36 protein-coding genes and 1 tRNA gene (1 of these 37 only partly in view) are annotated in these 57,671 nt (G+C 38.2%); 16 read left to right on the top strand and 21 right to left on the bottom strand.

The features are described 5' to 3' along the window. Positions 1-152: 152 nt before the first annotated feature. From IPJ53_15680 to IPJ53_15670, 3 genes are all read right to left on the bottom strand, one after another. On the bottom strand, positions 153-293 hold the full coding sequence (locus IPJ53_15680) for a hypothetical protein (GenBank protein MBK7800542.1): 141 nt from the start codon (positions 291-293) through the stop codon (positions 153-155). Positions 294-380: 87 nt separating this feature from the next. Next, positions 381-4,394: a gliding motility-associated C-terminal domain-containing protein gene (locus IPJ53_15675; GenBank protein MBK7800541.1), complete on the bottom strand. Its 4,014-nt coding sequence runs from the start codon at positions 4,392-4,394 to the stop codon at positions 381-383. Between the two features lie 946 nt (positions 4,395-5,340). Further along, on the bottom strand, positions 5,341-5,505 hold the full coding sequence (locus tag IPJ53_15670; GenBank protein ID MBK7800540.1) for a hypothetical protein: 165 nt from the start codon (positions 5,503-5,505) through the stop codon (positions 5,341-5,343). A 164-nt stretch (positions 5,506-5,669) separates the two neighbouring features. Between IPJ53_15670 and IPJ53_15665 the strand changes: the two genes are divergently transcribed. Together IPJ53_15665 and IPJ53_15660 are read left to right on the top strand one after the other, a co-directional pair. Continuing rightward, the gene (locus tag IPJ53_15665; protein ID MBK7800539.1) at positions 5,670-8,462 is read left to right on the top strand and encodes a T9SS type A sorting domain-containing protein; all 2,793 of its coding nucleotides are present in this window, start codon (positions 5,670-5,672) and stop codon (positions 8,460-8,462) included. Positions 8,463-8,885: 423 nt separating this feature from the next. Further along, a complete protein-coding gene (locus IPJ53_15660; protein ID MBK7800538.1) occupies positions 8,886-9,377 on the top strand; it encodes a macro domain-containing protein in 492 nt (163 codons plus the stop codon). A 35-nt stretch (positions 9,378-9,412) separates the two neighbouring features. Here the strand turns inward: IPJ53_15660 and IPJ53_15655 are convergent, their stop codons facing one another. The 6 genes from IPJ53_15655 to IPJ53_15630 form a co-directional block, all read right to left on the bottom strand. Further along, entirely contained in the window at positions 9,413-10,357 is a 945-nt protein-coding gene (locus IPJ53_15655) for a LysR family transcriptional regulator (protein MBK7800537.1), read from the bottom strand. 468 nt (positions 10,358-10,825) lie between these two features. Continuing rightward, positions 10,826-12,187 (bottom strand): YHYH protein, encoded by a 1,362-nt coding sequence (locus tag IPJ53_15650; GenBank protein ID MBK7800536.1) that lies wholly within the window; start codon positions 12,185-12,187, stop codon positions 10,826-10,828. A gap of 38 nt (positions 12,188-12,225) precedes the next feature. Further along, positions 12,226-13,827 carry a sulfatase-like hydrolase/transferase gene (locus IPJ53_15645; protein ID MBK7800535.1) on the bottom strand — a complete coding sequence of 534 codons (1,602 nt, stop codon included), beginning with the start codon at positions 13,825-13,827 and terminating at the stop codon, positions 12,226-12,228. Positions 13,828-14,444: 617 nt separating this feature from the next. After that, a complete protein-coding gene (locus tag IPJ53_15640; protein ID MBK7800534.1) occupies positions 14,445-15,470 on the bottom strand; it encodes a c-type cytochrome in 1,026 nt (341 codons plus the stop codon). Beyond that, the gene (locus IPJ53_15635) at positions 15,467-16,177 is read right to left on the bottom strand and encodes a hypothetical protein (protein ID MBK7800533.1); all 711 of its coding nucleotides are present in this window, start codon (positions 16,175-16,177) and stop codon (positions 15,467-15,469) included. Before IPJ53_15635 ends, IPJ53_15640 begins: the two co-directional genes overlap by 4 nt. A gap of 199 nt (positions 16,178-16,376) precedes the next feature. Next, the gene (locus IPJ53_15630; protein ID MBK7800532.1) at positions 16,377-17,045 is read right to left on the bottom strand and encodes a PorT family protein; all 669 of its coding nucleotides are present in this window, start codon (positions 17,043-17,045) and stop codon (positions 16,377-16,379) included. A gap of 312 nt (positions 17,046-17,357) precedes the next feature. Here IPJ53_15630 and IPJ53_15625 point away from each other — a divergent pair, with 312 nt between their 5' ends. Then, positions 17,358-22,712 (top strand): T9SS type A sorting domain-containing protein, encoded by a 5,355-nt coding sequence (locus IPJ53_15625; GenBank protein ID MBK7800531.1) that lies wholly within the window; start codon positions 17,358-17,360, stop codon positions 22,710-22,712. Positions 22,713-22,957: 245 nt separating this feature from the next. Here IPJ53_15625 and IPJ53_15620 read toward each other — a convergent pair whose 3' ends face one another. The 4 genes from IPJ53_15620 to IPJ53_15605 form a co-directional block, all read right to left on the bottom strand. Continuing rightward, positions 22,958-27,007 (bottom strand): gliding motility-associated C-terminal domain-containing protein, encoded by a 4,050-nt coding sequence (locus tag IPJ53_15620; protein ID MBK7800530.1) that lies wholly within the window; start codon positions 27,005-27,007, stop codon positions 22,958-22,960. Positions 27,008-27,064: 57 nt separating this feature from the next. Then, the gene (locus IPJ53_15615) at positions 27,065-29,215 is read right to left on the bottom strand and encodes a T9SS type A sorting domain-containing protein (protein MBK7800529.1); all 2,151 of its coding nucleotides are present in this window, start codon (positions 29,213-29,215) and stop codon (positions 27,065-27,067) included. Positions 29,216-29,456: 241 nt separating this feature from the next. Then, the gene (locus tag IPJ53_15610; GenBank protein ID MBK7800528.1) at positions 29,457-30,107 is read right to left on the bottom strand and encodes an alpha-ketoglutarate-dependent dioxygenase AlkB; all 651 of its coding nucleotides are present in this window, start codon (positions 30,105-30,107) and stop codon (positions 29,457-29,459) included. A gap of 51 nt (positions 30,108-30,158) precedes the next feature. Then, entirely contained in the window at positions 30,159-33,155 is a 2,997-nt protein-coding gene (locus tag IPJ53_15605) for a hypothetical protein (GenBank protein MBK7800527.1), read from the bottom strand. 74 nt (positions 33,156-33,229) lie between these two features. On the opposite strand from IPJ53_15605, the gene IPJ53_15600 reads away from it, so the two are divergent. Further along, entirely contained in the window at positions 33,230-34,129 is a 900-nt protein-coding gene (locus IPJ53_15600; protein MBK7800526.1) for a M23 family metallopeptidase, read from the top strand. 19 nt (positions 34,130-34,148) lie between these two features. Here IPJ53_15600 and IPJ53_15595 read toward each other — a convergent pair whose 3' ends face one another. Next, positions 34,149-35,141, bottom strand: coding sequence for a cation transporter (locus IPJ53_15595; GenBank protein MBK7800525.1), 993 nt, complete (start codon positions 35,139-35,141; stop codon positions 34,149-34,151). A 161-nt stretch (positions 35,142-35,302) separates the two neighbouring features. Here IPJ53_15595 and mnmG point away from each other — a divergent pair, with 161 nt between their 5' ends. Then, positions 35,303-37,168 (top strand): tRNA uridine-5-carboxymethylaminomethyl(34) synthesis enzyme MnmG, encoded by a 1,866-nt coding sequence (mnmG, locus tag IPJ53_15590; GenBank protein ID MBK7800524.1) that lies wholly within the window; start codon positions 35,303-35,305, stop codon positions 37,166-37,168. 2 nt (positions 37,169-37,170) lie between these two features. On the opposite strand, the gene IPJ53_15585 is transcribed toward mnmG, so the two are convergent. Both IPJ53_15585 and IPJ53_15580 read right to left on the bottom strand, forming a co-directional pair. Continuing rightward, positions 37,171-39,504, bottom strand: coding sequence for a gliding motility-associated C-terminal domain-containing protein (locus tag IPJ53_15585; GenBank protein MBK7800523.1), 2,334 nt, complete (start codon positions 39,502-39,504; stop codon positions 37,171-37,173). A 150-nt stretch (positions 39,505-39,654) separates the two neighbouring features. Next, positions 39,655-40,452, bottom strand: a complete 798-nt coding sequence (locus IPJ53_15580) for a sulfite exporter TauE/SafE family protein (protein MBK7800522.1) — start codon at positions 40,450-40,452, stop codon at positions 39,655-39,657. A 153-nt stretch (positions 40,453-40,605) separates the two neighbouring features. On the opposite strand from IPJ53_15580, the gene def reads away from it, so the two are divergent. Then, positions 40,606-41,154 (top strand): peptide deformylase, encoded by a 549-nt coding sequence (gene def, locus IPJ53_15575; GenBank protein ID MBK7800521.1) that lies wholly within the window; start codon positions 40,606-40,608, stop codon positions 41,152-41,154. On the opposite strand, the gene IPJ53_15570 is transcribed toward def, so the two are convergent. Beyond that, positions 41,151-41,720: an outer membrane beta-barrel protein gene (locus tag IPJ53_15570; protein ID MBK7800520.1), complete on the bottom strand. Its 570-nt coding sequence runs from the start codon at positions 41,718-41,720 to the stop codon at positions 41,151-41,153. The genes def and IPJ53_15570 overlap by 4 nt on opposite strands. A gap of 99 nt (positions 41,721-41,819) precedes the next feature. On the opposite strand from IPJ53_15570, the gene IPJ53_15565 reads away from it, so the two are divergent. The 3 genes from IPJ53_15565 to metH all read left to right on the top strand — a co-directional run bounded on the left by IPJ53_15565 (position 41,820) and on the right by metH (position 47,987). Further along, positions 41,820-42,974: a prolipoprotein diacylglyceryl transferase gene (locus IPJ53_15565; protein MBK7800519.1), complete on the top strand. Its 1,155-nt coding sequence runs from the start codon at positions 41,820-41,822 to the stop codon at positions 42,972-42,974. 76 nt (positions 42,975-43,050) lie between these two features. Next, positions 43,051-44,007, top strand: a complete 957-nt coding sequence (gene metF / locus IPJ53_15560) for a methylenetetrahydrofolate reductase [NAD(P)H] (GenBank protein ID MBK7800518.1) — start codon at positions 43,051-43,053, stop codon at positions 44,005-44,007. Positions 44,008-44,282: 275 nt separating this feature from the next. Then, complete coding sequence (metH, locus tag IPJ53_15555) at positions 44,283-47,987, top strand: methionine synthase (protein MBK7800517.1); 3,705 nt, start codon at positions 44,283-44,285, stop codon at positions 47,985-47,987. A 314-nt stretch (positions 47,988-48,301) separates the two neighbouring features. Here metH and fabG read toward each other — a convergent pair whose 3' ends face one another. The 4 genes from fabG to IPJ53_15535 all read right to left on the bottom strand — a co-directional run bounded on the left by fabG (position 48,302) and on the right by IPJ53_15535 (position 51,323). Further along, positions 48,302-49,045: a 3-oxoacyl-ACP reductase FabG gene (gene fabG, locus IPJ53_15550; GenBank protein MBK7800516.1), complete on the bottom strand. Its 744-nt coding sequence runs from the start codon at positions 49,043-49,045 to the stop codon at positions 48,302-48,304. Between the two features lie 203 nt (positions 49,046-49,248). Continuing rightward, complete coding sequence (locus tag IPJ53_15545) at positions 49,249-49,830, bottom strand: methyltransferase domain-containing protein (GenBank protein ID MBK7800515.1); 582 nt, start codon at positions 49,828-49,830, stop codon at positions 49,249-49,251. Positions 49,831-49,961: 131 nt separating this feature from the next. After that, positions 49,962-50,336, bottom strand: a complete 375-nt coding sequence (locus IPJ53_15540; GenBank protein MBK7800514.1) for a group III truncated hemoglobin — start codon at positions 50,334-50,336, stop codon at positions 49,962-49,964. Positions 50,337-50,477: 141 nt separating this feature from the next. Further along, entirely contained in the window at positions 50,478-51,323 is an 846-nt protein-coding gene (locus tag IPJ53_15535) for a TerC family protein (protein ID MBK7800513.1), read from the bottom strand. Positions 51,324-52,026: 703 nt separating this feature from the next. Between IPJ53_15535 and IPJ53_15530 the strand changes: the two genes are divergently transcribed. From IPJ53_15530 to IPJ53_15500, 7 genes are all read left to right on the top strand, one after another. Next, positions 52,027-53,994: a GHKL domain-containing protein gene (locus tag IPJ53_15530; GenBank protein ID MBK7800512.1), complete on the top strand. Its 1,968-nt coding sequence runs from the start codon at positions 52,027-52,029 to the stop codon at positions 53,992-53,994. Positions 53,995-54,002: 8 nt separating this feature from the next. Further along, positions 54,003-54,377: a response regulator gene (locus IPJ53_15525; GenBank protein MBK7800511.1), complete on the top strand. Its 375-nt coding sequence runs from the start codon at positions 54,003-54,005 to the stop codon at positions 54,375-54,377. Next, entirely contained in the window at positions 54,377-55,417 is a 1,041-nt protein-coding gene (locus IPJ53_15520; protein ID MBK7800510.1) for a response regulator, read from the top strand. Before IPJ53_15525 ends, IPJ53_15520 begins: the two co-directional genes overlap by 1 nt. Before the next feature lie 113 nt (positions 55,418-55,530). After that, positions 55,531-55,605: transfer RNA gene (locus IPJ53_15515), tRNA-Val, on the top strand. Between the two features lie 43 nt (positions 55,606-55,648). After that, a complete protein-coding gene (locus tag IPJ53_15510) occupies positions 55,649-56,002 on the top strand; it encodes a rhodanese-like domain-containing protein (protein MBK7800509.1) in 354 nt (117 codons plus the stop codon). Between the two features lie 68 nt (positions 56,003-56,070). After that, a complete protein-coding gene (gene hflX, locus IPJ53_15505) occupies positions 56,071-57,279 on the top strand; it encodes a GTPase HflX (protein MBK7800508.1) in 1,209 nt (402 codons plus the stop codon). Positions 57,280-57,298: 19 nt separating this feature from the next. After that, positions 57,299-57,671 carry the 5' portion of an aminopeptidase gene (locus IPJ53_15500; GenBank protein ID MBK7800507.1) on the top strand. It continues 722 nt past the right edge of the window, so only the first 373 of its 1,095 coding nucleotides appear in the window; it begins with the start codon at positions 57,299-57,301; its stop codon lies off the right edge, out of view.

Here is a 57,671-nt window from a genome sequence, read left to right as displayed (position 1 = left end):
ATCAACGTCAGACATGATTATTATCATGAAGGCGGGTCTGTAATACAATCCCCATCAATTGTCTGAACCATGATTTTTGGGATGTATGGGATTAATGAGATCGCGATGATGGAATTTTATCCATGGTCAAGAATATTACATCTTCAATAAATTCAAAAAGAAATGATAATCCTTCCCACAACTCCCAACAATCCCATAAATCCCAGTTCAGACAAAATTCCGTTATCTGTCTGAACCATGATTTTTGGGATGCATGGGATGGGTGAGATCGAGAGAATAAAATTATATTTCATAACTAAGAATATTACATCTTCAATCAATCCAAAAAAAAATGATATTCCTTCCCACAACTCCCATAAATCCCAGTTCAGACAAAATTCTTATCTCACCACCGTCACCTCCCCCTGCCAAGAGATCACCGAACCATCCTGCAGGGTCAATTGAGCATGCCACACATATACGCCCGGAACGACTGCTTTCCCCTTGAAGCTGCCGTCCCAGCCCAGCGAGGGATCATTGGCAGCGAAGTTTTCTTGTTGCCATACCTGCGATCCCCAGCGATCGTAGATCGATAATTTTGTGATCTGTGCAATGGTCGATCCATCATCGAATAATGTAAATCCATTGTTCACCCCACCGGGGTATATGATATTGGGATAGTAGATTCCGTAATTCTTTTTGATGAGCAGATACAGGTAGTGGAGCGAATCACAACCTACCGTCGAACGGAAGGACTCTTGATACGTTCCGGACTTGTCATAGGTCTGTGCATTGACGGGCCATGTGTAGGTCGTATCTGTGATGACCGTATCCCGTTTTTCAAAATCTTCATTTATTTTAAGATCCAAACTGAGAATGGAATCACAGCCCTGATGGGTTTTGAGTGGAATGGTGTACAGGCCAGATTCTGTAAGCAATTGATTGTTGAGTGGCCACCGGTATTGTTTACATGCTTCTGCCTGTTGTGTGAATTCATACTTCGGATGGATGGTTAATTCCAAATAATAAATAGAATCACAACCTGAGCTGTTTGTATATTTTTCTGAATACATTCCGGAAGTGTCAAACTTTTTGCCATTCAAATCCCAGACGTATGCATCACATCTTATAACATTTTGTTTATAATAGTTGGAGTTGATTTTCAAATTCAAATTTACGATGGAATCACAACCCGCCGCATTGGTTAGAGGAAAGGAATAGTTTCCGGAACTTGTTAAATTTTTACCCAGAAACATTATGCTGTCACAAATGGAAATGGAAGTATCTTTTTTGGTAGATGAAACAATGTTTAAATCCAAGGTGACGATGCTGTCGCAGCCATATTGATTGATTGTCTGAAAAATATATTTTCCTGATTGTGTGTACGTGACATTATTCCAAACAAATGTCTCACATGCCGTTTGTTTTTGCAGCAAACTATCCGACTTATGTATGACCAAATTTAAAACTGCCGTGCTGTCACAGCCTGATGAATTAATTGTGTTGTATTGATACGTTCCACTTTGCGTATAGCTTACATTGTTCCAGAAGTACTTATCACAACTTGCAACATTGATCTCTGATTGAGTTGAATTTTTTACAGTCAATTGCAAAGTAGCGGTGCTGTCACATCCACTTGCATTTTGTGTTTGAAAAGTATATGTACCGCTTTGTGTATAAGTATTTCCATTCCATACATAGCGGTCGCAAGTTGTGTGCACCGTATTTGAACTGTTGGATTTATTGATGGTTAGTTGCAGGGTAGTGATGCTGTCGCATCCTTTGGAACTTTGTGTCGTATCCGTATAAATTCCTGATTGACTGTAATTGCGTCCATTCCATTGATAAGCATCACAAGAGGTTTGAACAATGGTTTTATTGATCTGAGAATTTATATTCAGATTTAATTGCACCACACTGTCACATCCGAATTGATTGATGGTGTCGAGTGTATATACACCACTTTGTGTATAGGTCCTTCCATTCCAAACAAATGAATTGCAGGTTTCGATTTGCAAATGGTTGGAATCGGAATGGTGAAGAGTGAGTTCCAGCGTTACGGTGCTGTCGCAGCCGAAACTATTTTTTGTTTTGTACGAATAGATTCCACCGGTATTGTAGGTTTGTCCATTCCAGCTGTATGCATCGCAATCAGTGTGTCTGATGTTTGTTGCATTGGATTTATGGATGGTTAGATCCAGGTTAACGATGCTGTCGCAACCAAATTGATTAATGGTGTCAAAGCGATAAATGCCCGTCTGTGTCAAGGTCTGATGATTCCAGAAGTATGCATCGCAAGTTTGAATGGATTGATTGATGTAAATGGTATCAGCTGTCGTCAGATCCAATATCGTAATTAAACTATCACATCCTTTTACAGAACTTAGCTTGCGATAATACTTACCTGCATCCACGATGCTCGTATCCACAAACCGATAAGAGGATCCCTTGCAAATCATTGCATGAATACTGTCAATCTTCGGAAGATCAATTGTACGCGAAATATTATCCGTGTAATCACATTCTGCCTGTAGAAAATCTTGATCTCCGAAGTTGCCCGGGGTATTGCGTACCGAGTTGATCACCATAAACAGATCTGAAAGATTGCGGGCAGAAAATTTAAATTCCAGATTCAGCAAACTGTCTCCCGGATAAATGGATCTCAGCGTATAATAATGGCCGATCAAGGTTCCTGCATTGGTTGGATCTCCGTTAAAAAAAGAAATAGCCAGATTGGAGTCTGCCACTGCAGAAGCATCCTTACGATTGAATAAATCAAATGTTAAGGTATAAAGTTTTGTGATGGGATCATAGTTTATGCATTGGATCTTTCCGGTCAGACTTGCAGCGGGGCTTTTGTAAAAGCCATTGGAATCCAGCAGGGATTCCTGTTGCATGAAGTTGTTGTACTTACCGTTCCTGTAAGTCGCCTGATTCTTCTGGTAACGCGGCACTGTGAGATCATCGTTGATGTAAAGTGGATTGTAGGCATATTGATTCCAAATGCCCCGGGCAGGGGCCCAGTGATCTCCATCCGGAGGACCGAAGACAGTAATTCTAGGGTTTCTGTATGGAAAAGGATCTGTACAAGTCACACAAATTTTAATATTACCTGTATGATCATAATCGGATATGGTAGGGAATTCTCTTAAAGTTGGAGAAGAGCATTTGATTTGACTCATTACGAATGGAGTGCTTCCAATACCTGATAATATTCTTAGATCAGTCATATCCCGAAAAATTATTTCTTGCAAGCCATCGCCGTCTATATCATAGATTCCAATTCCGCAAACACCCGAAGTATCTGTCGTATTTAAAATCCAATCCGGGTTAAATACTTGCGAACCATTGAACCTAAAAGAATACAATTTTGTGGAGATATTTACAATAATGCTTGGGCTGCCATTATTATTCAAATTGCCAACAGATGCATGGGAGATTTGTTGAACATTTGGAAAACTGGCATAACTAATCAAACTTGGGGAATTATTATCCAGGTAATATGCATATAAAATTGGGTCGCTGTTTCTAGTTGGTGCAGAGACAATCACGTCCAATATCCCATCGGAATTGATGTCTGCAATACTAGTCGTTCCATCTTCAGTGCTACCATTGAATAAAATATTTTTAGCGATCATCGAGTTTCCGGTCATTCCATTTGGATTGGTAATCATTACCTTGTAAATACTGAAACCGGCTGCCAATTCCAAATCACTTGTATCTGAATCCAGATTCGCTGCGACACTTATAGGAATATATGTTCCGATTGCCAATCTGTTGTAGCCAAAACCATTATTGCCTCCATCCGCCAATTTTTTACCGGTTAAGGCATTAAAGATTTTATTTGAAGTATATATTTCTGGAATCCCATCAAAATTAAAATCACATATCCCAATAGCCCCAGTCCGAGCATTTCCGTTGTTGACTGCGTTTACGGTTGTGTCAGATATCCAAAGTATTGAACCATCCAAACCATAACAAATAAGCCTGTCGCTATCAAAATTATCTGGATTAGCTGGATTTCGAACTGTTTGAATTATAAATTCAGGAATGTTATTACCATTAATATCTGAAATTAATATGCTATTTTCAGAAGCGTTAACATTTTTAATTGGAATAGTTATTTTTGTAATTCCATTTACTAAATCAATAATATAAATAGAATCTCCTCTTCTTGAAAAAGTGATAAGCTCAGAATTACAATCACCGTCTATATCAGCCAGTAAATGTATAGAGGCGTCATAAACCTTATGAGGAAATTCAATTTTTTTATCGATTCTAGTGACTAAAGATTTGAATCCATCTATTTTATAACAAAAATTGGAATCTGGATAACCTGCACAGTGTTGAGACTTAACATTTACAAAAGAAATTAAAATAAATATTGTTATTTTTATTAAAATATTGAATTTCATTTTCGTTACGAAAAAAATCAGGTGAGTCTTAAAAAAATTGAAATTCATCCTCGTATTATCCATTTAGGAAAGAGATGATGGAATTAAAATTGGCCCCCTTCTTTTAATATTAGGCATATTTTGTAGCTTTAAATTATTATACGTTTTCGTAGTAAAAAATAGTTTCAGTGTGAATGAATAAATCGCTGCTGCTTGTTTACGTCTGCTTTATCCTGTCTTTTACTTCCCGAATCTGCTGCAGGATGCTGATCCGTCTCCCTTCCTTTCTCATAGGCTCAAGTTGTTTGTTGGCATTTAAAAAAAAACTAATTTAAACAAATATATGCATTCCAGTCCACATTCCAAAGGCTAGATGCATGGATGATTGTTTCTTGAGCAATATTTTGCTTGATACTACAAAACTCTTGAAATTGCAGTTTGGTGTCACATCTGCTATCACTTTAAAAGAAACATTGATTTAAAACCCACTACTCCCATCAATCCCCGTCATCTGTCTGAACCATGATTTTTGGGATGCATGGGATGGATGAGATCCGGAGGATGGAAATTTATTAAATGTTGTGGATGTTTCAACTTCAATCAATTCAAAGGAAAATGATATCCAATCCCACAACTCCCAATAATCCCATAAATCCCAGTTCAGACAATATTCCGTTATCTGTCTGAACCATGATTTTTGGGATGCATGGGATTAATGAGATCGGCAGGATGATATTTTATACATGGTCAAGAATATTACAACTTCAATCCATTCAAAAGAAAAAATATTCCTTCCCACAACTCCCAATAATCCCATAAATCCCAGTTCAGACAAAATTTCCCTTCCCATAACTCCCAACAATCCCAAAAATCCCAGTTCAGACAAAATCCCCGTTAACTGCCTGAACCATGATTTTTGGGATGCATGGGATGGATGAGATCAGGAGGATGGAATTTTATTAAATTATTATAATGTTTCATCAATAGACTTTTCAAAGAAAAAAATGATATTCCATCCCATGATTCCCAACAATCCCATAAATCCCAGTTCAGACAAAATTCTTCTTCCCACAACTCCCAACAATCCCATAAATCCCTGTTCAGACAAAATCCCGTCAAATGTCTGAATCATGATTTTTGGGATGCATGGGATTAATGAGATCAGGAGGTTGAATTTTATCAGTTGGTCATAAAACATGGTAATAAATCACTGTCACCAATGATAAATGTCAGTTATAATGAATGTTTTAATCTTAAATTGAAATGTTTATTATTAAATAAATTCAAATATCAGTAATGAGAAATTTTAAAATTTTGATTTTCGTATTGAGTCTTTTTCTAATTCAGTGGGTTTCTGCCCAAGATGGAGGTTTTGATAAGAGCTTTAATGGGAATTCTTACCATTCTCTTTCCATAGGAAAGTCCTTTGAAAGGACTCAACACATGACCAGACAAGCAGATGGAAAAATAATTGTGGTGGGTTATTTATCGGTTGGTCAAACTAGAAATGCTTTCGTTGCAAGATATATGAGCGATGGAGCGGAGGACTTAAGTTTTGGAGATGGAGGGAAGGTCATATTTTACAATTTCCCTTCTACGTTTTATTCTGTGGTTGTGCAAAAAGATGGGAAGTTAGTAATCTCTGGTGTGGCCACGCAGAGTAATCAAAATAATTTTCTAGTAGCAAGATTGGAATCTAATGGAAACTTTGATAAAAGTTTTGCCGGAAAGGGGTATTTGACACAGCCGGTTGGTGATCTGGGCGCTGCCTTGGCATATAAGGTTGTTGTTGGCTCCGATGGAAAAATAGTTGTCGGAGGGTACGCTTGGGTGAATGGCCAACACTATAATTTCGCCATGATCCGTTTAAAGCCTGACGGAACTTTAGATGCAGATTTTGGTACAGCCGGAATTTCTTTGACAGATATTGGAAGTGGTACTGCGGATTTTGCTAATGACATAATTTTACTTACCAATGGTGGCATATTGATGGTGGGTTCAACCCGACAAGTGACTCCGGCAGTTTTAAACTATGATTTTGCGATGGCCAGGTTTAATTCGTATGGTCGATTGGATAATACATTTAGTAGCGACGGAAAGGTGACTACAGATTTTGCGGGACAGGACGATGCTGCATATTCGGTTTTGGTATTAAGCAATGGAGGAATAATAGTAGGTGGGTATGCAACAGAGGCAGGTATATCCAAGTTTGCCCTTGCGAAATATTCAAACAGTGGTATTTTGGATATTTCATTTGATAAAGATGGCAAAGTGATGACAACGGTTAATGGTGAGTCATCTTCTCCATATGATATGAATATTCAAAGTGATGATAAAATTGTGTTGGCGGGTAACACATTAAGTGGTAAATTTTGTACAGTAAGATACAGTGCATATGGGGTCCCGGATAATTCTTATGGTAAGGCCGGTATTAATATACAGGATCTTGGGGGAGGGATCGGAGGTCTCAGAGGTGTTGTTATTTTATCAGATAGAAAGGCTCTTGTTTGTGGATATTCAAGTTTGAAGCAAAATACAGATGGCGTAATCGCGCGATTAAATACTGACGGAAGTCCGGATATAAGCTTTGGAAATAAAGGTCTGGTTTATATCGCATACAATTTAACCAGGACGGAGGCTACAAGTTTATCCATACAGATGGATGGAAAGATTCTGGCAGGAGCAATTGCAAATGACGCCCTGTTCAGTAGATTCGCATTGGCGAGATTTAATGAGGATGGTACATTGGGTGATGATTTTGCTGAAGGCGGAAAATTTCTCAATCAAACATGTCCAAGCTGTGGGGATGAATTGACAACTGATATGACCGTTCAACAGGATGGTAAAATTCTATTGTTCGGCATCACTTATTCCGCCATCAATGAGAGGGACAATTACCAGCTCATCCGGCTTCATCCGGATGGTAGGATCGACAGTAGTTTTGGTAAGAATGGAATAGTGAATACAGATTTTGATTCAACATTTGATAGAGGAATATCGATGGCTGTTCAGAGTGATCGCAAAATTATTTGCTCAGGCTTTGTTTACAATGGTCAGGATTGGGATTTTGGATTAGTGAGATATTTGCCTGATGGTAGTCTGGATTCCGGGTTTGGAGTTGGTGGAAAGCTAATCACAGCAATTGGAAGAGGAAATGATGTTGCCTATGCATTGGCCATACAAACTGATGGAAAAATTGTTGCAGGTGGATTGAGTGTGGTGGACACGCCAAATATATATCATTTTGCAATGGTGCGATATGAGACCGATGGCTCGTTAGACCAAAGTTTTAATGGAAGTGGGAAGGTGATCATTGATTTTGGCACTGATTTTAAACAGGGCACTGTATATACCATAAGGGTTCAAAAGGATGGAAAGCTTTTACTGTCGGGCGAAATAAATAATATCACCACCGGTGGTAAATACGGCGGTTTGGTGAGATTAAATGCAGATGGTAGTTTAGATAAAAATTTTGGAAACAGTGGCATGTTAATCATTTCAGTGGATAGTTTTTTCAATAACGTAAATGACATGGTTGTTCAGGAAGACGGAAAAATTATTTGTGGCGGCAGATACGGGGCAGGAAATTCAGGATCTTTCCTTGTAAGGTATAATTCTGATGGTAGTATAGATAAGAATTTTGCATTCATGGGAATTTTAAGAATCGGATTGCAAGGTCCAAGTTTAGTAAATGCTTTGGCACTGCAGGTAGATGGAAAAATTGTTTTAGCAGGAAATGTCTATACTGCAAACAAAACAGAATTGTATGTTATGAGGTTGCTGAATAAATTAAATGTAGGTGTGCTTAGTGAAGGAAAGTTAGCAAACAATTTCCTGGTTTACCCAAATCCGGTATCTGATGAAGTAAGTGTTGGTTACACGTTAGTTAATTCTGGAATTGTGCATCTAAAAATATTGGACTTAAAAGGGAGTGTGCTTCAGGAAATTAGGGCCACAGATGCTGAAGAAACAGGAGATCATACTTTTAAATTCAAGCTGCATCCTTCAATTCAAACCGGGGTATACATTCTGCAGTTGCATAGTGGAAATGAACAAGCTTCTGTACAGATTTTTGTTAATAAAACTTAGTATTCTATATGTAATTCAATCTTTTGAGCAGAAATTTAATTCTGATCAAATACAAGATGGGTAAATGTGTAAGCATGATATATGGTATCGAATTGTATAAATTGATTTTGGTAAATTTATAAGCTTTTGATAAAGCTGTGATCAGTTTTATTCATGCAAGTTTTATTTTTGTAAATAGTTAGCAAGCAGAGTTGAGTAAAATAAAAATATCTACACCTATTTCAGGGAAATCAAAACATTTAATTTTTCACGATTGATCAGTTTTGGAGTAAATAAAGATCAGAAAGTCTTTAAGTTACGCTGTATTCAGATTTTAAATATTGAATTTGAAATTTTCTTTTAATAAAAAGATCATTTGTGTACATGACTTCAATCATTTCGAAAGTGAAAATATATTCAGAACATTGTTCAAAATTATAGAGTATGATCAAAGAAGTAAAGGGTGACATCATGTTGTCAGAAGCTGCTGTATTGGTTCACAGTGTGGCCCCTATGGATCATTTTGATTCGGGACTCGCGTTGAGCATCCGGGATCAATATCCTGAAATGGTGAAGGAGTTCAGGCATCATTGCCGGGTTCATCATCCTTCACCCGGGGAGATATTTAATTGGATCGGGAAGGATGGGAAGCAAATAGTGAGCCTTATGGCTCAGGAGCCGCCGCCATCTTCCCATGGTCATGCAAATCCCGGTAAAGCGACTATAAGTCATTTGGATCATTCGTTGAAGAAACTTGCCAAACTGATTGCAAACGATGACATCAAAAGTGTTGCCTTGCCCAAATTAGCCACCGGGGTAGGAGGTTTAAAATGGGAAGAAGTGCAGGCTAGTATAATTAAATATCTTGGTCAAGTTGATGTGCCGGTGTATCTCTATACGACCTATGTAAAAGGAGTCAAGGCGAGTGAAGGGTAATTCATATGATGAATGGTATCAATTAACCATTCAGCTTATGGTGTGAAGACCGGTATGATTTCTTTTTTACGGATAGATTGCATTTCAGCGGGAATGGAAAGAAGTATTTCTTCTTTGATGGCTTCGATCAGTTTTTCTTTCACAAAATAGCGGTAGGTCACCAAACCTATTTCTCTGACAGGAGCGGGGCTTTTGAAGTGTCGTGTATTATTTTTTTGCTTTGAATTCATGTCTCTGAGTGCAAGTTTTGGGAGAATGGTAATTCCTTCGTTGGTTTCCACAATTCTCTTGAGGGTCTCTATGCTGCCGGATGCAAAATTAAATTGCTGAGTGGCGTTGTCTTTCTTTTTGAGTTCACAGAGATTGATGATCTGGGATCGCAGGCAATGACCTTCCTGCAAGAGCCAAAGCCTGTTGACATCAATGTCTTGTGCGAGCAGGTATTTTTTCTTCAATAATTTTTCTTTGGAGGAAGCGTATACGATAAATTCTTCATAGAAAAGTTGTTCTTCTTTGAGTGATGAATCGTTTAGGGGAGTAGCGAGAATTCCGGCATCCAGATCATTTTGTTTGAGTTTGAGTATGATTTCATCTGTGCTTAATTCACTGATGCTTAGTTTGACCAGTGGGTGTTTTTTTAAAAATGAATTTAGAAAAAGTGGTAGCAGGTAAGGGGCGAGCGTTGGAATAATTCCGATATGTAATTCTCCACTTAGTGAGTTCTGCTCTGTTGATACGATTTCTTTCAGTTTTTGACTTTCCTGGACGATTATTTTTGCCTGAGCAATGATCTTTTTCCCCAATTGAGTGGGGACTACGGGTTTTTTACTCCGGTCAAAAATAACCAGGTCCAACTCCTCTTCCAATTTCTTAATCATCATGCTTAAGGTAGCCTGGGTGATGAAGCATTTTTCAGCGGCCTTTACAAAGTGGCGGTGGGTATCGACGGCAATGATGTATTCAAGCTGATTTAAATTCATAATATAGATAAAATCTATGCGAATATATAAAATATCAGTTTGATTGATAGTGTCCGGCCAATTAAATTTGCGTTCAGTTGCAGGGAAGTTCTGCTACACAGCGTTCAAAAGTATGCAATGGGGCTAAATGGGAATAGATATCATCTGGATCCATTAATTGCTGAAAGAGTCAATTGAACCTCATTTTGGAGCGCGTTTGGATGGAAGTTAATTTCTAAGCCTTTTAGAAATTAAATAATTACAGAGGATTTATTATTGTTGAATTTATATGTATTTTTTTATACGCAGGTCGGTCAGGGCCTGCGTTTTTTATTTTTAGAAAAATTAATCCAACTTTATTTTTTTAGAAATATTTACTTCATGTTTCAAAGAGGATTTCGACGCATCATTCGTACTGTTCGAAGAGTTAAAATAAGCTACTAAGCAGCAGTTTTTATTTTAACCATTTTAAATAAATCAGCATTCACTTTATTTAATCAGCACAATTTTTCTGACCGTATGGAAATTGGCACTTGAAATTTTGATAAAGTAGGTTCCGCTGTACAGCGTACTTGTTTCAAAATAGACGATGGTGCTTCCCTGATAAATGGTTGTATGGCTGATGATTTTGCCGGATTCATTTAGCAGTTCTACTTTAATATCCATCCTGTTCAGATCATTCCATTGAATTGCGATCAGATCGTTGGCTGGATTTGGAAATACATTTACATCCTGAATATTTGACGGATCATTTTGGATGCCTGTGGAAGTCGGAAGATAGGTAGTGACCTGTTCATTGATGGCCTGAACTTTCATGGCATTTCGCACACCATAAAAGGTAGGTCCTACCGCATAAGGATAGGCAGAATTCCAATGCTTGTCAACGGTTGCAAAATAGCAGTAGATGCCATTTGGATATTCAGGTGTTACGCAAAATCTTCCATTGTGTTCGTCCAGGTAATCAGGCGTTGAAGAGGAAGTTGGAACATATTCATAATCCTCTCTGAAATAACCCAGGGGATAGCTTGAGTTTACGACAGGACCAGGAGTGACGGTAGATCCATCCGAATAGGTATTGCGTTGGGTGATATTTCTAAGTTTATAGCTGGAATTCATTCTGACGATTCCACCGGTTCCATCCGTATTTTTAAATGCATAAGCCCCATAAATGGGAAAACCGTCATATGCAAATCCCAATAAGGGAGAATGTCTGTTACTGTCGATTACATACAGACCATCTGCATCGTACAAATTGCAAATGGTTGAAATAACATTCAGGTCTAATTTAAAAGCACTTGGATTTTGATGATGATGATAGTTGCCCATGGCAGGGTGAGCCTTTGAGCAATCAAATCCGGCTCTTTCTGCCACTACTGCATCTCTGTTCCATTTTTGGTCACCCATTCCACCCAAAGGCCCTCCCTTAAGGGAATTAGAAGCATTTGACCAGGATACTCCATCCCGATAGTCAAACAGGGCCACTCCATTGATAAAGAGTCCGATGTTTCCTCCGGTGGTATTGGTGGGGGTCCCGGTATTTTTTGAAGGATTTAATGTTAGTCTAAAAATTGCATTTTGATTGGTGGCTATGGAAGGATTTCCATCCAGAAATGGGCCTGTGATGTATGCGGGAATTCCAGTTGCGTTGATGTATACCCAATCATTGGAATATTTTACACTTTGGACATTGGCAGGAACGGCATCCATTATGGGTGTAGGATTTCCTTTTATATAATGCCTTCCCATGATGTTTGTTGTATTTTGTAACCAGGAAGTTAAAGAAGGATTTAATTGTGCCTGCAAGTTTAGGTGACAGGTAATGAGTAGTAAACAATAAATAATTAATTTCATATGACCGGATATTGATTTGTACATAAAGGTGCGAAGATTTATTCTTTGTTGATTCTAACTATTTGAACAGGTTTAACTAAAATTTTAAGTACGTAGGTGCCGGAAGGCAAGTAAGAGAAATCCATGTTTTCGATTTGGGATCCTGCGTAAATTCTTTCGCCCATTATGTTGTAGAGCTCTGCAATGGTTGAATTGGCAAATTGCTTGATTTTTATTTTTGAATTAAATGGATTTGGGTAAACTATCGAAGTTGAATACGATCCAGGGTAATCTTTGGAATCAACAGTAGTAAGACAAATATTTCCAACGCCCAGAAGATTTTCCATTTCATTACACAAGTAGTAGTATTGGGTGATCTCTTCTGTTGTCATTTTGGACTCGAGTAAATTTACTTTTTCTTCAGGGTCTGTTTTAAGTTTATAGAATTCTTCTTTTCCGGAATTGAATTTAATCAGTTTAAAATCCGGATTACGAATTGATTTGGCTTCGCTGGCATCCGGGGTTAATTTAAATATTTCACTAAATGACCAGGGTCTGATCTGATTACTTTCTTCCCTGATAAAAGGCAAAATACTTTTGCTGTCCACCGGTTTTTTCGGATCAATCAGAGATGACCAATTTGTAAATCCAAATAATTCAAAAACGCTGGCAAAGATATCTGTTGTATTCACTAATGCGTCCGTTATTTGGCCCGGGTTTTTGACAGAGGGTCCTGCAATCATAAACGGTACATGAATTCCATTTTGGTAAACAGTGCCTTTTGCTCTTGCGGTATCGGTGCTCTGAGTGGTTTTTTGGGTATCCCCGTTGTCTCCAATAAAAATAATGTCTGTATTGTCTAATTTGCCCATTACTTCTAGAGAATCAAACAGTCGACCCATTTCGTGATCTAAGGCTTGGATCATCGCTTTAAAATAGCTTTTTGGATTAGCCCTAATATCCTGTGCGGTGCCGCTTAAGTTTTTGTAATTATGTAAATCGGCAGGTGGCAAATGCAGTGGTTCATGAGGAGCGTTAAATGCGAGCCACAAAAAGAATGGTTTGTTATTTTGATTTTTAAGCCAAGTAACCGCATTATTGACATTTTCAGAAGTGGCATAGTTGGTTACATTTGTGGCTACCCCATTGATGTATTTTGTCCAATTGGTAAAACTTGACAATTGTCCGATAAAGGGCCCTTCAAAATGATCATAACCCATGATGTTTGGAAATTTCAAATTGCTGACAGGCATGGCTTGTTGAAGATGCCATTTACCAATGTTGGCTGTTGCAATTTCGGGATTCAAAATTTTTAGTATTCTCGGTATTGTATTTTCAGCTGTATCCAGGGGCATGGATCCACCTGCTCCACCCACAATGCCGCCTACTCCTGTTCTGAAACTGTATCTTCCTGTTAAAATACCTGATCTGGTGGAGGAGCATACCGGATTAGAAGCTGCATTCTGAAACAGCACACCGCGGCTTACCAGTTTTCGGAGATTGGGAACTTCTACTGTGTCTTTGTGATCTTTGTAAAAACCAAGATAATCAGTGCCTAAATCATCTGCAATAATAACCAGGACATTTCTTTGTGCCTGGCTTAGGTGGATGGTCCAAATGGACAAAAGCGCAGTGAGTAATATTTTAAAATGATGCATCATGAATGACAATAATAGAATTTTTAAATTTTGACCTGATTTGTTTTCATCTTCTTTTATCCGGCGATTTATATTTTCAACTACTTAAGACATGAATGAGGAAAAGAAAAATTTAATGGTAAAAAAATATTTACTGAGTTGAGGTAAATAAATCAATCAAAGTTAATCAATCTAATGCCATTGTTTTAAGGAATGACCTGTAAATTGAGTACCATCTGAAAAAAAAGCGACCAAGTCCACGTGTAGAAGGGGGAAAAACTAACTTTGTACTGTAGTCGAAGAAAAATTATGGATGGTTGGGTGTTCCGGACTATTGGTAAGTAAGTGGCAACAGTAGTTGAAAAGCAAGAGATCTGGATTTATTATATTGTTGGCAGATAAATTTTGCATTTAATGGTCATCTAGACTATGATAGATGATGCAGATTGATTGGCGATGGCTGGCTGCCTGGGTCGTTTATGTATGTTGTCATTTGAATGCTTTCATTAACTGGGCAATGTGATTACCTCCTAATTTAATTTTCGGGCAGCCTGTCTAGGGCCATTCTTTACATGTAATTTAATCAAGATTGAAGGGTTTGTGTTTACTCCTGATCAAAATAAAGTCAATACATAAATTCCTTATTTTTTGAAAAATATAAATTTTGGAAATGAATTTTTGGGATCAAATAAAAAGGATTTATCGGAGAGGGTCAAAAGAAATGCAATCAGATCAACTTTTTCATTTGATTTTAGTGCAATTGAATTTTTCAATTTTTCGGACAATGTTTTACTTTGGTGAATCCCGGAGGTATAGTGTTTTAGAACCTCACTTAGATTTTTGAAGCGACCATCGTGCATGTATGGAGCGGTAAATTCAATATTTCTTAAAGTAGGTACTTTAAATTTTAGTGAATCCGCAGACAGGCCCGTTGTTTTCATTCTTCCTGCATCATTTAATGTATTATCCGGAGGCAGGCCATTGTTTTCAAAATTTTGGTTGGTGAACAATGGTTCAGTATGACATTGTGCGCAATGTTTTCTGAAGAGTTTCAGGCCGTTTCTTTCCTGATCAGTGAATTTCGTTTGCTTTCGGGTCACACTTTCGTATTTTGAATTGGCACTTACCAGAGTTAACAAAAAAGCAGAAAAAGCTTTCAAGGTGTTTGCTCCGGTAATCAAACTATCACCAAATGCAGTGTAAAATAATCCAGGGTATAAATGTTTTTTTTGGAGTTTTCCAATGACGTGAGCGAAGTCCTCATTCATTTCTATTGGATTGGTAATGGGGGAAAGCGCCTGCATGTCCAAATGGTGAATGGCGCCATCCCACATAAATGATTTTTGCCATGCCAGATTCATCAGTGCAGGAGCATTTCTGGTTCCTATTAAATCATTGATTCCATGGCTAAGTGCATGATCTGTATGAGCAAAGGCAGTATAGGGATTGTGGCAGCTTGCACAAGAGATTGTACTGTCTTTGGATAAAATGGGATCGTAAAACAAAGCTCTTCCTAAATCAATTTTTGTTTGCGAGAGTTGGTTTTGAGTAAATGAATAATTGGGTTTTGGCCATCCTTTGGGGACCTTAAAGAAAGGTTCCGGAATGACGCCAGAGGTTAACAGCATTAGCAAAAGGAGGCAATATGAAATGATGAAATATTTCATTTGGGAATTACAGAAAAAATTTCACTAAAGTATTGACTCAAAGTATAGGCATTTTTACCAGGTGACATGATTTGATTTTGTTTGGCGAGATCAATTTTATCAAATAAATTCTGGAAATTGATTAAGATGTTGTGCGCATCATTCTTTTGCAAATCCAGACAAATATTCTGACACGCATTGAAGGGTGATTGGTACCCACCCAGATGAAATTGAAATTCGTGATTGCGTGTTGTGCAATGTTGAGATTTACCCTCCATTTTGATGTTGATGTATCCACTTTGCCAGGTCCAATACATTCCGGTGGTGGGGTCTAAATCTCCACCATAAACACCCGAGGTATTGGTCGTGCTGTCTATACCCAAGTTAAAGCAAAGGGTTTTGTAGTTTGTTTCTTGAGAGATGTTTATGGAAAGAGATAATGTGTTTTCTTTAGCTAAATCTAATAAATGGAAGCTGTTGTTTTCTTCCCAAGCGAGCGTGTTACCATCCCATAATTTAAAAGCAGAAAGATAGAACTTTATAGTTTCAAAGATCAAGGTATCTTCAGACTGTTCGTTGTACACATTTTTATTAAGAAAGATTTTTTGATTGTCAAAAACCGGAATAAAATTGAGTGAAATTGATTTATAATCCTGAGCATTCAAAAAAGAAAATGCACAAAGCATAAATGGGTTAAAATAACTTAATTTATTTTTAAGCCCGTTCATTTATTTGATTTTGTTAGAAATAAAATTGAGTTCTGATTCATAAAAAAGATTAGCTACGTTATAAAAAAAAATGTGAAGTTGAGGTCCTCAGGTAATGAATTATTTATGTTGAATAGGGGCTTAATAAATTAATGATCATGAAATTGAGTTTAGTTATTAATACTCCTGATAAAACGAATAATGGCTGTGTTCAAAAAGTTTATTCAGATAAATGAAATGCATACCCTATAGAAAGTCCAATTCCTCTGGTATGTACTTTTTTCGTACTTTCTTCTGCAAAACCATCGATGTCCAATAAGCCAAAAATGTAGCGGGCGTCGAGTATGATTTCTCCATTACCTGCCGGTATGCCAAGGTTTCCGCCTAGGTGGAGGCATATGTCCCATTTTTTTAACTGCATATCCTTAAAATCGATGCTTTCTTTTACGCTGTATTTTACTTTTTGCTCCGTAAAATCCTGATTGATTTTTCCTCCCATTGCATACACAATGGAAGGGCCTGCAAACAAGCACAACTTTGTAGACCAATCTGTAAAATTCTTTTTTGCGAGAATGGGTAATTCCAAAACATCCATGCGCATTCTAAAATCGCTGTAATCTATTGCATCCTGAGAGTACAACCTTACTGCCTTTTGAAGATATATGAGTTCAGTCTGTAAGGAAAAATATTCACTTAGAAAAACTTCTGCTGTCATGGATACGTATGGAGTACTCATATACTTTACAGCATCTTCCTCCTCACTGTTGAATCTAAATCTGGAAATGTGAATGCCTGTGCGGATCCCAGCAGAAGATTGGCCATGTATAGAGGAGACCGTGATCAGAAACAAGAGAATTCCCAGAAAATTTGAGCACTTCGATCTTTTCATAGGATGAATGTAAATATTTTTTCTGAATCAAATCTTTTGACTTAATAAACCAGAAGTTGCTTTTCGTAAAGTTTGGCAATTGCTGCAAATGGATTATGGGTCACCTGAGGTCGTACATTCTGTATTTCAAATTGGTCAAGAATCTTACTGAATGGATAAAAATTATGTAATTAATTGAAATACAGTAATATAAATATTATACAATAATTTAAAATAATGATTATATATTATTTAATTATTATATATATTTGCATTTAAATCAATATTTAATACTTTAAATAAAGATTTAATTTAATATCCAAAACCGAATTCATGTTATCCAGATGCCCTTCTTTTGGACCTAAAATATTGACTTATAGTGCTTTTGTAGTCCATCTATTCTTTCAATCAACCCTACTTATTGCTCAAAATCCGTCTCTTCCAAAGGCCTGTCCGGTAAAAAATGGGCACCAGATTACCTCAGGTTCCATTAGCCTAAGACCTCAAATCATTGAATCAAACATTCAGCCTGGCCAGCAAGGATTTAATCAGGTGAATTCAATAGCCTATGATGATCAGGAATATGGTCAGTTGGTTCTTAAGGGTGGGGTCATTTCTTCTGTATTGTCGTTCCGGAATTTTAATTTAGTCTTGCCTGAAGGATCAAAAATTTATGGAATTGCAATTGAGTTTGAAGGAAATGTCACAGGTGGAAAATTGAATCTGGTACAGCTCCAACTTACTGACCGCAATGGTAAAAACTATGGTGAGAACAAGGCTGCTATTTTACCGTCCCTGCAATGGAATGCTACAAGGCCAAATGCAGATTCCTTATGGAAACATGGTGGAGTGAATGATGTGTGGAATCTTAAACCATCACTTCAGGATGTAAACTCCTCTAATTTTGGTTTTAAGTTGCAGGTAAAAAACGTTGGGAACACAGAGGTCAAACTTAATCTGGATCGTGTGCGTCTGGTCATTTATTATCAGGCCATGCCAGCCATGTGTATGAAAGATTGTAGTTTTTTTTATGTAGATCCGGTTAAGAATGCTACCCAATATCACTGGAAAATTCCTACAGGTGCAGAGGTGATTTCGAATGAAGTCAATCAGTCTTTTATAGGATTGAACATCGGACGGTTGCCATACGGAATACACGAAGTGTGTGTGCAAACAGAATCCGCGGCAGGGCTTTCTGACCTTTGTTGTCTTAGTTTTTTAAACAGCGACTGTTCAAGAGCATCGGTTGGAGACAGGGTGTGGCGAGATGATAATGCAAATGGAATTCAGGATCCTAATGAACCCGGAATTTCATCCACTCAAGTTCTACTTTATGACGGACAGACAAAAAAGTATATTAGATCGGTGCTGACAGATATTTCCGGAAATTTTAAATTTGATAGTTTAGTCTCCGGATATTATTATTTAAAATTTATTACGCCTGGAAATTTAATTTCCACTTCGTCTTTCAAAGGAAACAATTCCTCCCTTGACAGTGATTTGGAAAATGTTTTTGGAACAGGCAGTACGCCCATGTTTTATCTGGCACCCGGGCAACAAAAAACGGATGTAGATGCAGGTTTTTTTCAATATTCATCCATAGGAGATTTTGTTTGGGAAGATGTGGATGCTGATGGCATTCAGGATGCTCATGAGCGTGGCATAGCAGGAATTAAATTTTATTTGCTTAATACTTCAGCAGTCCTATTGGATTCGGTAGTGAGTGATTTGAATGGTAGGTATTCTTTCAGCAAGGTTTTGCCGGGGGATTATTACATACGGGTTTATTCATCAGATCCGTATGCAGTCACTCAATTTCGTGCGGGAAATAATTCTGCCAAGGACAATGATTTTTTGGGAAATTTTACATCTGAAATTTTTAGTGTAGGTTTCCAACAAATGCGAAGCGATGTTGATTTAGGTTTGACCAAATCCTCCCCAGTGTGTGGTAAGATTTGGTATGACCGCAATCAGGATGGTCAACGTGATGTGAAGGAAACTTTGGTAAAGGATGCGTTGATTTATTTACTTGATTCTGTTTCACAGATTTTAGATTCTACCAGGAGTGCTGATAATGGAAATTATTGTTTGAATATTTCACAATCTTCAGGAAAATATCGCTTGAGAATATTTTTATCGGATGAATTCATACTGAGTAAAAAGGATTCAGGTCCGGATAGTACGGACAATGATTTTAACTTAGATCATTTTACAGATTATTTTTTAGTGTCACAAGGACAAAGCATCAAATTGGATGCCGGATTTTTAATTGATTGCAAGGATTTGGCTCCCGAATTAATTTTTATTCAATCCAGTCCAGAATGTTTGGATCAAGAACCCATTCAAATTTTGTTTGCCCCCGCCTCTACTCCTCCGCTTAATCCCGGATTTGAGAAAACATATTTTCTTGTTCGAACTTCAGATGGTGTAATTGTATCCATTAATTCATTTCCATTTTTTCAAGTGGATCAGCCTGGCAATTATTATTGCAGGTCTATGATTTATGATGGAACAAAGGGGTCGTATAATTATTTTGATGTTAACACTATACAGGTAGGGATTACATATTTGCAGAGGCTTATCAATGACTTGGATTCACTGCAATTATGTTACAATATATCAGCAGCTTCCACAGTGGTGACGATCAGGGAGTGCAGTAGTATAAGTGGAAGGGCATGGTATGATTACGGGCAAGATGGTATTCAGGATCAGAAGGACAGAAGTATTCCGGATGTATTGGTTTGTTTAAAGGATGAATTTGGAATTGCAATAGATTCTGTGAGAACAGATTCTATAGGTAAATATGCATTTGTAAAATTGAATCCTACCCATAAGTATAGTATTGCATTCAAATATTTACAGGATTATAGTTATACTCTGAAGGATGCATCCGGTTTTGAGCAAACCGACTCCGATGTAAATAAAACCGGAGAGACAGATATATTTACACCTGCGATGGGAAATAATATGCATGTAGATGCAGGATTGTTTTTGAATTGCAATATTTCTTTAGCAAGTTTAAAAACCTTGCCAATGGAATTTGAATGTTATTCAGGAGGAGTTCAAAGCATTCGAGCTACGGCAATTGGGACGCATCAACATCCGGTCGACTATGTTGTGAAATATTTATTGGTTACAGGTGTAACACAAAAAATTTCTGAAATTTCCGACAGTCCTGAATTTGAGATAGATAGGGCGGGAGTGTACAATATTTATGCTTTGTGTTTTGAAGAGTTGCAAAGTGGGTTTAACTTTCTAGATCTGTCTATACTGATCCCGGGAACTACAACTTTAGTTGATCTCGGAAATTTGATTTTGCGGGAGCAAAAATGTGCTTCTATTTCTGCAAAAGGCGTATCTTTTGTAGTGGATGAATGTATCGGCATCCGTGGTTTGGTGTGGCGGGATGCCAATAAAAATGGCATTCAGGATTTAGGAGAACAGGGATTTAAGGATTATTTGGTTTACCTCACAGATATATCAAGAAAAATAATTGATTCGATAAAGACAGATTTTAACGGACATTATTTTTTTGAAAAGAAAACGCCTGCATTGGAGTACAGGATATTTTTGTCGCCGATGGCAGGATATGTTTTTTCAAAAAAGGGTAGTGGGAGTATGCCGGATGTTGACAGTGATGTTGATTCTTCCGGTTGGAGTGAATTGTTGAGTTTGCCGGGAGGAGGGCAGGCAAAAATTGATGCAGGAATTTATGAAGAGTGTTTGGCAAAAGCTCCTGATTTATATGATTTATCTATGTCTTCTCCGTGTTACGCAGGAAATCCGGTTCGCGTCAGATATGCCTTGAATGGTATTGAGTTTCTACCTCCAGGCTTTAGCAGAAAGTTTATTTTAATATCAGATTCCGGACAAGAAATTTTGAAGACGAGTGACAGTCTTTATACTGACATTATGAGATCCGGAAGATTTTATGTTTATGAGTTGGTCTATCAAAATGATCCGCTGAGTCCGGATTATTTTGATGCAACCAGCTTTCTTAATTTGGGTACCCGCTTAAATGAAGTATTGCAATATTTTAAATCAACGGCTAAATGTCATGCTCTTAGTAAGCGTCCTGCATTCTTTGAATTATACAACTGTAGAAAAATCGAGGGAACTGTTTGGGAAGATTTTGATAAAAACGGAATTCGCAATTCCGGTGAGACGGGAATAGAAAGGGTCAAAGTGTTTTTATATGATGATCAGAACAACCTTTTGGACAGTATGATGACAGATACATTTGGTCAATATGTATTTCTTCAATTTGCTCCGGGAGACTATCAGATTAAATTTGTGAACGAAGACAAGAATTTTAGTTTTAGTCCCCAAGATCAGGGAGTTGATGAAGATCTAGACAGCGATGTAAATCAAATGGGTGAATTATATTTTAGTGTATTTCCCGGAAAAATTATCACTGTTGTTGATGCCGGAATGATAAGACCTTATGGTATGATTGGGGATTATGTATGGGAGGACAGTAATGGTGATGGAATCCAGCAAAGCAATGAGATAGGAGTTAACGGAATTGCTATAGATTTGATTGAGGCCAGTACAGGCAGGTTAATTAGAAGTACTATCAGTAAGTTGGATTCACTGGGTAATCCGGGTTATTATAGATTTGATCATGCTCCGGAAGGAATGCATTATTTGAGTGTAAGCTTTCCGGATTCCATTTCCATTACTGCGTACAGATCCGGTATTGATAGCTTGCTTGATTCAGATTTTGACAAGGTAGGTGGTCAATTTAGGACCGTTGATTTTGAGGTAAAATCAAATGCTCAAAGAGACGATCTGGATCTTGGGATTTTGAAGAAATCGACTGTGGGAAATTTTATTTGGCTGGACGTAGATAGGGATGGAATTCAGGATGCCGGAGAAGAGGGCATACCTGAGGTCAAGGTGAAATTATACAATGAGCAAGATGTAATGGTGGATGAGGTATATAGTGATGAAGAAGGACATTTTAATCTACGTGCACATACCGGTTCATATTATCTAAAATTTGAAGCACCTCCATTTTATAGGTATACGAGTATGAACGGATTTGTAGCCCAAGATGTAAACAGTGATGTGAATCACAGTCATGGCTACGGTACTACCGATGTGGTGCAGCTCTTCGAAGGTGATGTATTGTCAGATCTGGATGCAGGATTGGTGTTGAGTTCAGTATTGTCCATACAGGAAATTAAATTGGAATCAGAAATTGAAAAAGAAGGTGTGTGCAAATTGCATTGGAAGATAAACGGAGATTTTAACAAGGGTCTGATGAAATTATTGAAATACGATGGTAATTGGTCAGCAATCCATCACCCAGTAATTGATGAAAATAAAAATGAATTTTGGTTTGAGGATGTAGAAGTAAATAAGTCAGATTTGATTTATTATAAAGTTGTTTATTTGAATGAAACTGAATTGATAGAAAGCAATGTAGTTGCATTTCAGAACAAGAGAAGTGCTGAACTCATGTTAAGCCCAAATCCTGCGAGCGATTTTGTGGAGGTAAAATTTAATTCATTAGACAGGGAGGGTAATTATGAAATCTTAAATATTCAAGGAAACATCATAGAGTCAGGCTATATTAAAAATGGAGTTCAGAAAATATATGTTGCAGGGCTTCTTCCGGGAGCGTATTTTATCAAGGTACCTACCTCCAAAGGTGCTGAGATCAAAGAATTTTTAAAATTGTAAATGTTTCTAATCACTACATTTATAAAGAGTAAATCATTTTGATATTTCCAATGCTTAAAATGTTACGATGATTTTTAGCACAACTGTCTGAGCCATGATTTTTGGGATGCGTGGGTTGGGTGAGATTGAGAGGATAGAATTTTATTAAATGTTGAGGATGTTTCAACTTCAATCAATTCAAAAGAAAAAGATATTCCTTCCCATAACTCCCAACAATCCCATAAATCCCAGTTCAGACAATATTCTTACCTCACCACCGTCACCTCTCCCTGCCATGAGATCACCGATCCATCCTGCAAGGTCAATTGTGCATGCCATACATATACACCCGGAATGACTGCTTTGCCCTTAAAGCTGCCGTCCCAGCCCAGCGAGGGATCATTGGCTGTAAAGTTTTCTTGTTGCCATACCTGCGATCCCCAGCGGTCGTAGATTGATAATTTCGTGATCTGCGCAATGGTCGATCCATCATCGAATAATGTAAATCCATTGTTCACCCCACCTGGGTGGATCACATTCGGATAGTAGATTCCATAATTCTTTTTGATAAGCAGGTATAAGTAGTGGAGCGAATCACAACCTACCGTCGAACGTAAGGACTCTTGATACGTTCCTGACTTTTCATAGGTCTGTGCATTGACGGGCCAGATGTAGGTCGTATCTGTGAAAACCGTATCCCACTTTTCAAAATCTTCATTTATCGTAAGATTCAAGCTGAGGATGGAATCACAGCCTTGATGGGTTTTGAGTGGAATAGTGTACAAGCCAGATTCTGTAAGCAATTGATTGTTGAGTGGCCACCGGTATTGTTTACATGCTTCTGCCTGTTGTGTGAATTCATACTTCGGATGGATGGTTAATTCCAAATAATAAATAGAATCACAACCTGAACTGTTTGTATATTTTTCCTGATAAATTCCTGAGCGGTTATATTTGATTCCATTGACTTGCCAGGTATAGGAATCACAGCTTGCAATTTGATTTATGTAACGTTGTCCATTCACATTCAAATTCAGATTTACGACGGAATCACAACCCGCCGCATTGGTTAGTGGAAAGGAATAGTTTCCGGAACTTGTTAAATTTTTACCCAGAAACATTATGCTGTCGCAAATGGTAATGGAAGTATCTTTTTTGGTAGATGGAACTAGGTTTAAATCCAAAGTAACGATGCTGTCGCAGCCAAATTGATTGGTGGTCTGAAAAATATATTTTCCTGATTGTGTGTAGGTCACATTATTCCATACAAATGTCTCGCAGGCTGTTTGTTTTTGCAGTACACTGTCGGATTTATGAATTACAAGATTGAGTGTAGCGGTGCTGTCACAGCCCGATGAATTAATTGTTTTGTATGGATACGTTCCACTTTGTGTATACTTTACATTGTTCCAGCTGTATTCATCGCAACTTGTACGATTGCTTACCGATTGACTTGAATTTGAAATAGTCAGTTGCAAAGTAGCAGTGCTGTCACAACCCTTTGCATTCTGTGTTTGAAAAGTATATGTACCACTTTGTGTATAAGTATTTCCATTCCATACATAGCGGTCGCAAGTTGTGTGCGCCGTATTCGAACTGTTGGATTTATTGATGGTCAGTTGCAGGGTAGTGATGCTGTCGCATCCTTTGGAACTTTGTGTCGTATCCGCATAAATTCCTGATTGACTGTAATTGCGTCCATTCCAATTATAATTATCACAAGAAGTTTGAACTATGGTTTTATTGATCTGAGAATTTATGCTGAGATTTAATTGCACCACACTGTCACAACCGAATTGATTGACGGTGTCGAGTGTATATACACCACTTTGTGTATAGGTCCTTCCATTCCAAACAAATGAATTGCATGTTTCGATTTGCACACGGTTGGAATCGGAATGGTGAAGAGTGAGCTCCAGTGTTACGGTACTGTCGCAACCGAAACTATTTTTTGTTTTGTACGAATAGATTCCACCGGTATCGTAGGTTTGTCCATTCCAGCTGTATGCATCGCAAGCAGTGTGTCTGATGTTTGTTGCATTGGATTTAAGGATCGTTAGATCCAGGTTAACGATGCTGTCGCAACCAAATTGATTAATGGTGTCAAAGCGATAAATACCCGTCTGTGTCAAGGTCTGATGGTTCCAGTAATATGCATCGCAAGTTTGAATGGATTGATTGATGTAAATGGTATCAGCTGTCGTCAGATCCAATATCATAATTAAACTATCACATCCTCTCACAGAACTTAGCTTGCTATAATACTTACCTGCATCCACGATACTCGTATCCACAAACCGATAAGATGATCCCTTGCAAATCATTGCATGAATATTTTCTATCTTCGGAAGATCAATTGTACGGGAAATATTATCCGTGTAATCACATTCTGCCTGTAGAAAATCTTGATCTCCAAAAGTGCCCGGGGTATTGCGTACCGAGTTGATCACCATAAACAGATCTGAAAGATTGCCGGCAGAAAATTTAAATTCCAGATTCAGCAAACTGTCTCCCGGATAAATGGATCTCAGCGTATAATAATGGCCGATCAATGTTCCGGCAACGGTAGGATCACCATTAAAAAAAGAAATCGCCAGATTGGAGTCTGCCACTGCAGAAGCATCCTTGCGATTGAATAAATCAAAAGCAATGGTGTAAATTTTTGTGATGGGATCATAGTTTATGCATTGGATCTTTCCGGTAAGACTTGCGGCAGGTTTTTTAACAAAGCCATTAGAATCCACATAAGATTCTTGTTGCATGAAGTTGTTGTACTTACCATTCATGTAAGTTGCCTGATTCTTCTGTACGCGTGGCACAGTGAGGTCGTCGTTGATCTGGAGGGGATTGTAAGCGTATTGATTCCAGATGCCTCTGGCAGGCGCCCATCCTGGGAGGGAGTCGGGGGAGCCGAAGATGAACATTTTGCCTACATTGTCATCTCGATTCTTTCCGCAAAGAACACAGATTTTTGCTTGTCCAGTATTATCTAAATCTGCAACTAAGGGAGATTCTAAAATGGTTAATGAAGTGCATGGTGTTCTAAAGAGAATAGTTGGAACAATAGTTGAAGCATCGAATATTTGAAAATCGGTCTCATCCCTATATATGACCTCTTGATTGCCATCACTATTAAGGTCAAATGCTCCAATGCCCGTAGTTCCGGAAGAATCTGTTGTTGTAATTGTCCAATCCAAGTTTAAATTCATACTTCCGCTATAATGAAAAGAATAAATTTTACAAAATCTTGTAAACAAAATGGAAGGAGTTGGGAATTTACCAAGCCTGCTTATAGAAGCCATTCCTATTCCGGAGTAATCATTCCCAGGGATTTGTGCTTTTGCAATTAAACTTGGATTACCTGAGTTGAATGTATAGGCATATACCAGTGCTTCATTGTTAATACCAGGAGAAGTCACCACTACATCTAGTTTACCATCTACATTAATATCCCCAATTGAGGTATATCCATCTCTAAACTTTCCGTTAATCATTAAATTGTGCGGAGTCATGGTATTGCCTATGCTTCCATTTAGGTTTGTCAGATTCATTTTGTAAATAGTATATCCTGCAGCCAATTCCAAATCCTTTACATCATCATCCAATTGAGCGGCCACAGATACCCCATCAGGGGCAAAATCTATCGCATATTCCAAACCAAGCCCATTTGATCCGCCATCACATAAAAGTGCTCCGGTCTGTCCATTGAATATTTTATTGTTAACATATACTTCGGGCATTCCATCCTGATTAAAATCAGCTATGCCTATAGCGCCACCAGGCATTTCACGGAATTGTTTATATACATCTACCCTTTTATCAGACATCCACATTTGTGTGCCATCCAAACGAAAGCAGAATAGTCTGCCAAAATAAGCTTGGGGGTTTATCCCTGAATTTGCAGCCAAAACAACAATCTCAGACTCACCATCCCCATTCAAATCCGCTAATGCAAACTTTGAACCAAATGGAAATAAAGCTGGAATCTTAATTTTATTTTTTTTCTTGCCAGTTAAGGAATTGATAAATAATAGTTCATTATAATTATTATCTAATAGTATGATTTCCGGAATACAATCTTTATCCAAATCAGCAAGAAATGGGATTTGATATAAAAATATGGTATCTTCACTTTCGATTTTCTTTTCCACAAAAATTTTAGTGTCCCTATATTGTTTAACTGTATAACATTGGCTTGTATCAATATTATTGCAATTCAATGATTGATTGAATGCCAAGGTTGTACTAAGCGTGCCAAGTATAATAAAATAAAATCTCTTGATAAACAAATTACAATTCTTTTTAAATTTTGACATTGAATATATATCAATAAGCATAGCAATCTTAGTAAATTGCTATGCTTATTGATGAATTTAGAACTTAATAAACTTGGTTACCTTTTCTTTTCCGAAAATATCAGAATACTTAACGAAATAGATGCCTGAAGGCATTAGTATGTTTATCTCGTAATTTTCAGTTTCAAATTGTCCTGATAAAATCTCCTTTCCCGAAAGCTCAAATAATTTGAATTCAGTTTTTAATAATTTGGATCGAATTCGAATGAAATCATCATGAACTGGATTAGGAATCACTTCCAATTCAGCACCTTTGTCAGTGTCTGATTTGCTAAAAGTTGTCCTGAAGTCAAGATTATTGCAATCAGGAAATGGAACATAGATGGTCTTATAGCAACTTGGATTGGAACAACTGCAATTCGAAGAGTTGCTGATGAGTAATGTCAATTCAATGTCTTCATCAAAAGGACCCAAGGCGCCGTTGGGTAAAAGAAAGCAAGTATTTGTTTGACTTGAGCGTTCATATGCATTGCAACAAATATATCCACTACTTGAGGATGTCTTTAGATTAAAGTAATATTCCGTTTTACCTTCATTACAATAACTATTCAGCAAATAAGCTTCAATATTACATTGAGAATTGCAGGGCTTAGGTGGGCAAATTAAAAGGTTCGATTGGCAATTATTAGAATGGGTTACTTTAATTGATAAGCAGGTTGTCGACTGAGTTAGACCACTAATAGTATAAGTTTGATTAAAGTAATATTGTGTTTGTCCAGTGTAGTCAATCGTATAAAAATTGGCACCCTGTCCCGGATCTAAAACAAATATTTTAAAGGACCAGGTATTTGGATTGGTTGAATTATCACATCCAATATCAAATACTTTAGCACCTCTTAAAGTTGCACAACCAGAACAGTAGTCAGAGGGAAGAATATTATATTCATAAGTGCAATAGCCGGCATTTATTCTTAGAATCCAACTGCCTTCTTGTATGAGTAAAGGTCCTAAATTAATTGTCCCATTTCCGGATCCTGTTTTTATAATATACTTACCAGTCTCATTTGGATAGGGATCATTTAACTCTCGTTCCATGGTCCAGTTAGTATTTGTAAAATTTGCAAGGATAACTTTTACATAATAATAATCATCAGAAAGTTGATTTGTTGTTCCATTGTTTTGGCAGATACCTGTTGTTACTGTTATGTTATACTTAGCATAATTTTCGGGACATACATAAATTTTATTGCTGGTTGCTTTTAATATATAATTAGTTACGGACTTAAAGCTTAATTCTGCAAAAACGTCTTTACAATTTCCATTGAGACTAGTGGAAGGAATATCAATACAGAAGGTCTTTGTGGAAGTATCTAAAGAATAAGAGTAAGTAGAAATTCCAAAAACCTTAAAGCTATCCAAAATCCAGTTTCCACAAACATAAGGTAAAGTGTAATCACCACAAATAGTTAAAGTATCGCCATTGCAACTGAAATTATCAATGCCTTGTCCAAGGTTATTCATTGGTTGATTGTAGAGAGTTGCTGAACCCAGAGCGCTTCCGGTGCATTCCTCGCAAATGCCATCAATGTAAGCATATCCGAAATGACAACCATGACCGCAATCTGAAGAAGAGATTTCAAGGGTTGCAATGCTTCCAATTTTATCTTCTGGGATCGAAATTCTATGACACGACCAGTTTAAAACATCAATGGGATCAAAAGAACAATTATCACTAAAGTTCTGCTCGCAAGAAAGTAAATTAGCATCAAAACACAAATCACTGCCGGCAGCTAAATCACAATGAATGTTGAAATAGGGTTGTGAATTTTGATGAGAGGCACCAGGATTTTCAAAAACAATAGCAAACCAAATAGTAAATTCCCTATTGGTCTGTGTAACTTTAAATCTTTTAACGATTTTATTCACATCAAAATCTGTAGTGCAATCGTCATTATGACCATAGGGATGATTTAACCTGAGTGCTTTGTTTCCAAATTTTGTCATTGGAATACCGACCAATGAATCGGTTCCGCTGGATACAATACTAAACCTGTGGAAACCGGGTAAACTAGAAGAAACCCAAGTTGCGGGTTGACCCCCAAAAGAAGGTGTACAATTGTCGCTTCCAGTTTGAAAACTGGTTACTTCTCCAAAATAATAATCAAACCCATCTTCAAACCCACCATTGTCACAGATGAGGGTATCTTGGGCGCGAGATATTCCAGGCATAAAGAGGCTTATTATAAAGAATAAAAATGCGTTTCCAAATTTAATTAATTGAATTTTGGGGGGGGGCGGAATTAAATTCTGCTCCAGCAGAGAAAATTTTGTTGAGCTTCATAGTAAATAAATTATTTAGTTAAAAAAAGATAACCAAAAGGATATTAGGAAAATGGGATAGTTCTACTGCTCTTAAGCGAATATAGTGTAATAAAATGGAATTGGTGAGATTTATTTAGTGTAGCGAAAATTAAAACCGGCCGATTCCATCACCGGGACCTATGTCGCAAGTCGCGGAAACTATTGTTCTAAAGGTCAGACTGATTCGAGGCATAGTACATTTTTTGGTTTTGGGTAAAGAGTGTAGCCAGTTGATCTGGGTGCTGTCTTTCATAACCAAAAGTTGCCCTGCATGTAAGTTGATGGATATTTCTTCTTTTGTGGTTTTATGGCGGAAGGAAAATTTGCGAGAAGCACCAAGGCTGAGCGAGGCAATCGCTCCTAAAGGTTTTAATGTTTTTTCATCATCGCTATGCCACGCTACACCTTCTTCGCCATTATGGTATAAATTGAGCAAACAGGAATTATAACTTTCATCTGAGTGTTTTTCCACAAGTTCTTTTAACTTTTTTAATGTGGTGTTCCAGGGTAGGGCGCGCCGGTTGATTTTAGAATAGGTATATTCATAATCTTTGTCTCCATACCAGGCGAATTTCCTTTTGGTCAGAATCCGTTTACCAAAAATGATGGCTTCATCGTGTTTCCAGTCAACTTCATTTAACAGGCAATTGAAATAGTGTTGACTTTCCTCTTCATTGAATAAAATGCCCAGGTTGTGGACCGTTCCGTCAAAAGGCAATAAATTCTCCTTAGGTTCATGAAGCTTTTCAAACAATTCCATTTTTAAATCATGGTTGTTATCAATCCAGTTTTAGTTAGAAGAATATCAAAACTATTTGAAGTAATTTGCTTTAAAGAAAGCCTGGTATTCTTTTACGGATTTTAGTTCGAGGATTTTTCGATAATTGTTTGGTGTCAGCGGATAGGTCTCATAATTCTGAAATCCCGGGATGTATTCGCTGATGTTGCGCTGAACGCCTTCATAATATTTCATGGCTCTGTTTCGGTCATCAAATTTACGGATGAGAATGATCGAGATGTTTTTATCGATGTCCAGAACCACACTGGACATTTTTAAGTTTTCAGTGCGGTGATATTTTGCATGATAATCCGAGATGGCAATTTTTGCTTTGTCCAATTGTTTTTCCGGAGGATCAAAGAATACGACAATGGCATAATGGTTTTTATCGTCTTCGAGTTTGAATTGAAATTCTTCGATTTGTTGGGTAGTGATTTCTATGAAGGCTTCATTATCACCTTTTAGGAAGCGTAAAATTTCTTTGGCCTTACTTTCTTCAGGAGTTCCGGGAAAGTTGGCGATAAGGTCTCGCAGCGCATTCATGTACATTTCTTTTCCACCTGTCTGTCCGGAACACATGGCACTAAGCATGGCAATTTTGGCCTGCAGTGGATGTTTGTTGATGGCTTTTGTTTTGGTGGCTTGTAAAACTTCATTGGCCATGGCGAAGTTTTTAGCGGTGAAAAGTTCGTAGGCCTTGGTATAAGCCACCGTGACTTCGTCCTGCTTTATTACCAGGGTTTTTGCGTATTCGGGATCATTTATGACTTTTGAATATTTTGAATCCGGAAAACGATCTTTGAGTTGATCGCTGTAGCTGGCCGCGCAACCCTGATCGTTTAGATCCAGACAATTTAGATAGAGATAGTACAAGGCATCTGCCCTGCGTTCAAAATCCGGATAGCGATCCAGTAAAGCTACGTGTGCATCTTTAGATTTTTGGTATTGTTCAATTTTTTCACGGTAGTAGACACCCAGAAAAAACATAGCATCCTGAATCTTTAAATGTGCTTCCTGAATTTCTTTGTCGTTGCCGGGGATTCCTTTCAGAATAGCTGCAAGGTCCTCTTCTAAATTGTCTGTTTCATTTTCTTTTTGGTCAGCCGTTTTTTCTTCCTGAAATGCAAAGGAGGTTTTATTGGATCTTCTCCAGTTGTCTTCCAAAATCCTGTTACCCCAGATTTGTTCAAAACCACTTTTTCCGCGATTCATATTTTTCTGATCATAAGCGAAGAATCCACTTGGCTTTCCGCCTGAGGATTTATCGCCTCCTACACTGGGAAGGTTTTCTTGGTTTTGCACCATACTTCTGTCAAAGGGGCTGTTGTTTCCCATTTGAAGCCGATCCATTCCGAGCGCTTGCCGATCAATTTCAGGTTGTACCAATTTGGCTTTGTCTCTGTTTTTAATTTGAATGGCCAGGGCACGTTTTTCTTTTACGCTTAATTTTGAAATTCTGATGAGACTGTCCTGCAGTGTAATGATTTCTAATTGTTCGGCGATGTCCTTGAGGTTGGCCACCATTTTGCTTACATAGTTACGGCGTTCGTCATTTTTTGCAAGCGACATCAGTGTACTGTCAAAATAGTATTTGGATTTTTGATAATTCTGATCATCAAAATAAAGATCTGCAAGCATGTGGTAAGCGGACGCTTTCTGATTGTTTGCAGGTGCCTTATCCCAGACGCATAGTTCGAGGTAATGAATGCCCTCGGCCTTTCTGTTGTCTTTGATGGCGATTTGTGCCAATGCAAAATACAGTTCAGGAGCGTAATCAGCATTTTTAGGATCTTTCAGCAATCTGCTGAGATCTTTTTCCACCTGAGTAGGTTCTTCTCCACTGATACCTTTGTTGATGAGCATGTTCATTTTAGCATGAAAGCTCAGATCGTATGAAGGTTTTAATTTTACTACTTGTGTATAATATTCATCAGAACTTGCAGGACGGTTTTCTTTTTGATAAAGCTGCGCAAGAATATAGGCGTAACGTGCCTTTTTCTTTTTATTCTTGGTTGTTGCGACGGCACTTTTTAAAGCAACAATTGCATTGCCGTAATTTTTTTCACGAAGGTAAACATGGGCATAGGTGGCGTATAAATCTCCCTGCAATTTTTCCGGTGTATTTGGATCTTCCTGGATGGATTTAAGGAGATCTCTGGCTTCGTAATATTTTCCTCTGTCTGTAAGATTTTTTGCAGACCAGATAACGGTTTCCCAATAGGCGGGTCTGTGGGGGACTAATTTGGAACCCACGTTTGTTACGTCCGGTGTTTTGGTTTTTTTGGGTGTTGCAATTTCTTCATAGGTCTCGGTTGCAGACGAATTGGAATTGCTTTCTGTGGCAGGTGAGTCCTTCGTTTTTTCTATATTTTTTTTGGGAGTGGATTTGGAGGAAGAACCTTTTTTCTTTTTGGCATTTTTTTTCGCCTTTTCTTTTGCCCTGGCTTTTGCTTTGGCTTTTTCCTTGGCTGTTTTTTTTGCCAGTTTCTTTTTTTCTTCAGCGGTTTCTTTTTTTTCCTCCTTTATCTTTTCTTTTTCTTTGGTTTTTTCTTTGACCGTTTTTTCTCTTAGGCGTTTGTTATTTTTGATAAGGTTGGAAGGTTTGAATTCTTCCAGCATGAATTTGAATGAATTTTCAGCGGTTTCAAAATCTTTTTTAAGGTATTGAGCTTTCGCCAAAATGAGATAACAGTCATCCATCCAGTGACTTGGTCTGTGCAGGCTGATGTCTACCGATACTTTTTGAATAGCCTTGTCCAGATTGCCTTTTTCAGGATCTGCATTGGCTACTGCATTGTAAGGAAAAACAGGTAAAATTTCGGAGTAATTATCTTTGTGCGCATTCTCCAGATTTGAAATACTGTTTTGTAATATTTCGTTAGCATTGAAGTAACCGTTATATTTGGCCGTGGTGTTGTGGTAGAATCTTCCCAAAGCTGAAGTTTCTCCTTTTTTCTTCCGGCTGACGCAGGCACTTAAAGCAAAGGCTACAAGAAAACTGTAGAAAAGGTATTTTTGGATAAATTTCATTAATGGTCGATCTTCCTCAATTAGACGGTATATAACTATAATTCGCGCAAATTTATTTTAAAAAAGCTTAATAAATGGCTTTTGACTATAAAAAGACCAAACAACAGGTAAAGGCTCATTTGGCCAAGAGGTTCCTGTTTATCCTTAGGGAGGAAGATACCTTTGAGGAAGTAGCCAGTTACAAGCTCACGCTTTTAAATGTCTATCTATTGCTGAGTACCGTAGTTTTTGCAGTGGGATTTCTGTTGCTTTTGTTGTTGATTGCCACCCCATTGAAGACTTTTATCCCCGGGTACGGAAATGTACGATCGACCGCTGAGTACATTTACCTGGAGAAGAAAATTGAGTCCCTTGAGCAGGAAATGGCTGCCAGAGAAGTGTACATCAACAGTATTAAAAGGGTATTGACCGGTAATCCCCAGACCAGTTCTGATGTAACCAAAGATGTAAACATTCGGCAGGAGGCTGCTGTGCCGGTGCCAAGAATTAAAGAGGATTCTTTGCTGAGGGTTGCCTATGAAGACAACAAATCTGCTGTAATTCGTCAACCGTCAAACCCGTTGAGAACGGTCAGGTCACAACCGGTCACTTATGTTGATTTGTCAGAAATGAGATTTCTGCCCCCCATAAGAGGAACACTTGGTGCCAATTACAAACCTGAGAAGGATCATTTTGGAATTGACATCATTGCGCCCGAGAATACACCTATCAGGGCAGTTATGAGCGGTTCCATTATCCAATCCGACTGGACGTTGGAAAACGGACACACTATTTCTATTCAACATTCCAATAATCTGATATCGGTTTATAAGCATAATTCGGCCTTGTTAAAGAAAACAGGGACTCATGTGAAGGCAGGAGAGGCGATCGCCATCATCGGCAATACAGGAAGACTTACTGAAGGGCCCCATCTGCATTTTGAATTATGGTACTTGGGGAATCCTGTAAATCCATTGAATTATGTTGATTTTTAGGAATTGAATTGGAAAGTGATTATTTCGGTAAACGGTGTTTTTTATTTTGAATAACTAAATCATAATTCCAATCGAGTGATCTGACAAAATTAGTAGATCTCACCGGGCAGGCTGCTTTGTTGCACAAACTGCATTGCTCAGGGATGCAGCCATCCGTATGAATGGAGAATTCCACACGGTCATCAAAATGATTAGCCAACACAGCCGTTATCCGATCCAGTTCGGCATGAGCCTCGTCAACTGTAAAATATCTAGGCACCGTAATGTGTCCGTCAATATGGAAAAATCCAGCGTAGTTCACCACCCGAAGATTGTGAATGTCCAGCCAATTTTCATTGCGGTGATCCTTCAGGACGTTTAATATCTGATTAATTAGCTGTTCGTCTGCCTCATCCATAATTCCGGAAAGGGCACTTCTTACGATGCTGAATCCTGAATAAATAATGATCAAGGCAAAGACAATGGCGACCAGGGCATCTAAAAATTGCCACTCGGTAATCCACACCATAGCCAGTCCGAGGATCAAACCAAAAGTGGTGAGCGCATCTGTCTTCAGATGTGTGCCACTTGAAATGAGGGCAAGAGAATTATTTTTCTTTCCGTTCCGGAGGCTGTATTGACCTACGGCCAGATTGATGAAAGCAGAAATTCCCAAAAGGATCATTCCCTGATCCAGTTGTTGAAGAGGGGTAAAATGGAATATTCTGTAGACGCACTCATAAATAATCCAAAAACCAGCAAGAATGATCAAACTACCTTCAACTCCTGCAGAAAGAAACTCTACCTTTCCATGACCATATGGATGATTGGCATCCTTGGGTAAAGCAGATAAACTTAAGCTGTACAAGCCTATCAATGCTGCGATCACATTTACGATGCTTTCCAGGGCATCTGTCAGTACCGCTACTGAACCGGTAATGTAATAAGCAGCGAGTTTGAGGACTAAAAGTGTAATGGATACCGCCAGCAACAGCTTCTGGTTATTGTAGGAATTTAACTTAGCGGAGTTCAAGTCTGTTCAAATTTTTATTCCTTGAATTTTGTTCTTAGGTGTCCGTTGTGATTCAGCAACAAATGTAGGATCATTCTTCATAAACCAACCATTTTGTCAATGAAGTATGTGTAAAGTGATCCATTCGGTTACATTTCTCTAACTTTGCGGACTTTATGTCTATGTTTCCAAAATATGATGTGATTGTGGTCGGTGCAGGCCATGCAGGCTGTGAAGCAGCGGCAGCTGCCGCCAATTTGGGCTGCAAGGTATTGCTGGTAACGATGAACATGCAGACCATTGCACAAATGTCCTGTAATCCTGCGATGGGTGGTGTGGCTAAGGGGCAGATAGTGCGTGAGATTGATGCAATGGGGGGATACAGTGGGATTGTGACCGATCATACCATGGTTCAATTCCGGATGTTGAACAGATCTAAAGGTCCGGCCATGTGGAGTCCTAGAGCACAAAGTGACCGAATGTTATTTGCAAAAAAGTGGCGACAAATGCTGGAAGATCATCCTTTGGTTGATTTTTGGCAGGATATGGTTGCAGGACTTTTGATAAAGGACCGAAAAGTGACCGGAGTGGTAACCGGTATGGGACTTGAGATTGAATCAACTTGTGTGGTCCTCACCAACGGAACATTCCTTAACGGGATCATCCATATCGGAGAGAAACAGTTTGGTGGTGGAAGGGCCGGAGAAAGTGCTGCAAAAGGTATCACCGAACAATTGGTTTCTCTTGGTTTCGAAGCTGGTCGTATGAAGACCGGAACTCCACCTAGATTGGATGGGAGATCTTTGGATTATAATAAAATGGAAATACAGGAGGGTGACGAGATACCCGGCAAGTTTTCCTATACAGATACTGCTATCCCTGAAAAACAACTCTGCTGTCACATTACCTATACCAATCAGGAAGTCCACGACATACTCAGAACAGGGTTTGACCAGAGTCCTATGTTTGCGGGTCGAATAAAGGGACTTGGGCCTCGATATTGCCCATCCATCGAAGATAAGATCGATCGATTTGCAGACCGGGACAGGCATCAGTTGTTTGTAGAGCCGGAGGGGTGGGATACACATGAAATTTACTTAAACGGATTTTCCTCTTCCTTACCTGAAGCAGTTCAATATAAAGCGCTGACGAAAATTCCGGGTTTGGAAAATGTCAAGATGTTCAGGCCCGGTTACGCGATCGAATATGATTATTTCCCACCTACGCAATTGGGTTTAAGCCTGGAGACCCATTTGATTGGAAATTTATTTTTTGCAGGGCAAATAAATGGTACCACCGGATATGAGGAAGCCGCCTGCCAGGGATTGATGGCCGGTATCAATGCTGCATTGAGGGTAAAAGAGGAAGAACCTTTGGTGCTCAAAAGATCTGAAGCTTATATAGGTGTATTGATAGACGATTTGGTCAACAAAGGCACTGAAGAACCCTACCGGATGTTCACCTCCCGTGCCGAATACAGAATATTGTTGCGGCAAGACAATGCAGATCAACGTCTGACTCCAATTGCAGCAAAAATAGGGATGCAAAATCTGGAAGCAAGAATGGTCAGGCTTGCAGAAAAAACAGATTGCTTTCAGCGTGTCAAAAAGTTATTGCAGGAAATGAGCGCTTTGCCTGAAGAGATCAATCCTTATTTGGAAAGCATAGGTTCTGCTTCTATTGAACAAAAATCAAGATTGAGTTTGTTGCTGACTCGTCCTAATGTAACATTAAAAGATTTAATCAACCATCATGATGCCCTCCGGGATGCAACATTAGGTATGGATGAAGAATCCCTTGAGCATATTCAGATCAATCTGAAATATGAAGGCTATATCAGGAAAGAACAGGAAATGGTTGATAAAATGTCCAGGCTTGAGTCACTCAAAATAAATCCCGAATATGATTATCATGGAATCAGCGCGCTTTCCAATGAAGCAAAAACCAAACTAAGCAAAATCAAACCGGTTACCATTGGTCAGGCAAGCAGAATCAGTGGTGTATCTCCTGCAGACATTTCTGTTTTACTGGTGTATTTAGGGAGGTAATATTATTTTACAAGAGAGAGATCTCCACTCAGAATTAAATGCTCCCCATCCAGAAAAACAATTTCTGAAATCCACACATACACACCCGGTAAAGCCAACTGTTCGTTCACCTTTCCATTCCACCATTGTGACTCCTGATAGAAATCAAAATTTTTATTTTGGTAAACCATTCCGCCCCAACGATCAAATATTTTTAAGTATTCTACTTTTCGAATTTGATTTGATCCAAACAATTTGAACCAATCATTTATCTGATCATCATTGGGACTAAAAACATTTGGAGCAAAAACGTTTCTGTTTTTTAATACTTTTATTCTGATGAGGAGACTGTCAGCGCAACCATCTACAGAAATGGTTTTTAGTGAATAATTTATGTCATTAATAGGTTTGGCAAATGGTTCGGGGCAATCATTGCACGAGAGAAATTCCTCCGGAGTCCATTTCCAGGTAGCGGGTTCGAGTTGTCGATTTACCAACAGCTGAACAGAATCACCGAGGTCAATCGTATATTCATCCTTTGACTGAATGTTGTTGTGTTCGGGTGTATGCAAGATAATTTCTACAGAATCTCTGCACCTATTTGCATCTTCGATGATTAAGATATGTCTTCCTCCCTGGAGTCCAGAAAAAATATTTTCAGTAGAAAAATTACCACCATCCAAATACTTTTTGTAGGGCGTTGTTCCACCGATCAATTGATTGATAGTTATGGTTCCACTGGAAGCATCCTCACAACTTGGATTCTGAAATTGAGCATTTAGAAGTAGGGGCGGCGGTTCATTTAACAGGTAAGATTTTGTGAGTGTACATCCATTTTGATCAGTGATGGTTACCTGATAAGAGCCTGCCGGTAAATTTGTTATTTTGGAGGTGACATCCTTGGTGTTCCAACGGAATGAAAATGGACCGGTTCCGCCAATTCCTTTAGCCTCAATCCAACCGGAAGATTGTCCATTGCAGGCAATTTCAAATCCATTATAGTCAGAAAGGATATTTTCGATTTGAACTACATCCGGTTCGGAAACTTTGCCGAAGAAAACTCTTCGGTTTCCATAGTTATCGGTGATGCTGATGATGTAATCACCTGCACTTAAATTTTGAATAAGGACACTGTCACCAATGTTTTGGATAATGCCGTTTCCATTAATTCCCGGATCCGAAATTTTATTATAGGAATAGTTAAACGGAGGAGTGCCTTGAGTGATTAAGAAAAATAAACTTCCTGTACTTCCCTGGTGACATAATGCATTTTTTGCGAAAAGGTCTCCCTGGATGTTGCATTGAATTAATTTAACTGTCAGATTAAGCAAGCTGTCACAACCAAAGATATTTGCAAGACGATCGGTGAAGGTACCTGCCGTCCAATAGGATTTTCCATTCAGTCTCAGTGTATCGCCTTCACAAATTGAAAAATTTACCTGTTGTTGTTGGGTTGAATTCACTTTCAGTTCCAGTTGAACAGCGCTGTCGCATCCGTTTTCTGAGGTCAACAGTATTCGGTAATTACCAGCATTTGAATAATGGGTCCCATTGATGATTAGAGAATCGCCTTCACAAACGGATCTTGTAATCATCGTATCTTTTCGTGGATTGACTTTTACTTTTATACAGCTGGGATCACCTTCATCGCATGCATTAATCGCTTTTACACACAATTCAAAAGTTCCTGCGATGTCCCAATTTATATTTTTAGTTGATCCTGTTCCCAAAGCCACCCCATCCAAAGTCCATTGCTGCCAGGCTGCGCCATTCACAGGACTCACCTGATATTCTTGTTGGATTCCCTGACAAATTTCCAAAGGACCGGTGATGTCTCCTGAAAAACTTAATGGAGAAACTTTTGTGCTGCCTTCTACGATGGTAACCTTGTAATCACAAATGTCACCTCTGTTTCCGTCAATGACCAAATAATAATAATTTCCGATAACCAGGTTTTTGGTGATGGTTAGCGTGGTAGAAGTGTTCTCTAAAACATCTCCGTCACAATTGGAAATGCGTGTAAATTTTTTACAATCTGTACTTTCATATAGCCCGACTTCAAGTCCATCGGATCTTACACAGTTACTTACTGCCAGATTGAGTTTTAAATTGGTGGAACTTGCCATAAAAGCAATCCATTGTCCATTGTGTTTTACGGTCGTACAAAAATCTGGAGGGAGCTCGCCAGGAAGCGTGCTGGTATTCCGGCCGGTAAAACCATTAATGTCACATATCAAACAAGCTTCTGCGCAAGTAGGCGTCATGTAGGAAGGAGTGGGGCAGATCTTGGGTAAATTCTGTGCACCCGAGAAGGTATTAAGCGCCAAAAAAAGAAATATTGCGGCAAAGGCTTTCATGTAGGAAAATTCAAATAAACTTTAAAATCTTCAGATGATTGCCAAAGCAGACATCTTTTTTGAAAACAGATACAAAGACAAGCGTAATAAGATCCGAATGTACTCTCTTTTTGGTTTCAATTTTATAATAATTATCAAAGGATTGAACATTCATTTTCGCAGGAGTAATTCAGAGACTAGCGTATACAAAGCAGTACAGACCATTACCAGGATGAAAATCTTTCGGAGAAGATTATCATTCATCCTTTTTTGAAGCAAGTGTCCTATAATCATTCCAAGAATAGCGAAGGAAGTGATGGTTATAAGCAGATTCCAGTCAATGTATTTTGAATGATGAAAATATCCTGCAAAACCGATGATCATATTCAGGCTGATCAAGGCAAGAGAGGTGCTTACTGCATTGCTCATGTGTAATCCAATTAAAATTACCATGGTTGGAATCAGGATGAATCCACCTCCTGCTCCCAGTAATCCGGTCAGAGTGCCAACAATGGCACCAATCAACAGGTATAAAGTTTTATTTGGAATGACTTTTTTTTGACCGTTTATTTCCTCTGAAACTTTGATCATCCCGAAGGCCGAACTCAGCATCAGTAAAGCAAATATGGACAACAGGAATGCAGCACGAGAAATTAACCATCCGTTCAGGCTAAAAACAGGATCCGGAATCAGTGGTAAAAGAAACAATCTGCTTAAAACAACCATGATGGAAGAAGGAATCCCAAATAAAAAAAAGACAGCCGGGTCGATTGATTTTCGTTTGAGATGTCCGACAACCCCAAAGCTACTGGAAGCGCCCACCACAAACATCGAATAACCTATGGCCACGTCTCCCGGAATTTTGAATAAATACACTAAAATGGGAAGTGTAAGCATCGCCCCGCCTGCTCCCAGCATGCTAAGCAAAGAGCCCATCAGTATGATGCAGATAAAACCCAGGATTTCCAATGTGCAATATTAAGCGGAGAGGGTGGCATTTTTAGCCTGTTTATACAAAATACCATTACTAAGTTCTGCTTATAATGCAGTTTAAGCACCTAAACCCTTACTTTTGCAGGAACAAAACGACCTTTACAGGGTTTTTTACATTAAATTAAATTCATGGTTTTACCCATTTACCTATACGGCAATAAAGTACTTAAACAGAAGGGCAAAGATATTGGACCGGATTTTCCCGCGCTTCATAAATTGATTGAGGATATGTGGGACACCATGTATTTTGCAAGTGGGGTGGGTATTGCTGCCCCACAGATAGGCTTACCGATCAGATTGTTTGTGGTGGACTCTACTCCGTATTATGAGGATAAAGCTGTACAAAAGGGGATTAAAAAAGTATTTATCAATGCAGAAATATTAGAAGAATTCGGAAAGGAATGGGCGTTTGAGGAGGGTTGTCTAAGCATTCCGAAAATCCATGCGGAAGTCCGCCGCACCACCCATGTCAGAATCAAATATCTGGATGAAAACTTTATTCCTCACGAAGAAGTTTTTGATGAAATCAACGCGCGTGTTATTCAACATGAGTATGATCACATAGATGGAATTTTGTTTGTGGAGCGGGTCGCACCGGTCCGGAGGCAATTGCTTATGCGCAAGCTGGCTAAAATCCAAAAAGGTCAATATGAGGCCAAATACCCTGTAAAGGTTTAAAAGAAGAAGCCGGCTGAAAACATTAGAAAATCGGCTTTCTTGTCACTTGGTTTATAAAGTTTTGTCAACCCTCTTTCAAAGTTGATATCAAAGGTAAACGGCCCAAGGTCAATTCCCCCACCAAATAAAAGCCCTCCCTGAAAGTCTGTCATGGTGTCATGATTGAGATTGAAGTTGTTGTCTTCAATATGCATGAGGTAAGTGAGTTGGGCTCCTGCCAGGAGTCTAACCTTAAACAATGAGGTGTTGATGATGCGTGCTCCGATTTGGGCAGGTATCTTTAAGAAAAAAGCACTTGGATCCTGAGGAAACAGGACTACTTTGGAATTGGCTTTGAGCTCAATTTTATGTACTTCTGCTCCAGTCCGAAGATACCAAAAGTCCTTACCGAGTCGGGTTGTCAGGCTTAAATGGAAGCCATGGTTGAAATTTCCATCCGAGGATACATCCGGGTTGTCAGTTTGCATCAGGCTAAGTCCTATGGAGGCAACTGCTCCACTTTGGGCCTTGGCTCTGAATCCTAATAGTAAGAAGGCTAAAAGGAAAAGCGCGATTAGATTTTTCATACAACAAAGTAAAGCAATTTTATCTTCTCCGGGTAGCCAGTTTTATACAACCTAAAGCCTAAAAATCTCTACCTTAGCCCTTTTAATACACAAGCAGAAATGTATCCGGATTTATCATATATTCTTCATGCCCTTTTCGGCACTGACCCTGACAATGTTTTTTCGATAGTAAAAACTTTTGGTCTTTTACTTGGGATTGCCATTGTTTGCAGTGGATGGATGCTTTATTATGAATTGATACGAAAAGAATCAAACGGTCAGATCAAAGGACGCATAGAAAAAGTAATCGTTTATCAGCCGATAGAGTGGAAGGAAATTTTCATTCAGAGTTTAATTAATTTTATTCTTGGATATAAGTTAGGCTTTGCAATTATGGATTTTAAGACCTTTCAGGCAGATCCGGCGGCAGCAGTTTTTTCAAAGCAGGGAAACCTCTATTTTGGACTTGGTTTTGGTTTGTTGACATTGGCATATTGGTATTACAAAATGACTCAACAGACAGATAAGGAGGTTCGTACCGCAGAGTTATATGTAAGACCGGTTTCCAGACTTTATGACATCACTGGTCTGGCTGCTCTTTCCGGAATAGTGGGTTCTAAACTTTTTTCCGTTTTAGAAAATTTTGGTGATTTTGTAAGAGATCCGATTGGTAGTTTTTTTTCAGGGAGCGGACTTACGATATATGGAGGATTAATCCTGGCATTTATTGTGGTGTACCGATATTTGGCGGCGAAAGAATTGCGCCCGATCCATATGATTGATGCCATAGCGCCTACGCTTATGATAGGTTATGCAGTGGGAAGAATGGGATGTCATCTTTCAGGGGATGGAGATTGGGGCATCATCAACGAATTGCCAAAGCCGTCCTGGTTTTTTCTTCCGGAAAGCTGGTGGGCTTACAGCTATCCGCACAATGTACTCAATGAAGGAATACAATTAGAAAATTGCAGTTGGATTCATTGCAAGCAACTTATTCCAAAAGTTTTTCCAACTCCCTTGTATGAGTCCATACTTGCGTTTATGATTGCTGGGATACTTTGGGTATTGCGCAAGAGAATACCTTACGGAGGTGTATTGTTTTTTATTTACTGCTTGTTGAATGGAATAGAGCGATTCTTTATAGAAACCATCCGGGTAAATCCACGTTATGATGTGCTTGGGTTTCACCCTTCACTTTCCCAGTTTATTGCTTTGTTGTTGATTTTGACGGGGATTATCGGAATTACCTATTTTTGGAAGAAAAAAATAATCTGATATCCATTATTACTGATCAATGGGATGTAAACAAATTCCAAGGTCAGAGTTTGATTAAATTTTAGCGAAAAATTTTATGAAGGTTACAGAATACTTCACGCAGCATCCGGAAAAAACTTTTGTATCTTTTGAAGTTTTACCGCCCCTCAAAGGTGGAAGTATACATTCTTTGTTTGAGCAATTAGATCCCTTGATGGAATTCAATCCTCCATTTATTGATGTTACGTATCACCGCGAAGAATTTATATACAATCAAAAACCCAGCGGGTATTATGAAAAGACTGCCATCAGGAAGCGACCGGGTACTGTAGGAATATGTGCCGCTTTAATGAACAGATATAAAATTGAAGCGGTTCCCCATTTGATCTGCGGAGGATTTACAAAGGAGGATACAGAAAATGCATTGATTGATTTGCATTTTTTACAAATTAAAAATGTACTGGCACTGCGCGGGGATGCAAGGAAGTTTGATGAAAAATTTATTCCAGAACCAGGGGGGCATGACAATGCATTGGATTTGGTTAAGCAAATTGATGGATTAAACCACGGGGTTTACCAGGACAGCAATATAGAAAACGGAAGTCCTATGGATTTCTGTATTGGTGTAGCGGGCTATCCTGAAAAACATTTTGAAGCACCCAGTCTAAAATCAGATATGCGTTTTACCAAAAAGAAAATAGAAGCAGGTGCAGATTACATTGTCACGCAAATGTTTTTTGACAATGCCAAATTCTTTCACTATGCCGAACAATGTAAAAAAGAAGGAATAGAGGTTCCTATTGTGCCGGGCATCAAACCACTTACAAAAAAATATCAGCTCAATTCCATTCCAAGGAATTTTTATATTGATCTTCCCTACGAACTCGTACGTGCGATCCAAAAGGCAAAGACTGATGAGGCCGTTATTGAAGTTGGAATAGAGTGGTGTGTAGAACAATCCCGCGAATTAAAAAAGGCCGGAGTACCCTGTATTCATTATTATACCATGGGCGACAGCGATGTAGTGAGACGTATTGTTAGCCAAATCCAATAGATTTTTTCTTAAGTAAGTTTATATACTTATTTGCTAAGTTCTTAACTGAGTAGATGTTTACTCTTAAGATTTAAGATATTTCGATTTCTGGAATTTATTTATGTTAAACTTTGGAAATTAAAATTGAACAATCCTAAGCATTGATTTATTAATACTTCATTCCGGTTGAATTTATAATTCTCATTTCTTTCTAAATTATAAGGTGAATGATAGATTTCAGCATTCAACACGAAGTTTGATTATTATCTTCCTGATATGTTCTATTTTTGCATGCGATGACAACATACGAAGAAACAATTCATTTACTAAACCAGGAGGCTTCCAAGAGAATAATGATATTGGATGGCGCTATGGGGACGATGATCCAGCGATATCCATTGACAGAAGAAGATTTCAAGGGAGATAAATTTAAAAATCACGAACACGACCTGAAGGGGAATAATGAGTTGTTATCCATAACCAGGCCAGATGTCATCGTAGAAATTCACAAAGCCTATTTGGAAGCAGGTGCCGATATCATAGAGACCAATACTTTTAGTGCAAATGCCATTTCTCAAGCTGACTATCAACTCTCTGAATATTCCTATGAACTAAATGTAGCATCTGCCAAAATAGCCAGACAGGCTGTAGAAGAATTTTTGTTGGAGCAAAAACTAAAGGGTCTTGAAATGTCCCCTCGATTTGTAGCCGGCGCCCTGGGTCCAACCAACAGAACAGCGAGTCTCTCTCCTGACGTAAACAGACCCGGATTTCGGGCCATCAGTTTCGATGAATTGAAAGAAGCATATTTCGAACAAGCCTTAGGACTTGTAGATGGTGGTGCGGACATCCTGATGGTAGAGACCATTTTTGATACACTGAATGCAAAAGCTGCTTTGTTCGCATTAAGTGAATTATTCGAACAAAAAAAGAGAAAATGGCCGGTGATCGTGTCAGGTACAATTACAGACGCAAGTGGTCGTACTTTGAGTGGACAGACGGTAGAAGCATTTTACATTTCAATGTCACATGTGGACATGTTTGCAATTGGATTAAACTGCGCACTCGGAGCAAAAGAAATGAAACCTCATCTGGCAGCATTAAGTAAAATTGCCAATTGCAGAATTAGTTCTTATCCCAATGCCGGATTGCCGAATGAATTGGGCGGATATGATCAGAGTCCGGAAGAAATGAAAGACTTTTTGAGAAATTTTGCAAGTGAAGGTTTGGTGAACCTAGTTGGTGGATGTTGTGGTACTACACCGGACCACATCCGACAAATGGCAGAAGCCATGAAGGGTATGGCGCCAAGAGTAATTCCTGAGAAGAGAGACAGGTATACTACCTTGTCAGGTTTAGAACCTTTAATTTTCAGGCCCGAACTAAATTTTGTAAACATTGGAGAGCGCACCAATGTAACAGGCTCCAAAGCATTTGCCAAGATGATTTTGGGGAATAAAATGGAAGAGGCAATCAGTGTGGCCTATCAGCAGGTCGAGGCGGGTGCGCAGATCATAGATGTGAACATGGATGAAGGACTTTTGGATGGAGAAAAAGCCATGGTAGAGTTTCTTCATTTGATAGGATCAGAACCAGATATTGTTAAAGTTCCAGTGATGGTTGATTCTTCCAAATGGAAAGTAATTGAAGCCGGATTGAAATGTCTTCAAGGCAAATCGGTGGTCAATTCTATTTCCCTGAAGGAAGGAGAAGAGTCATTTTTGTATCAGGCACGAAAAGTAAGAAATTATGGTGCTGCCGTTGTGGTGATGGCGTTTGATGAAGAAGGCCAAGCAGATACGATTAAGCGAAAGGTGGAAATTTGTAAAAGGGCTTATGATCTGTTGATTCAGCGTGTTGGCTTTCCACCTGAGGACATCATTTTTGATCCCAACATTTTTGCCGTTGCAACCGGTATAGAAGAGCATAATGAATATGCAATAAATTATATCGAAGCGACGAGACAAATCAAGGAGCAATGTCCCGGATCTAAAATAAGTGGAGGGGTTAGTAATCTTTCTTTTTCTTATCGGGGAAATGAAATTATCAGGCAGGCCATGCATTCAGCATTTTTGTTTCATGCAATCAAAGCCGGAATGGACATGGGTATTGTAAATGCAGGGATGATTGATGTCTATGATGAGATCCCAAAGGATTTGCTTGTTCTGGTAGAAGATGTACTTTTTAACAGAAGGCCTGAAGCAACAGAACGATTGACTCAGTATGCAGAGACTTTAAAAAAAGGTGACAAAAGAGTCCAAAAAGCGGAAGAAGAATGGAGGCAAAGGAGTGTAGAGGAACGATTAAAATATGCATTGGTAAAAGGAATTTCTGAATTTGTAGTCCAGGATGCCGAAGAAGCCAGAATAAAATTAAGGAGACCTTTATTTGTCATTGAAGGTCCTTTGATGGATGGAATGAATGAGGTTGGAGATTTGTTTGGAGCAGGAAAAATGTTTTTGCCGCAAGTAGTAAAAAGTGCAAGGGTGATGAAGCAGGCAGTTGCTTATCTCACTCCCTATATGGAACAAGATAAAGAGGATGCCCAAAAGGCAAAGGGTAAGATACTGATGGCTACAGTGAAAGGTGATGTGCATGATATTGGTAAAAATATTGTGGGTGTTGTGCTGGCCTGTAACTCATACGAAATCCATGATCTTGGAGTAATGGTTCCGTGTAATAAAATACTCGACAAGGCGATTGAAATTGGTGCAGACGCAATTGGATTGAGTGGATTGATAACACCCTCACTGGATGAGATGGTATATGTTGCCTCAGAAATGAAAAAGAGGAATCTGAATATTCCTTTGTTGATTGGCGGCGCCACTACTTCAAAACTTCATACCGCTTTAAGAATTGAACCTGAATATGATGCTCCGGTGGTGCACGTACTGGACGCTTCACGAGCTGTGACTGTTGTTTCTAATTTATTGTCAGACGATTTAATTTTCAAAGAAAAATATCTTGAAGGCATTAAGACGGATTACGAGGCAGTACGTCAGCAAAGAATGAAGAGAAATGCGGAGAGAGAAAAAATCAGCATTGAAGAAGCCAGGAATAACAAGTTTAAAATTGATTGGAATAGTTTTGTGCCATGTCCACCCGTGCAAAGTGGTGTGAACATTTATTTGTTGGATTTAAATATTTTAAGTGATTATATTGATTGGACCCCATTTTTTCAATCATGGGAATTGGCAGGGAAATATCCGGCCATTTTACAGGATGAAGTGGTTGGAGTGGAGGCCCAAAAACTATTCAATGATGCAAAAGCACTGTTGAATAAAATAGTATCAGAAAAATTAATTCAAGCTAAAGCAGAGGTAGGTATTTTTCCTGCAAATTCACTTGGTGATGATTTAATTTTATACAATTCAGATGTACGTGACCACGAATTAATTAAGTTGCATCACCTGCGCCAACAGGTAAAGAAGGCCAGTGGTCAGGCAAATCTTTGTTTATCAGATTTTATTGCTCCGGTAGAATCCGGCAAGAAAGATTTTGTTGGGGCCTTTGCAGTTTCAGCAGGATTTGGCGTGGAGGAATTGGTTGGTGAGTATGAAAGAGCGCATGATGATTATCATGCCATCATGGTAAAGGCTATAGCAGATCGTTTTGCAGAAGCGGCTGCCGAGTATATGCATGCCAAAGTCAGAAAAGAAATCTGGGGCTATGCCTCTGATGAAATGCTGGACAATGATTCACTCATTAAAGAAAAGTATGCAGGTGTCAGACCTGCTCCTGGATATCCTGCATGTCCAGATCATACAGAAAAGAAATTATTGTGGTCCTTACTGGATGTGGAAGATAAAATTGGAATCACGCTAACAGAAAGTATGGCCATGCATCCTGCAGCCTCTGTAAGCGGTTGGTATTTTGCACATCCGGATTCCAAATATTTTGGAATTTCAGAAATACATGAAGATCAGCTTACAGATTATTGTACAAGAAAAAAATGGGATCTTAGCACAGGAAAAAAATGGCTGGGTCCTATCTTGCAATAGAGAGAAATACAACTGCATTTATTTTGATCGCAATTTTATATTTTAACATGCGAGAACAATGATAGTAAATAAGCTGTAAAAAATCTATGTAGCCATTTTTGATCAGTGCAATCTTTTAATAAAGATGACTGAACTCTTAACTGATTCGTCAATATTTTAAAATGAGCGCGATGAATTATTTTAAAATAAATTTCTCAAATAAAGGAATTATTTTTCTTCCTAAATCAGTTAAATTAGTAATTCAATAGATAGAGTAAAACATCTATCAATCTAATTGATAAAAGTTTTGCCAGTTCAGTTTGTAGGCTTAATACCTACAGCATTACTCCGCCATCAATGCTGATGGTCGCCCCGTTGATATAAGCAGCTTTGTCACTGGCAAGAAATGCATACAGATCTGCAACCTCTTCCACCTTGCCCAATCTTGCCACCGGAACTTTTTCACGAACCGCTTGTATTCTTTCTTCCGGCATTCCGGCCACCATTTCAGTCATGATAAAGCCCGGAGCAATTGCGTTGGCAGTAATTCCTTTTTTGCCAAGTTCTTTTGCCCAGGTCTTGGTCATACCTACCACACCGGCTTTTGCAGCGGCATAATTTGTTTGCCCAAAATTTCCGTAAAGTGCCACCACTGATGCAGCAGATATAATGCGTCCGTAACCTTTTTCGGCCATAATCGGAGCAATGATTCTTGCACAGTTGTACACACCGGTCAGATTGACATTGATGACTTGTTGCCATTGCTCGAAACTCATTTTCAATAAGGTGGAATCTCGGGTAATCCCTGCGTTGTTTAAGAGAATTTCGATGCTACCGAATTTGGCCATGGTTTCACCGGTTGCAGCCTCAACCATTTGTGCATTTGAAGTATCTACCTTGCAGAAAATGAGTGAAGAATTATAGGCAGGATGATTTTCCATCCAAGCCATTGCTTTCGTTTCATCAAAATCCCATACCGCTACATTGGCCCCTTCTTCTAAAAATTTTATAGAGGCTGCTTTTCCAATACCTGCTGCCCCTCCCGTAATGACTGCCGTTTTACCTTCTAATAATTTCATGTGCTTAATTTGCTGCAAATCTATAACAAATGATCAGGAGAGAAATTTAAATTGAATGATAATTGGCCTGATGAGGAATGTAAAGCAATGTGGCTTTGAATGCTGTGTATAATTTTATTGCTTGTTGTGCAGTAATTTCAAATCAATATTTCAATTTATTTTTAATTTGCCAATATTATTACTAAAACTCGCAAAAATGCAGATTAAATTTCTTTTTTGGTTAAAATAAAAAATAACTCTGAATTTTGTCTTGGAAGAATGCTGTTCCTGCAGGGTTCCATGGTATGAATGTTAAATAATTCTTTGAAAATTGCCCGATATTCTTTTTCAGATCCGCCAAAGGGAGGCCCCGGATCGTCAAATACTTTATTAAAAAGAAGTCCCACGAGTTTGCCTCCGGGTTTTAATAATTTATGACATTGGTCGACATATTTTTTTCTTAATTCAGGATTTATGGCGCAAAAAAATGTTTGTTCCAAAATGATCTCATAGGCACCTTCATGCTTAAAGAAATCTTCGCAATGGACCGTTACTTCCGGGTGGTTTGCAAATTTTTTACGCAGTTGATCAGCAGGTATCTTGGCAATATCCATTAAGTGGATATCTTTAAATCCAAGGTTAAGCAATATTTCTGTTTCATGTGCATTGCCGCATCCGGGTATAAGAATTTTGACAGATTTGTCCGGTACTTGCAGCATGTAATTTATTAGTGGAGGAGAATCATGCCCAATGTCCCATCCGGTTAGTTTTTGTTCCCAACGTGATTCCCAAAAGTTTTGATCCATCTTGATTGATTTAGATTCAGTTGAATGTATTTTAAAATTGAATTATTATTTCTTAATAAGGCAGGATTAAAATGGTAACTAATGATTTTGATGGTTCAATAAAAAATAATTAAAATGCAAAATTTTGCATTTTAATTAATCCCCATTTTATACGCCATTATACCAGCTATACTTTCTGCACGTGTCCGGGCAGTTTCAGCATGTTCACCTTCATACAGTTCATCCAGACTTTCATTCCAAAGTTTTAGCCATTCGTCGAAATGTTTTTTTTCGAAGGGAGATTTATCATGCAAGGCAAAGTGGGCCAACATGGGGTTTCCTCTATAGTTTGATTGACCAAAGAGAACAGATTCCCAGAAGTCAATTAGTTTCGGAAAATGTGCTTCCAAATCAAGTGCCACTACTTGGGTGAAATAATGTCCAACAACCGGATTGGGTAATAATTTTTTATAAAAATTCCTGACCAGTACTTCAATGTCATCACGGGATGATATTAGTTTTTTCATGAATTATTATTTTTCTGATTGGGAAAGTATGCAGACACTATCTTCCTCGTATGCATAAAGTTCATGTTTTAATCCAACAGGAATGATGATCGCTTAGTTAACAACTATGAGTAGAATTGGTTTTTATTTAGCTCCTGCAAATCATTCATTTTCTTTTTTAAAAAATCCGGCCGTTTTTGCTTCTTCAGAGATTCCGTGGAGTTGTACAGGTTTTTTATTTTTTCTCGTACTCATGTTGAGCATTTCAACCAAAAGGCCAAAGGCAATTGCAAAATACAAATAGCCTTTTGGCACAGCACCAACTTCTTGTCCATAAACTTTGAAGTGGCTGAGGTGAGCACCTTCGGTAATCAACATAAATCCTATCAGGAGCAGGAATGCTAGTCCAAGCATTTGGATGGTAGGATGTTCATTCACGAATTTACCTACCGGGTGAGCAAAAGCCACCATAATGATAATGGATACGACCACTGCCAAAATCATGATCCAGAGCGCGCCATACAGACCGTTGGTCATTCCAACCGCAGTCAAAATTGAATCCAAACTGAAGATGAGATTGATAAGTGTAATTTGCAGGATAGCTTTGAACAGGCCATTTTGCTTGGAGGACTGATTGCTTTGATCGAGATCATCCTGCTCTAGTTTATGATGTATTTCGGTCACGGATTTGTACAATAGAAACAAACCTCCTGTTATGAGGATCAGACTTTGAATGGAAAAACCACCCTCGATCCAACTGCCTGATATGTGGAATAATGGTTCTTGAAGAGAAGCCAGGAATACCAATCCAAACAACAAGATAATTCTTAAAAGCATGGCCATGATGAGCCCAAGATTAGTAGCTTTTCTGCGGTCTTCGATTGGTAATTTTCCCGAAGTGATAGAGATAAAAATGATGTTGTCCACCCCAAGGACTATTTCGAGAAAAGTCAATGTGAGAAAACTCATGATGACCTCGCCACTCCCAAAATTCGGAAATTCGTACATATTTGATTTTTATTGTGGCAATATTAGTCATTTCACGGGATAATGGAGCATGGATACAATTGGATTCCTGCGATTGATTCAATTTTGCATTGCATAGTTTTCGCGATAAAGGAGTTGTAAAAAATATATTATAAATAACTTTAATGTAATTAGTGTTAAAATACAATGAGTTAAAAATTTTAACTTTATTTTTTTTGGGTGATCGTATTTGATTTTCCCTATTGAATTATTTGCACAGATACACTAGCAAGAGTCAGTCTGATAATTTATCTGACTTTAAGGGCACCTGTTTCAGTATGTTAGAGGTTTTTATTGGATTCTTGTTAGTTGAGATAGGGATTTTACTTCCTCAAAAAGTGGACAGATTGTCAATGTGAATTATGTTATATTTACAGTTGTGCTGCAAAAAGGATGATTTGCGGAATAAAATTATTAAAGTGAATTGTCCCAAGGATGGAAGATTTTTTTTGACAGTCTGTGAAGCATAAATTGATTGCAAGGGTATTTTTAAAAATTTGAAATGAGAAATATTTTAACATTTTTTGCCTTCTCTTTTTTTAATTTTTATTTGATCGCTCAATCGAACCATGATGGTTTTTATATTTCTGATAGTTTGCTGTCAAATACTTCAGTCTCCAGAACTGAAAGGGGCTACCTCAAGATTGAGCATAAATGGAAGTACCATTCCGGAGAATCTGATTTAATGGGTAATGATTGGACCAATGATTATTTTAACGATAATAATTGGGAAACAGTAAATTCATTGTTTTATCTTGATTCTTTGCCAAAAACCGGTTGGGATGGCATCGGTTTATTTCGATTACATCTACAAGTTGATTCCATGCTGGTTGGAAAACCATTGGTCTTAAATATTTTTCACCTCGGCGCTTCCGAAGTTTATTTGGATGGAAAATTATTTTTGAAATATGGCGAAATAAGCAAAAATCCAGAGATGGAAAAGGGTTTTAATGCTACCACCTTAATACCTAAATTTATTGTTTTTACTAAAACCCAACATTTAATCGCCGTTCGATATTCAGGTAGTTATCTTTTAAAAAATAAAAATTTTCTAATCCGTAATCTGGGATTTTCAATGGCCATCGGAAAGCCAGAAATCGTACATCCGATTGTCATGAGCAATGCAAAATTTTTTCGACCTTTAGAATCACTTGTAATTGCCATACCATTAACCTTTGCTTTAATTCATCTGATATTGTTTCTTTTTTACAGGAATCAGAAGAGTAATCTTTTTTTTGCAATTTTTACCATTACACTTTCGTGTTGGGGTGTACTGGAGCATGAGTCAGTTGGAAACGAAATTGCTTCGGTAGTAATATTGTGCAAGCGATTATGGATCCCTTATTTTGCATTAGTTCCTTTGACCGGTTTAACTTTTCTATATTCATTATTTTACAAATCCTTACCCAAGCGGTTTTGGTATATATTTTTCATCATCCTGGTAGCTTCCATTATTTTCTGGTTTGGATATATTCTTTGGCTATCATTGGTCATATTTTTAGTGCTTATTCTTGAAATGATTCGAATTGTAATAGTTGGTATTCGTAAAAAAATAAATGACTTCTGGATAATAGGTTTTGGATTTGGATTATTCAGTTTGAGTCTGATAAGTGTTGCACTCCTTGTTGGTTCTAGTTATTTTAGTCTTAGTCTGTGGTATATCCTGATTTATCTGACCGGCATTTTACCTGTACTTATTTCGATGTCTGTTTATTTGTCCAGGCAAGTTGCAAACACAAACCGGGATCTAGAATACCAATTAGTTAATAATTTAAAACTTGAATTTGAAAATTCCAAAAAGGAGTTGGAATTGCAAAAAGCAGAAGAATTGAAACAGGCATTTATTGCTCTGGAAAAAGCGCATAATGAACTTAGATCCACCCAATCACAACTAATTCAATCTGAAAAGATGGCAAGCCTCGGCGAGCTTATGGCGGGCATTGCGCATGAAATCCAAAATCCCTTGAATTTTGTAAAAAATTTTGCAGAGATCAACAAAGAGTTACTTACCGAAATGAAGGAAGAAATCGATCAGGGAAATCTGAAAGATGCAAAATCTATTGCTCAGGATGTTTTTGAGAATGAAGAAAAAATACATTTTCATAGTAAGCGAGCCGATGCCATAGTAAAGGGAATGCTGCAACATAGCCGTAGCAGTAATGGGATTAAAGAACCCACAGATATCAATGCGTTGGTAGATGAATACTTAAGATTGGCCTATCATGGATTAAGAGCTAAAGAAAAATCGTTTAATTCTGCAATGAAGACTTATTTTGATAATGATATTGGGAAGATCAATATTATTCCACAAGATATAGGAAGGGTAATTCTCAATTTATTCACTAATGCCTTTTATGCTGTGGATCAGAAAAGGAAAGAGAATACTAAGGAATTTGAACCTTTGGTAACCGTTACAACAAAGAAACATTTAAATCAGGTGAGCATTGCTGTAAGGGATAATGGTAATGGAATTCCTCAGAAAATTCTGGATAAAATCTTTCAACCTTTCTTTACTACCAAACCGGCCGGCCAGGGCACTGGGTTGGGATTGTCTTTAAGTTATGATATTGTGAAGGCACATGGAGGAGAACTTAGCGTGCATACTAAAGAGGGGGAATACACAGAATTTATAATAATTTTACCTATAATTTAACAGGTCTGATGAAAATACTTGTTGTTGATGATGAAAGGGATATTCAAAATTTATTTGAGCAAAAATTCAGAAAAGAAATAAAAAATAGCGAAATTGAATTTTTATTTGCTTTTTCAGGAGAAGAGGCAATCGTCTTATTAAATGCCCATAACCATGAGGCCGTTTTAATATTATCGGACATTAATATGCCGTTTATGAGTGGCCTTTCTCTCCTCAAGCATATAAAGCAAGAGCACCATGAACCACCACATGTCGTGATGATGATTACCGCATATGGTGATGTTGAAAATTATAATACTGCCATGTCTTTGGGGGCAGATGATTTTTTAACAAAACCCTTGGATTTTGGATTATTGAAGGATAAGTTAAAAGAAAAAATATAATGGCAAAAATATTAGTTGTAGATGATGAGTCCGATTTGGAAGTGCTGATCAAGCAAAAGTTCCGCCAAAAAATACGCGAGCAAAAGTATGAGTTTGTTTTTGCGTTTAATGGTTTGCAAGCTCTGGAACAATTGGCAGCGCATAGTGATGTGGATATTGTATTGAGTGATATCAACATGCCAGAGATGGATGGACTTACATTGCTGACGCGTTTGAATGAAAAGCACAAACTTCTTAAGTCTGTAATTGTATCAGCATATGGAGATATGGATAATATCCGTACAGCTATGAATAGAGGTGCGTTTGATTTTATTACCAAGCCGATTAATTTTGAAGATCTGGAACTGACTATTGAGAAAACCATTCAACATGTCCATCAATTGAAGGAAACTCTCAAGGCAATTAAAGAGAATAACATCCTCAGGATGTATGTCGATGAAAACGTGCTGAATTTTATGGGTGGGAAAGAATTTGAAGGTAACTTTTTAGAAAGTGAAACCATCGATGCTACCGTTGCTTTCATTGACATCTGTGGCTTTACGGCAATCAGTGAGCGAGAAAAACCGGATGTCGTGGTTAAACTTTTAAATAATTATTTTGATTTGATGGTTTCAGAAATTATTGCCCAAAATGGTATCGTCGATAAATTCATGGGGGATTGTGTCATGGCAGTATTTAAAGGTGCTTACCATCTTGATCGGGCTATTGACGCCTGCTTAGGAATTCGGAATAGAGTAGAGGCCTTGCCAAATGCTGGGATTTCAGGTCATTTTATTTCAAAAGTATCCATCGGTATTAATTCGGGTGAAATGGTCTGTGGTAATATTGGTTCAGCCGCATTAAGAAGACTTGATTATACCGTTATAGGGGATACTGTTAATACAGCGCAACGGTTACAAAGTGTAGCCGGTGTAAATCAGATTTTAATCAACGAAAGATGTTATGAATTGGTGAAACAATCATTTAATTGTACCAGAATAGGAAACGTTGCCTTGAAAAATATATCCAGGGAGATGGTTTTATATGAAGTGCTTAATTGAACTTTTAATTCAGTGTTTTCAAAAAGTCTAAAAAGAATCATTGTACTCACACGACTCGATTTTTTAAAAATCAATTACCCACTCCCATCAAATTACTTACCTTTGCGCTTCTTGGGTGTTTAGCTCAGTTGGTTCAGAGCGCCGCCTTGACAGGGCGGAGGTCGGCAGTTCGAGCCTGCCAACACCCACATCCTTCATTTAGGATTTCTTATAAATTTTAAATTAGTTAATATGAAGTTTACCCACCGCCTTTTTATGTTATTTGTGATGATGTTGTTTGCTGGAATTTCTTGTTTAAGTAGCCAGTCTGGGCCGGTAAAAGTGAAAGAATTGTTGGCCAAAAAACCAGGTATTCTGATTGATGTTCGTACCCTTGGGGAATGGAATACGGGTCATCATGAAATGGCTCGTCATCTGGACTGGAACAATGGAGCATTTAAACAAGCTTCCGCAGATTTTGACAAATCCAAGACTTATTACCTTTACTGTGCTTCCGGTGGCAGAAGTGGTCAGGCTGCTGAATATTTAAAAAAGGCCGGTTTTAAAAATGTGGTTAATCTAGGTGGATACAATAACCTAAAGTAATTCATTTCATTTAGATTGATCGAAACCCTTTTTTCCATTGGAAAAATGTCACCTCTACAACTCATTGCATGAATTCCAGTTGGAATACTGAATCTAAAAAGAAAGTCAATCCTACAGAACCTGAAAGGGCAATTCTGGTTGGTATCATTTTACCTGATCAGAATGAAGCATTGATTAAAGAACATTTGGATGAACTCGAATTTCTTGCCAGTACAGCCGGTGCAATCACCATCAAGCGATTTGTGCAGAAGTTGAATGGTCCGGACTCCCGCACCTATATTGGTAAAGGAAAAGTTGAGGAGATTTTAAAGTACATGGAACTTTTTCCTGCAGACATGGTGATTTTTGATGATGACCTGAGCGGAAAGCAACAAAACATTTTAGAAGAAATTTTAAAAGTTAAAATCATCGACAGAAGTTTTCTGATTCTGGATATTTTTGCGAGTCGCGCACAAACAGCCCAGGCAAAAACACAGGTTGAATTGGCACAACTGCAATACATCTATCCTAAACTTCGTGGTATGTGGACGCATCTTGAGCGACAGCGCGGGGGCATTGGGATGCGAGGTCCAGGTGAACAGGAAATAGAAACCGATCGAAGGATAGTCAAAGAAAAAATTGCCTTACTCAAAAAGAAACTGGAGAAAATTGATCTTCAAAATGTAACCCAGCGAAAGAACCGGGATGAGATGATTCGTGTGTCTCTCATTGGTTATACCAATGTGGGTAAATCTACCCTGATGAATCTTATCTCCAAGTCTGAGGTTTTTGCTGAAAATAAATTATTTGCAACCCTTGACACCACCGTAAGAAAAGTAGTCTGGGACTCCATGCCATTTCTGTTATCGGACACCGTCGGGTTTATTCGCAAATTACCCCATCACCTCATCGAAAGTTTTAAATCTACCTTGGATGAAGTAAGGGAAAGTGACATCATGGTTCATGTAATTGATATTTCACATCCAGCTTATTTAGATCAAATCAAGACTGTCAATGAAACACTTAAAAGTCTTGGACTTGAAGACAAGCCTGTAGTGATGGTTTTTAATAAAATGGATGCTTACCGGGAAGTGAATTATGATTCTATGCTTGACCGACAAACAAAGAATGAACTCGAGGAAGAATTGAAACAAAGCTTGAAATCAAAATATCAGGTGCCAATGGAATTCATATCTGCAAAGTCCATGGAAAACATTGAATTGCTTAGAAAACTTCTCAAAGAACTTATTTCCAAACAATACCTGATCCGCTATCCTTACCGAAGCAAACAATGGTAATCCTTGAATAAAAATTGATATGAGTTGGATTGAAAAATACGGAAAGCTGCTTGCAGATTATTCCTTGTATCTAAAACCCGGTGAATTAGTTTATGTGCGAAGCAATACACTAGCCGAGCCATTGATAAAGTCATTTTATAAAGAAGCGGTTTGTCGTGGTGCACATGTGGAAGTTGAACTTGGTTTTGAAGGTCAGGAAGAATTTCTTTTGCAATACGGTCAAGAAGAGCAGTTAAAACGTATCAATCAGAATTCAATCGAACTTATCAAAAATTGCAATGCGTATTTACTGATCAGAGCACCCTATATGCCCATGAATATGCCTGAACCGGATGCCGAGAAGGTGAAGCTTCGGACGAAAGCCCAGGCTGAATTCAGTGAGATTTATTTCA

Source organism: Candidatus Vicinibacter affinis (genome assembly GCA_016714365.1).
GTDB classification, from domain to species: domain Bacteria; phylum Bacteroidota; class Bacteroidia; order Chitinophagales; family Saprospiraceae; genus Vicinibacter; species Vicinibacter affinis.
The sequence above is the reverse complement of the archived record's forward strand: the minus strand, read 5'-3'. Positions and strand labels throughout refer to the sequence as shown.

What these genes read in the sequence shown, in the direction of transcription:
- IPJ53_15650 (MBK7800536.1), bottom strand. Translation starts at nt 12,187, where the DNA reads ATGAAATTAATTATTTATTGTTTACTACTCATTACCTGTCACCTAAAC.
- IPJ53_15625 (MBK7800531.1), top strand. Translation starts at nt 17,358, where the DNA reads ATGTTATCCAGATGCCCTTCTTTTGGACCTAAAATATTGACTTATAGT.
- IPJ53_15665 (MBK7800539.1), top strand. Translation starts at nt 5,670, where the DNA reads ATGAGAAATTTTAAAATTTTGATTTTCGTATTGAGTCTTTTTCTAATT.
- IPJ53_15570 (MBK7800520.1), bottom strand. Translation starts at nt 41,720, where the DNA reads ATGAAAAATCTAATCGCGCTTTTCCTTTTAGCCTTCTTACTATTAGGA.
- IPJ53_15545 (MBK7800515.1), bottom strand. Translation starts at nt 49,830, where the DNA reads ATGGATCAAAACTTTTGGGAATCACGTTGGGAACAAAAACTAACCGGA.
- IPJ53_15635 (MBK7800533.1), bottom strand. Translation starts at nt 16,177, where the DNA reads ATGAACGGGCTTAAAAATAAATTAAGTTATTTTAACCCATTTATGCTT.
- IPJ53_15660 (MBK7800538.1), top strand. Translation starts at nt 8,886, where the DNA reads ATGATCAAAGAAGTAAAGGGTGACATCATGTTGTCAGAAGCTGCTGTA.
- IPJ53_15640 (MBK7800534.1), bottom strand. Translation starts at nt 15,470, where the DNA reads ATGAAATATTTCATCATTTCATATTGCCTCCTTTTGCTAATGCTGTTA.
- IPJ53_15605 (MBK7800527.1), bottom strand. Translation starts at nt 33,155, where the DNA reads ATGAAATTTATCCAAAAATACCTTTTCTACAGTTTTCTTGTAGCCTTT.
- IPJ53_15510 (MBK7800509.1), top strand. Translation starts at nt 55,649, where the DNA reads ATGAAGTTTACCCACCGCCTTTTTATGTTATTTGTGATGATGTTGTTT.
- IPJ53_15525 (MBK7800511.1), top strand. Translation starts at nt 54,003, where the DNA reads ATGAAAATACTTGTTGTTGATGATGAAAGGGATATTCAAAATTTATTT.
- mnmG (MBK7800524.1), top strand. Translation starts at nt 35,303, where the DNA reads ATGTTTCCAAAATATGATGTGATTGTGGTCGGTGCAGGCCATGCAGGC.
- IPJ53_15535 (MBK7800513.1), bottom strand. Translation starts at nt 51,323, where the DNA reads ATGTACGAATTTCCGAATTTTGGGAGTGGCGAGGTCATCATGAGTTTT.
- IPJ53_15655 (MBK7800537.1), bottom strand. Translation starts at nt 10,357, where the DNA reads ATGAATTTAAATCAGCTTGAATACATCATTGCCGTCGATACCCACCGC.
- IPJ53_15615 (MBK7800529.1), bottom strand. Translation starts at nt 29,215, where the DNA reads ATGCCTGGAATATCTCGCGCCCAAGATACCCTCATCTGTGACAATGGT.
- IPJ53_15585 (MBK7800523.1), bottom strand. Translation starts at nt 39,504, where the DNA reads ATGAAAGCCTTTGCCGCAATATTTCTTTTTTTGGCGCTTAATACCTTC.
- hflX (MBK7800508.1), top strand. Translation starts at nt 56,071, where the DNA reads ATGAATTCCAGTTGGAATACTGAATCTAAAAAGAAAGTCAATCCTACA.
- IPJ53_15670 (MBK7800540.1), bottom strand. Translation starts at nt 5,505, where the DNA reads ATGATTCAGACATTTGACGGGATTTTGTCTGAACAGGGATTTATGGGA.
- metF (MBK7800518.1), top strand. Translation starts at nt 43,051, where the DNA reads ATGAAGGTTACAGAATACTTCACGCAGCATCCGGAAAAAACTTTTGTA.
- IPJ53_15645 (MBK7800535.1), bottom strand. Translation starts at nt 13,827, where the DNA reads ATGATGCATCATTTTAAAATATTACTCACTGCGCTTTTGTCCATTTGG.
- IPJ53_15540 (MBK7800514.1), bottom strand. Translation starts at nt 50,336, where the DNA reads ATGAAAAAACTAATATCATCCCGTGATGACATTGAAGTACTGGTCAGG.
- IPJ53_15620 (MBK7800530.1), bottom strand. Translation starts at nt 27,007, where the DNA reads ATGTCAAAATTTAAAAAGAATTGTAATTTGTTTATCAAGAGATTTTAT.
- IPJ53_15530 (MBK7800512.1), top strand. Translation starts at nt 52,027, where the DNA reads ATGGGTAATGATTGGACCAATGATTATTTTAACGATAATAATTGGGAA.
- fabG (MBK7800516.1), bottom strand. Translation starts at nt 49,045, where the DNA reads ATGAAATTATTAGAAGGTAAAACGGCAGTCATTACGGGAGGGGCAGCA.
- def (MBK7800521.1), top strand. Translation starts at nt 40,606, where the DNA reads ATGGTTTTACCCATTTACCTATACGGCAATAAAGTACTTAAACAGAAG.
- IPJ53_15565 (MBK7800519.1), top strand. Translation starts at nt 41,820, where the DNA reads ATGTATCCGGATTTATCATATATTCTTCATGCCCTTTTCGGCACTGAC.
- IPJ53_15630 (MBK7800532.1), bottom strand. Translation starts at nt 17,045, where the DNA reads ATGAAAAGATCGAAGTGCTCAAATTTTCTGGGAATTCTCTTGTTTCTG.
- metH (MBK7800517.1), top strand. Translation starts at nt 44,283, where the DNA reads ATGACAACATACGAAGAAACAATTCATTTACTAAACCAGGAGGCTTCC.
- IPJ53_15680 (MBK7800542.1), bottom strand. Translation starts at nt 293, where the DNA reads ATGAAATATAATTTTATTCTCTCGATCTCACCCATCCCATGCATCCCA.
- IPJ53_15610 (MBK7800528.1), bottom strand. Translation starts at nt 30,107, where the DNA reads ATGGAATTGTTTGAAAAGCTTCATGAACCTAAGGAGAATTTATTGCCT.
- IPJ53_15675 (MBK7800541.1), bottom strand. Translation starts at nt 4,394, where the DNA reads ATGAAATTCAATATTTTAATAAAAATAACAATATTTATTTTAATTTCT.
- IPJ53_15520 (MBK7800510.1), top strand. Translation starts at nt 54,377, where the DNA reads ATGGCAAAAATATTAGTTGTAGATGATGAGTCCGATTTGGAAGTGCTG.
- IPJ53_15600 (MBK7800526.1), top strand. Translation starts at nt 33,230, where the DNA reads ATGGCTTTTGACTATAAAAAGACCAAACAACAGGTAAAGGCTCATTTG.